Here is a 55376-nt window from a genome sequence, read left to right as displayed (position 1 = left end):
GACCCACCCGCACCGCGACATGGAGATCGTCACCTGGGTGCTGCAGGGCTCCCTGGTCCACCAGGACTCCACCGGCCACTCCGGCGTCATCTACCCCGGACTCGCCCAGCGCATGAGCGCCGGCACCGGCATCCTGCACTCGGAGAAGAACGACTCCTGGCGCCTGAGCGGCACCGACGCCCACACCGACCCGGTCCACTTCGTCCAGATGTGGGTCCTGCCCGACGAGGGCGGCATCACGCCGGGCTACGAACAGCTCGAAATCGACAACGAGCTGCTGTCCGGCGGCCTGATCCCGGTCGCCTCGGGGATGGACAGGCACGACGGCGCGTCCGCCATCCGCATCAGGAACCGCCACGCGGCGCTGCACGTGGCCCGCCTGCACCCCGGCCAGAGCGTCGAGCTGCCCGACGCCCCCTTCGTGCACCTGTTCATCCCCCGTGGCAAGGTCGCCCTGGAGGGTGTCGGCCCGCTGGCCGCCGGCGACGCCGTGCGCTTCACCGCGATCGGTGGGCAGCAGGTCACCGCCGTCGAGCCGGCGGAGATCCTGGTCTGGGAGATGCACGCCACCATCGCACACTGACCCGCCAGGACAGCGCACGGGTCGGTGGCGCCAGTTGTCGCATCAGGACCCGATCCCCAGGAACGCGCGGCCGTTGGCTTCGAGCGTGGCGGCATCGATGCCGCCCGCCAGCGCGAAGCCGACGGGGTCCGGCTGCTCCCTCGGCGGACGTCCGCCCGTGATCGCCCGCCGTGTTCCCAACGGCCGATCAGGGACGGTGCGCAGCCGCCGCCGTGGACGAAGCGCGGATGTCACCGGTTACCGCCATCTCGCTCTCCTTCGGTCTGCTCGCGCGCGGCCCGCAGGATCGCGCGGCGGATGGGTTCGTAGCCGGTGCACCGGCAGATGTTGGAACCGACCAGGCCGTCGACGCGCTCCGGGGAGTCGCCGATGGCGGGATCGGCCTCCAGCGCCCCGGCGGCCACCATCAGGAATCCCGGGGTGCAGAAGCCGCACTGCAGGGCGTGTTCGGCGGAGAACGCACGCTGGAGCGGGTGGGGCTCACCGTCGGGCCCGGCGAGCCCTTCCACGGTGCGCACCGAACTGCCGTCGCACTGCACCGCGAACATCAGGCACGACCGGACGGCTTCGCCGTCCACCAGCACCGTGCACGCCCCGCAGATCCCGTGCTCGCAGCCCAGGTGAGTGCCGGTGAGCCGGCAGTCCTCCCGCAGCACGTCGGCGAGGATGCGGCGCGGCTCCACGTCGAGCGGATACGCCTCGCCGTTCACCGTGAGAGTGATCTTCACTTGTGGTCTCCCTTGGGCTGGGCGAGGCGTGACCGCTGGTCGTTCGCCGCCTGGCACAGTGTCCTGCCGACCAGGACCGCGATGGCGTGCCGCTTGTACTCGACATCGGCGAACGGCTCGGCCAGGGGTGCGGCGTCCTGCGTCGCGGCGATCCGGCCCGCGTGGGCGAACGGATGGCCGTCGGGCAGCCGGTGGCCGTCCACGGGCGCGCCGACCTCGACGCCGATCAGCGCCCGCTCGGCGGCACCGGCCCGCAGCGGCCGGTCGGCGCAGTTGACCAGGCCGATCCGCGCCTCGCCGATCACACCGTCCCGGACGGTCAACGCCGCGGCGACGGCCACCTGGGCGAAGCAGAAGTGCGTGCGGCGATGCTCGATGAAGCCGACCCCGGTGTCGTCGCCGAGCAGCGGGAACCGCACGGCGGTGATGAGTTCCTGCGGTCGGCGCGCGGTCCGGTACGGACCGTGGAAGTAGTCGCGGGCCGCGACCACCCGCTTGCCCTCCAGGCCGTGCACCTCGATGTCGGCGTCCAGGGCGGTGCCGATGGCGCACCACTCCGAGGCGGGGTGCGCCCAGGCGAAGCTGCCCACCATCGTGCCGCGGGAGCGGATCGGCGGATGCGCGATGTTGACCACGGCACGCGCGAACAGCGCGCCCAGCGGGCCCGGCGCGGACTGCGCCGACTCGAAGACGCTGTGCCGGACCAGGGCGCCCACCCGCAGTGTGTCGCCTTCCACGCTCAGCCGGTCGAGCCCGGCGATGCGGTTGATGTCGACCACCAGCTCGGGGCGGATGCGCTGCAGGTGCATTTCGAGAATCAGGCTCTGCCCGCCGGCGAGCACCTGGGCCTTGCGCCCGGCGTCACCGAGTGCCGCAACGGCCTCGGGCACCGTGCGCGGCACGACATAGTCGAAAGCGGCGGGCTTCACCGGACCTCCTCCTCATGCTTCGGAGCGCGGGCCGCTCGCCAGACCACATCCGGGGTGAGCGGCATCTGCAACAGGTCGGGGTCGGCGATCCGCAGCGCGTCGGCCACCGCGTTGACGATGGCGGCCGGGGTGCCGATGCACCCCGACTCGCCCGCGCCCTTCGCGCCCAGCGGCGTCGCCGGGCTCGGGGTGCAGGTGTCCTTGACCTCGATGGGCGGGACCTCGGTGAACGTCGGCAGCAGATAGTCCAGCAGACCCGAGGCCAGCACCGGCACGCCCTGGTCGTCGTAGGTCATTCCCTCGTACAGCGCCTGGCCGATGCCCTGCACAGCCGAACCGAAGGCCTGCCCGCGCACGATCGTGGGATTGAGCACCACTCCGCAGTCGTCCACGGTCACCACCCGCAGCAGCCGGACGGTGCCCAGCTCCGGATCGACCTCGGCCACCACCGCGTGGGAGCCGAACGGAAAGGCCATCCCCGACTCGAACCGGTCCTCCACCCGCAACGGCCCGGTGACCTTCACCAGGTCCGCCACGCCGATGGCCGCCGAGCCGTCCTCGGCGGCATGCACGATGCCGCCGGACCACTGAACTTCGTCAACCGGCAGCTCCCACAGTCGCGCTGCCCGCTCCCTGGCCTCGTCGATCAGGCGCCGTGAGACATGCTGAAGCAGCGCGCCCACCACCTGCGCGGAACGGCTGGCGAACGAGCCGAGGCCCTCGGGCTGCTCGTCGGTGTCCCCCTCGACCAGCCGGACCCGCTCCTCGGCCACCCCCAGCGTCCCGGCGACCAGCGCGGCGAAGACCGTCTCGTGTCCCTGACCGCTGGGCGCCGCCCCGCACCGAGCGGTGACCGTGCCGTCCTCGCCGACCTCGACGCTGCCGAACTCGTGCAGCCCGCCCGCCTCACCCCCGGAGCGTTCCACGTAGCAGGACAGGCCGATGCCCAACGGCAGGGCGCCCGGATCCGTGCGACGGCGGGCCTGCTCAGCCCGCCAGCCGTCGTACTCCAGGGTCTCCAGCGCCAGGTCCAGCGCGGCGGCGTAGTTCCCGCTGTCGTAGCACCGTCCGGTGGGCGTCCGGTACGGGAAGCTCTCGGGCGGGATGAAGTTGCGCCGCCGCAGCTCCGCCGGATCCAGGCCCAGCCGACTCGCCATCACATCCATCGCCCGCTCCAGCGCGATCGTCGCCTCCGGCCGGCCGGCACCGCGATAGGGATACGTCAGCATCGTGTTGGTCAGTACCGAGCGGACGGTCGCGTACGCCTGGGGAGTGGTGTACGGGCCCGTCGCCAGCCAGGCGGTCTGCATCGGCAGCCCCACCCCGAGGTGCGGATAGGCGCCCACGTCGGCCTCGATCGTCAACTCGTAGCCGAGCAACCGCCCATCGGCGTCAGCGGCGAGCCGCACCCGCTGGTCCTGCCCCCGGCCCCGGGTCGCGACCAGCATGGACTCCAACCGGTCCTCGATCCACCGCACAGGCCGGCCCAGCTTCACCGCCAGGAAGGCGACCACGACGAACTCCGGGAACGTCGCGCTCTTCGACCCGAACGCCCCGCCGGTGTCCGGCACCACCACCCGCACCCGGTCCACCGACCACCCCAGCAACGCCGCCAGTTCACGACGCAGCCGATGCGGCATCTGGTGCCCCGACCACACCGTCAGCCGGTCCCCCTCGGGCACGGCGAGGATCGTGCGGCACTCCATCGGCGTGGGCATGAGCAGTTGCTGGCGGTACCGGCCCTCCACCACGGCCGCCGCCTCCCGCCACACCGACTCCTCGACCGGCTTCCCGGCCTCGCCTCGGAACGCGATGTTGCTCAGCCCGTCGAACAGCCGCACCGAATCGTCCGCCGCAGCGGACGGCGTCACCATCGCGGGCAGCGGATCGACGTGGCAGAAGACCTCGGCCGCCCCGTCCTCGGCCCGGTAGCGGTCCTCCCCCAGGACCACCGCCACCGCCTCGCCCGCGTACCGCACCCGGTCCTTCACCAGTGCCGGCCACTCCCGACCGGCCACCGACTCCTCGGTGGACAGCCTGGCCAGCAACGTGTACGGCACCGCGGGCAACTCCGACAGGTCTGCGGCAGACCAGGCCCCCACCACACCGGGCACCGCACGGGCGGCGGTGCAGTCCACCGCACGTAACGCGCCGTGGCCCACCCTGCTTCTGACGAAGACCGCGTCCAGACAATCCGGCACCGCGATATCGGCCACATAGCGGCCTTGGCCGGTCAGCAGCCGCCTGTCCTCGCGCCTGGTCCATTGCTCCACGAACACACACCTCTGCGCCTCGTCATTACTGCGGGGAGTGACCGTTCACGAGCGTAGGCGTCGCCCGTGGCAGGCAACCCGCGACGTCCCGGCCCGTGCGCCCTAGGACAGGCTCTGTGCACTGCGCGGCAGGCGGCTGCTTCCCCGTCAGGGCGCCGCCAGGGCTCCGCGGTCCGACTACAGCCCGGCTTCCGTCCAGCTGTTGCGGCCCGTCAGTCGGTCGGCTCGGTGGCCTGTCAGTCGGCGCGGTGGCAGCGGACTCTGCGGGGAGATAACCTTCAGGGCGCCCGCTGCCGGGCGTTTGCTGGACGAACGAGCTCCGACGAGCACCGTGTGACAGCGCCCGGAGAGAGCGAGTGCGGACCGCCTCCGGGAGGTTGACTTACCCGGGGGACGAGGATGCGACGGGACACGCACGGCCCGGCTCTGGTCGGGCGGCAGCAGGAGACGGATCTGCTGGAGGCGGCTCTGGAGCGGGCCGTGGACGGTGGCGGCTCGGCCGTCCTGCTGCGCGGCGAGGCCGGTATCGGCAAGACCGCGCTGCTGGAGTGGACCGGACACCGGGCGCACGAGCTCGGCTTCGCCGTACTGCGGGTGGCCGGCGTCGAAGCGGAGACGGAGTTCGCCTTCGGCGCCCTGCACCAGGCCACCTGGCCGCTGCTGCAGCGCTCCCATGCTCTGTCGTCCCACCAGCGGGACGCGCTGGAGAGCGCCTTCGGCGGCCGCGCGGGAACCCCGCCGAGCGGCTTCGCCGTCGGGGCGGCCGCGCTGGCACTGCTCGACGAGGCAGCGCGAAGCAGCCCGCTGCTGCTCGTCCTCGACGACCTGCACTGGATCGACTCGTCGAGCGCCACCGTGTTCGCCTTCCTCCGGCGGCGCTGCGCGGAGCTGCCGCTGGTGATCGTCGGCGCGAGCCGCCCGGACGGTGCCGCGGCCGAGGCCTGGCCGACGGAGCCCGTCGAGGTAGGGGCGCTGTCCCGCCCGGACGCGGCCTCGCTGCTGCGGCGGCGCTACCCGGAGCTGGCCGCCACGGCAACCGACCGGCTCCTCGATGAGGCGGCGGGCAACCCGCTGGCGCTCGTCGAGCTGCCACGGCAACTGCGCGGCGAGCAGCAGCGGGGTGTCGCCCCGCTGCCTGATCGCCTGCCCCTGGGGCGGCGGTTGGAGCGCATGTTCGCCGAGCGGCTGGCATCGCTGACTCCTGCGGCCGACCGCGTTCTCCTGCTGGCGGCGCTCGCCACGGGCACGGACGGTGGAGGCGCGGCGTGGCTGTACGACGCGGCGGGCGGTGACACGGAGGGGGCCCTGGAACGGATCGAGGCCAGCGGCCTCGCCCGGCTCGAACCGGCCGGACGGCTGGTCTTCCACCACCCGCTGGTCCGAACGGCCGTGATCTCGACCGCATCGGAGTCCGCTCGGCGCGAGGCCCACCGCATCCTCGCCGGGTTCCTCGCACCGGACGACCCCCGGCGTCTGGTCCACGAGGCATCGGCGGCACTGCTCCCGGACGACGCCCTCGCCGGCCGCCTGCAGGAGGCCGGCAGCCGGCTCGCCCGGCGCGGCGGCGACGCGGAAGGGGCGCTGCTGCTCGACCGGGCCGCCGTGCTCAGCGCCGACCCCGCCGAGCGGGCCCGCCGGCTCACCTGGGCGGCCGTGATGGCGGCCCGCGGCGGGCAACTGCGCCACACTGCCGCCCTGGTGGAGGAGTTGAAGCGCGCCCCGGTGCCGCTGGACATCGCCCCGCTGTTCGCGTACGCGGTGGTGTACGTCGACCAGAGCCACCGGATCGACTTCGAGTCCTCCTCCGTTCTGTTGCCCGCGGCCCTCGACGCCCTGACGGCACCCGGCGCCGAGCCCTTCGGCGGACTGGCCGAGCAGGTCTACTTCAAGCTGCTGCTCGCCGCCACCTACACCGACGATCCCCGAGCCTGGGACGCGCTGGCCCGGCACCGGGAGAACGCCTCCGAACCGGGCCGTCTCTGCCACCGGGCCTGGACCGATCCGTCCCCGGGCCTGGCCGAGGAACTGCGCACCGTGGTCGACCGGATGAACGAGGAGCAGGAGGCCGGAGCAGCCTGGCTCCTGCTGTGGACCGCCTCAGCGGTCGACAGTGCCGACCGCGACCTGTGGCGGCGCTTCACCGGGCTGCACGGCTACGCCACCCAGGGCTCGGTGGCGAAGGCCAAGTGCTACCAGGACTTCCTGCGCGGCCGTTGGGATCTGGCACCCGTCTGCCTGCGCGAGGCCGAGGCGGCCGAGGAACTCGGCTACCACTGCAACGCGCTGATGTTCCGCCACTACTACGCCCACTTCCTCGCCGGCCGGGGCGACGAGGCGGGGTTCCAGGAGATCGAGCAGCTCATCAAACCGGCCGCCGCGCGCGCCGGCCTGCGGTTCGTGCTGGACCGGCTGGCCCATCTGCGGGGCCTGGCCGCCCTGGCCCACGGACGCCATGAGCAGGCGTACGCGCACTTCGCCGAGCTCACCGCGCCCGGACGGCCGCCCGGGTGCCTGCCCTGGTTCCACACCCTGGTCTTCGACCTCGTGGACTCCGCCGTGCACACGGGTCGACGCCGCGAGGCACGTGCGCACCTCGCCGCCGCGCAGGCCGAGCGGTCCGCGCAGCTGTCCGGTCGGCACGCCTTCCTGCTGGCCGCAGCCGCCGCGCTGGCCGCGGACGACGACGAGGCCGACGCCGCCTACCGCGCGGCGTACACCGTGCCGGGGGCCGAGCAGTGGGTCTTCGAGCTCGCCCGCCTGCGGCTGGCCCACGGCTCGTGGCTCCGCCGCTGCCGGCGCGCCGAGGCCCGGGACCTCCTGCGTGCGGCACACCACGTCTTCCGCAGCCTCCAGGCCGACCCCTGGGCGCGGCGCTGCGAGGAGGAACTGCAGGCCGCGGGTGACCTGGTGGCACCGGCGCCGAGCACCTCGGTCGCCTCGGCCGCCTCGGCCGCCTCGGCCGCAGAGCTGACCGGCCAGGAGCTGCGCATCGCCCGGCTCGCCGCGACCGGCCTGAGCAACAAGGAGATCGGCCAGGCACTCCGCCTGTCGCCCCGGACCGTCGCGGCGCACCTCTACAAGATCTTTCCCAAGCTCGGCATCACCTCGCGGGCCGCACTCGCTCACGCCCTCGACTCTCACTGAGACCCGGAGGTTCCGCCGCTTCCTGTACTGCCCGTGCACTCCGTCTGTTCCGAGAGCGCACGACTGTCCCCGCTCCGCAGACCGGCAGTCAAATGACCTAGAGCGGCTGCCGACCCGCGGACCAGGCTGACTGCGCAGGGCATCGGCCGAAAGGGGCAGTCAGGTGAGCTTGCTGGTGACGACCGCTTCCGTCCCGAAGGAGAAGAAGGCGTCGTTCTGGGGAGAGGCGGTGTCGCGGACGCTGGTGCCGGTGGAGGTGGTGCCACTGGCCGACCGGCCGTTCGAGGGCCGCCTGGTGTCGCACCGGCTCGGATACCTGCGGGTGTCCACGATGGAGGCGGACGCGACGCGGGTGTCGCGCACGGCCGGCCTGATCGCCCGGTCCCCGCAGGCGGAACCGCAGGTGGGGGTGGGTGTACAGGCGTCCGGCCGCGCCGTGTTGCGGCAGGACGGGCGCCGGGCGGAGGTGGCGGAGGGCGGCCTCGTGCTGTACGACACCGCGCGGCCGTACTCCTTCGACTACCCGGAGCACTTCCGCTCCCACGTCTTCCAGGTGCCGCGCAGGCTGCTGGGGGTGCCGGAGTGCGACATCCGGCAGGCGGCGGGGACGGCCATCACCTCCACCGAGGGGTTCGGGGCCGTCCTACTCCCCTTCCTCGACACACTGGCGGCCTCCGCGCACTCCTACCCCGCCTCCGTGGGCGACCGGTTGGCCGGCAGTGTCGCCGATCTGCTCATCATGCTCGTCGGCCAGCTCACCGAGTCGACGGCCACCGACTCCCGCACGTCGGGCGGCCATCTCGTCCAGCGGGTACGGGAGCACATCAACCGCCACCTGGGCGATCCGGAGCTGTCGCCGGAGACCATCGCCCAGGCGCACCACATCTCGGTGCGCTACCTGCACCGGCTCTTCGAAGGCGAAGGGGTCACGGTGGGCCGGCTCGTCCAGCAGTGCCGACTGGAGGCGTGCGCCCAGGAGTTGGCCCGGCGCGGCCGTACCGCACCGACGGTCTCGGCGGTCGCCCAGCGGTGGGGGTTCGTCAACCCGGCGCACTTCAGCCGGGCCTTCCGCGCCGCCTACGGGGTGTCCCCGCGCGAGTGGCGCGCGTCCCGTACCGCCGAAGCGACCGACAGCGCGCCGAGCCGTGCGGTACCTGCAGAACGACAACAGTGCGCGGTGGAGCAAGTGCCGATGCCCCCTCGGCAGCACGGCCGAGCGATCGGTGACTAGCGTGCGGAGTGCTCGGCCCCACACGGCGGACGATCACCCCTCCGTGCCGTCCGACCCGACCGGCCGCTACGCCAGGAGACCTGAGTGTCCGATACCGCCCCTTCCCACCCGCGGCCCCCGGTGCTCGAGAGCGCGCTCCAGGATCTACTGGATGCCCGCGCCCACCGGCCCGCCGCGGCAGCCGAAACGGGCGGGCTCTGCGAGGAGATCCCGGACCCCGCCGCCCTTCCCCTGGATGACGGCCCGGACGACCCGCCGGACACGACCGCCGAATGGTTCGTGCTGCCCGGCGGACCGACCGGGCCCGTACGGGTCCAGGTGGTCAGGCCGGTGGGCGCAGCCGAACCGACCCCGGTGGTGCTGTTCCTGCACGGCGTCGGCTGGGCACTGGGGGACGCCGCCGGCTACGGCCACCTGCTGCGCGAGTTCGCCGTGGGGGCCGACGCCGCCGTGGTGTTCGTCGACTACGCCCGGGCACCCCTGACCCGCTACCCGGTGGCCGTCGAGCAGTGCTACGCCGTCGCCGAGTGGATCCACGCCCACGGCCGCGAGATCGGGCTCGACGGGCGCCGGATCGCCGCCGTGGGCGACTCGGCGGGCGCCAACCTCGTCGCGGCGCTGACCGTGCTCGCCCGGCAGCGGGGCGGCGTGCGGCTGGTGCACCAGGTGCTGGTGTGTCCGGTGACCGACGCCGACTTCGACACCCCTTCCTACCGCCAGTTCGCCGACGGGTACCTGCTGCGCCGCGACGACATGCGCCGGTTCTGGGATGCCTACCTGCCCGACCTGCCCCGCCGACGGGAGGCCACCGCGGCGCCCCTGCGTGCCACCCTGGAACAACTCGCCGGGCTCCCCCCGGCGCTGGTGCTCACCGCCGAGGCCGACGTCCTACGGGACGAGGGCGAAGCGTACGCGGCCAGGCTCCGCACGGCCGGTGTCCCGGTGGTGGCCACCCGCTACCAGGGCGTCGTGCACGGCTTCCTCCTCCTCGACGCCGCCTGTCACACCGGCACCGCCCGGGCCGCGTTCATCCAGGCCGTGGACACCGTCCACATCGCCCTGCACAGCCGCCTGGGGTGAGGGACTACGTGAGCCCGGTGAGTGTCGCACTACGCCATTCCCGTGGCGACATGCCGTACGCCGCGCGGAAGGCGCGGCTGAAGTGGCCGACGTTGACGAAGCCCCAGCGTTGAGCGACCGCGGACACGGTCGGGCTGACCCGCCCGCGGCGCGCGAGCTCGCGGCTGCACTCCTCCAGCCGGCGCTGCTGGATCCACCGGCTGATCGTGGTCCCCTCACCCTCGAAGAGCCTGTGCAGGTAGCGGACAGAGATGTGGTGGTACGCGGCGATCGTCCGGGGGGAGAGGTCGCGATCCGACAGGTGATCGTTGACGTAGCCGCGCACGCGCAGTGCCATGCCGCAACCGGCACTCCCCCGGTCCGCCGGCTCGCTCCCTGCGGCCTGCTCGCTGATCAGGGCAGCCACCAGGCCGCCGACGGTACCCGCCAGTTGTTCGCCCACGCGGGGGCCGCACTGCCCAGCGGTGGTGGCCAGCGCGGTCAGGAAGGGCGTGAGCACGCCCGCCACGCCCGTGTCCAGGGGAAGTGCCGTCGCGCTGACGCGGTGGATATCCGCCTCGGGCATGGCCAGGACACGGCGGGGCAGTTGGAAGACGTGCAGGCGGAAGGCCTCGGGCTGGTCGAGGGTATAGGGACGGGCAGTGTCGTAGACCACGAGCCCTCCCGGCGCCAGCTGGGCGGTGCGCCCGTCCTGGGCCAGCGCGCCGCGCCCGGAGCTCTGCAGTCCAACGGACACGAACGCCCCGTCGGACTGGGCGATGTGCCGGTGTGTGCGGCTCATGCGCTGCGGGTCCGCCTCGATGGTGGAGACCTGGAGGTAGCCCAGACGGTGCGAGGTGATCCGGCCCGAGAACGGCGCCCTGACGCGGGGGGTGACCGCCTGCGGGACGAGCGTGCGGGTGAGGGCCTTGTTCCAGTAGTCGAGCTTGTCGTCGTCCGGCGCACAGTCTGTGGTCAGTACGACAGTCATGGGAACTCCCCCTGAGCAGGTGTGTCTTCGGAACACCGTGCCAGCGGGGCCGGGTCGGCACATCGCGTGAATCCGCTAGATCAGAGGTGCGGCCCTCACTTGAGGGACCCGCTGGTGGCGCCGGCGGCGACATAGCGCTGAGCCACGACGAGCAGCACGGCCGCCGGGGCGGATGCCAGAACGGCGGTGGCCATGACGGCGTTCCACTGGTCGGTCTGAGCGCCGATGTACTGGAAGATGCCCACGGTGACCGGCCGTACGGTCTCCGTGGTGGTCAGTGTGAGGGCGAACAGGAGGTCGCTCCAGGCGAAGAGGAAGGTGAAGAGGGCGGCCGTGATCAATGCGTTCGCGCTCATCGGGAGCACCACGGCTCGGAAGACGCGCAGTCTCCCGGCGCCGTCCACTCGCGCGGCCTCGATGATCTCCCGGGGAATGCTCTGCATGAACGAACGCATGATGATGATCGCGAAGGGCACCCCTGCGGTGGAGTCGGCGAGGATCAGCCCGAGGTAGGAGTTCAGGAGTCCCAGGTCGTCGTAGGCGCTGTAGAGCGCGTTGGCGACGACGATGCTCGGCACCATCTGGGTCATCAGGATGCCGAGAAGCACGAGCCTGGTTCCTCGGATGGGGAACCGGGCCAGCGCGTAGGCCGCTGGGGCGGCGAGCCCGAGGCTGAGCGTGACGCTCCCGAGGGCGACGACGAGGCTGGTGACGAAGTTGCGCCCCTGATCGCGCAGTGCGGTGGCGTAACCGCTGAAGTCCGGATGGGCGGGGAACCAGCCTCCCCCCAGTGTGTTGCCCGTCGGCTGGAGGGAGGCGTTCACCATCCAGTAGACCGGAAGGAGCATCAGCGCGAGCAGGATGATCCCGACGATCGTGGATGGCCAGCCGCGGTTGGGCGCGCGCTTCACGGGATCGCCTCTCAGCCGCTCTGGGCGCGACGGTTGGCGCGCAGGTAGACGAGGGCGAAGACGAGCGAGACGACGACGAGTACGGTGCTCATCGCGGCACCGCGCCCGAATTCGAACTGCCGAAAGGACAGTTCGTAGGACAGGGTGGCGATGGTCTCCGTGGCGTTGGCCGGTCCTCCGCCTGTCACCGTGAGGATGATGTCCAGCACCTTGACCGTGTAGACCACGTCCAGCACCAGCACCACGCTTACCACGGGTCGCAGCAGTGGCCAGGTGACATGGCGGAACGTCGTCACCGGGCCTGCGCCGTCCAGCTTCGCCGCCTCGTACAGATGCGTCGGGACGTCCTGCAGACCGCCGTACAGGATCGTGGTGTTGAACGGGATTCCGACCCAGACGTTGATGAGGGTCACCGACACGAGTGCCTGCGAGGTGCCGGTGAGCCACGGGACGCCGGACGGCAGGAGGTGGAGGCCGCGCAGCGCGCCGTTGACGACCCCTGAGTCGGCGTCGAGCATCCAGCGCCACGTCGTTCCGGAGGCGACCAGCGGCAGCAGCCAGGGCAGCAGCAGGAGCGACCGCAGAACGCGGCCGAGCGGAAAGCTGCGCTGGAAGAACAGGGCGAAGGCCAGGCCGAGCACGAACTGCCCGAATATCGAACCGGCGGTGAACAGGACCGTGGTCAGCAGGGCCTCGGAGAACAGGTCCGACGAGAGGATCTCCGAGTAGTTCCGCAGCCCCACGAACGGTGCGGCACCGGTGTAGAACGTCGTGATCGAGTACTGCTGGAAGCTCATCACGATGTTCTTGACGATCGGGTAGCCGAAGAACAGCAGCAGGTATGCCGCCGCGGGCACGATGAACATCCACTGGGCGAGCCGCTCCCGGCAGCGTGCCCGGGCGACGCCCCGTCGAGCGCTGTCGGGCCGTGTCACGTCAGGGGCTGGTCGCGGTCTGCTGCGCATGCTTGAGTGCTTCCTCCGGCGTCTGCTCGCCCGTCAGCGCGGACTGGATCGCGGTGTATATCCCGGTCGCCGCTTTGGGCCACTTGACGCCGAGTTCGCCGGTCCGGGCTCGGGCCGCTTCGACGCTCGCCACGAAGGCGGCCATCGACGGGACCTGCTCGGCGTACTGGGCGGCCACCGCGGAGCGGGAGGGAACGGTGTAACGCTCTTTGGCCAGGGCGAGCATGTTCGTGGAGTCGTTCAGGCAGGCGAGGACCTGGGCCGCCTTCTGCTGCCGGGCCCTGGAGGCGTTCTGCGGGACCGTCCACACCTCACCGCCGAGCGGTGTCACAGCGGTCTGCCCCGCCTGCGGGACCGGGATGGTGGCCACGCCCCAGTGCAGGCCCGTCGCCGCGTTCAGGGCGGAGATCTGCCAGGGACCGTTGATCATCATGGCGGTCCGGCCCGCGACGAACTGATCCCTGAGGTCGGACTGATTCCAGTTCAGCACCGACCTCGACATGGATCCGCTCCTCACCAGATCGACCCAGAGCCGGAGTGCCTGCGCGGCCTGCGGGGTGGCCAGCTGCTTCTCGTCCCCGCCGGCGGACCACAGGAACGGCAGGAACTGCCAGGCGCCCTCGAAGGTGGCGTTCGCGTCGACCGCCATGCCGTAGCGCCCCGGGCGGGTCAGCCCGACCGCCGCCGCCTTCAGCTCGTCCCAGGTCCTCGGGACGGCGACACCGGCCTCGGAGAGCATGTCCTTGTTGTAGAAGAGGGCGATCGTGTTGACGTTGGGGGCCAGTCCGTACAGCTTCCCCTCATAGGTGCTCGCCGACAGGATGCCCTGGGCGAAGCCGCTGGAGTCGATGCCGTACTGCTCCAGCGGGGTCAACGCGCCGGTCTGGGCGATCTGCTGCAGGTCGGGGTTGTCCAGCATCAACAGATCGGGCAGGGTCCGCGACGACGCCTGCTGAAGGACCTTCGGGAGGAGCGACGGCCCGGGAACGCTGGTCTGCTCGACCGTGACGCCGACGCTCTTGCCGCAGGTGGTGAGCAACTCGCCCCACTGGGTGTGCTCGGGTCCGTCGGTGTAGTAGTCGAGTGCGGTGATGGAGGTGACCCTGCCGTTCGCGGACCCGGCGCCGGCCGCGCCACCGGTTGGGCCACCGGTTGGGCCACCGCACCCGGTGACAGCCAGGCCCAGGGCGACGATTCCGGTCCCCCAGCGGGCGGCGATCCGCCGCGCCGGTGGTCTGGCTGGTGAGGTCATGGTGGCGCCCTTTCCGAGTGTCGTGGTGGCGGGAGTGTCGGTGGAAGTGTCGGTGGAGGTGAAGCGGGGATCCAAGATCCCCGGGGCGACCCGATCAGCGTAGGCCTGCGGGTAGAGGCCGGACGTCCGGGGGCGCCGGACGTACCGACAGGTCCGCTCAGTCGTCGGGCAGGGCCATGACCAGGTTGGCGAGCTGGACCCGGGAGTTGATCGACAGCTTGCGGAAGACGGAAGTCAGGTGGGTGTTGACCGTGTGCGGGGAGACGACGAGCAGGTCGGCCGCCGACCGGTTGGTACAGCCCCCGGCGATGAGGCGCGCGACCTTCTTCTCCGAGGCCGTGAGGGCCTCCCAGCCCTGGACGGGGCGCTGCACGGTCGCTGCTCGGTAGCGTCGGGCCCTGGCGCCGGCCAGCTCGCGCCGCACATGTTCCGCTGCGGCGTGGGCGCCCGCCGCGGCGAACCCGCCATGAGCATGCGTCAGGGCGGCCACCGCCTGGGGCTTCCGGCCCGCGGCCAGGAGTGCCCGTCCGAGATCGGCCTGGGCGGCGGCCCGGACCAGCGGGCGAGGACTCGCCCTGAGCAGTGTGACGGCGCGCTCCAGCATGGCGAGATCGTTCTTCACGAGCCCGGCGGCCTGCGCCGCGATGCCCGTGGCGGTGGGCACGGCCGGGTTCCGTTCGGCGTAGGCCCGGGCCTGCGCGGCCAGGTCCTCGGCGAGTTCGCGGTCCGCGCCACGCACGGCCACGCGTATCGCGGAATCGATCCAGTTGCGCAACAGCCGCCAGCGCATGAAGAAACCCACCTGCTGCACCTGCCGAATCCTGTCGAGGGCAAGCCCGACGTCCCCCTCGGCCTCGGCGTGGACCGCCTCCAGGAAGCGCACTGCAGCCGTGTTGCCCGGGTTCGGTTTGGCCGCCAGCCTCTCCTGCGCCGCGGCCAGGTGCTGCCGCGCCGCTTCCGGATCACCGCGCAGCAGGGCGATCCGAGAGCGGATCACACGGGAGTTCACCTGCTGGACGGGTACCTGGACGTCGTCCTCCAGGCGCTCCATCGTCACGAAGTCGGCGTCGGCGTCGGCGAGCTTGCCGAGCGCCAGATGGTGCTGTCCCTGTCCCCACAGCAGCATGGCCTGACGCGACGACCCGTCACGATCCGCTGCCCGCAGCAGCAGTCGTTCGCTGGACTCGAAGTCGTCCACGTGCTGGTGCGCGACGATCTCCTCGGGCAGGAAAGCGGAATCGACGGCACTGAGCGCGGCGAACTGCTCCAGCGCGACGGCGTTGTCACCCGCGTTGAGCGCGATCTCGCCGAGCCCGCACAGGGCGAGGACGTGCGCCTCCCGGTCACCGCTCGCGGTGGCGGCACGCAGCGCGGCCTCACCGGCCTCCCGCGCCACGACGAGATCCTCCTCGCGGGACAGCGCCAGCGCACGCAGGGCCCCCAGCCTCGCTCCGATCTCCGGGGCTGCGCCCCCGATGGCGAGGGCCGCTTCGGCCCGGCGGCGCAACTCACCGGCGAGATCCATGTTCCACAGCGTCCCGCCCAGGGCAGCCTGCAACCGGCCGAACGTCGCCAATGGCGGTCGGCGGTCCAGCAACCGGTCACCGGTCGACAGCGCCTCTCGGTTCCGGCCGGCCCGGGTCAGGCAGACGATCGCCTGCTCACCCACGACGAACCCCAACGGCCGTGCTGACGGCACCAGTTCCAGGGCGTGCACCATCAGGTCGGCCGCGAGGCCCGGCGCGACCGGCAGCACGTCGTCAGCGGCTCGCTGCAGCAGCACAACGGCTTCCTCGTCCCCGGGCCGGGCGCCCCTGAGGATGTGCGGCACCGCGTCGATCGGCCGCCGGCCCGCGGAGACAAGGTGGTTGGCGGCCGCTCGGTGCAGTGCCGTCCGGGCTGACGGCGGGATGTCGGCGTAGACCGCCTGGCGCAGCAGGTCGTGCCGGAAGACCAGATGATCGCCGTTGTCGTCCAGGAGTCCGGCGCGCACCGCCTCCTCAAGTGCCGTGATCAAGCTGGTGGACGGCTGGCCGCAGAGCGCGGTGGCGTCATGGAAGCCGAACCGGCGTCCCAGCACCGCTCCCATCTGAAGCAAGCGCAGTGTGCCGGGCTGCAGGGACCCGAGTCTGCCGCGTACACCCACCACGAGCCCTGGGGGTACGGGTTCACCCGAGCCCTCGCCGGTCCGCAGTCCCGCGAGCATCTCGACCGCCAGGAACGGATTCCCGCCGGCGCCGTCGAGCAGGTCCCGCACCCGCTCGTCGACGGCTGCGCCCAGGGTGTCGCCGGCCAGTTGGCCGACGGCGGCGCCGGACAGCGGCCCCAAGGGCACGGTGACCGTCGGGATCGTGCCCTTCGCGGCCGCGACGACCTCCGCCGCCGGACCGGCGGACTCCGGCCGCCCGGCCAGGATCCACAGCACCGGCGAGGTCCACAGGCGGGTCGGAAGCTGCTTCAGGGCGAACCGGCTGAGCGGGTCGGCCCACTGCACGTCGTCCAGGGCGATCAACACCGGCGCGCTGCCGGCTCTGGCTTCGATCGCCTCCGCTATGCGCTCCACCAGCCAGATCCGCTGATCGTGATTGCGCGCGAGATCGGCGAAGGCATCACCGGAGAGCAGCGGTTGATCGCCGTGCAGGACGCAGGCCGCCAGCGACGAGAGCGGCACGATGTGATGCAGCTCGTCGGCCTTGCCGAGCCCGACCGAGAATCCCGCTGCCCTGGCCCTGGTGACGGCCTCGGCGAGCAGCGTGGTCTTGCCGATTCCCGCCTCCCCCCGGATCAGGGCCAATCCCCCGCTTCCGGTGCAGGCCACCGAGGCGATCAGCGCCTGCAGCTGTTCGAGCTCCACCTCCCGGCCACGCAGACCACGACGGGACAGCGATCCGCCCGACCCCGCCACTCACGCGCCCTTCCTGCCCGCACTCACCGGTTGAAGCCGGGCTCAGCCCACTCCGGCTGGTGGCTCCGCCCTTCGACGTCGGCTGCCGGTGCCGGTGCCGGAAAGCGACGCCGACCAGGCCCGGACGACGCGCGCCGGATGTGCCCATTATCCGAATAACGGCAGCTCAGCGCGTTCTGTGGGGCGAGTGACTCCGGCCACACCGCCGGCAGAGACGGGCGTGACGCTGCTTCATCCGGGTTGCGGAACGGGCGGCGACGCCAGCGGCTGCACGCCACGGGCATGCCAATTTCAGTTCCCCGCGCAGCTGTGGCGTGCAGGCACGGTTCAAGTCGGCCTCCGACTTGAACTGCCGATGATGCCCTCGGCCTGGGCGGTGAGGAACTCACGCCAAGTCGGGCCGCAGCGACGCGGCGCCGGGTCGACGCCGGCCGCGTGGAGAATCTCCACACCATCGAGGCAGCGATCCGGTGCCCGAGCCGAGCCAACTCCCCCTGGATCCGTCAGCGCCCCCAGCGCGGATTCTCCTGGGCAAGCCGTACAACGAGCGTCTTGATAGTCGATCGGGTGGGCGGGCGTCCGGTGCGTCGGTGGGTGGTGTAGTCCCACTTCGCGGCGATGAACCTGCGGTGCCAGGCGAGTAGGGTGCTGGGGGTGACCGGGAAGACCTCGTGCCAGCACCGCCGGGGTATCAGCGCGGACACCTGGCCGTGCTGGGGCACCGTCCTGATGGAGTGCCCCGCGACGCTGGTGGCGAAGTGGGCTCCGGGCGCGGCGAGCTTCGAAGCGATCGACGAGCGGATCACCCGGATCCGGATGGGGGCGTGGTCCTGGTCGGCGCTCATCGGCTTCCTCGTCACCTTCAACTGCCGTTTCACCGTCGAAGGCCCGCCCGAACTCGCCGAAGCGGCCCGCCAGGTGATCGGCCGCCTCGACGTCGGGGTGCCCCTGCCCGACGAGCGCGCGCCGGAGCCGGTCAGTTCAGTCCGAGCCGGTACCTGAGATCGGAACGGACGGCCCGCATTCCCGTGCTGGATCCGTTGCGGCCCTCGGCCGCCTGGAAGGGCGGCCGCCACACGGCGGCGACGTCGGCGCCGAGTTCGGCGAGGGTGTTGCGATCCTCGGCCGCCCTGAAGAGCAACCGCCACGACGCGGTGTGCGCGCCACCGTGCCCGCGGTGGTGGTCGCGATCCTCGGCCGCCCCAGTGGGCGACCGCCACCCAGATCGGCACGGATCGGTTCCAGGTCGGGTCCAGGTTGCGATTCTCAGTCGTCCCGGAGGGTGACCGCCACTCGCCCGGCTGGTCGAGATGACCGAGCACGTCAAGGCGTTGCGATCCTCGGCCGCCCTGGAAGGCGACCGCCACGCAGGCGGATCCCGCCGGTAGCGACGCCCAGCGGGCAGCGTGAGTGAGCCGGTTCGGCTTGCTACCTCAGGCCTTCGTACCCGGCTGCTGATCGGCCGCTTCCGAGCCGCCGGTACGAGTGCCCTCGATCTCCTCTCCGTCGGTGGGTCTATGGCCGCCTTCGGGTTGTCTGTCCAGGCCGCCGTCCGCGGGCCATACGGGCCATCACGTGCCGCCGTTCGATGGATGCGGCGGTCGGGTCCGATGCGGCCGGTCGTCCGGCTGGGACACCTTCCTTGCAGGGGTACTGGGGGATACGCCCCTGCCCGAAGAGGAAACCGGTGTTGTGCGGGTTCCAACCGCGTACCCGTCGTTCACCTGTGCGATTACAGGAAGGGATGCCCGACGTGTCTGATCCCGTCGTCCTCATCACGGGCGCACTCACCGGTATCGGTCGCGCCACCGCCTTGGCTTACGCCCGTCAGGGCGCGAACCTTGTGGTCTCCGGCCGCCACGAGGACGTGGGTGAGCAGCTTGCCAGGGAACTCTCCGACCTCGGCGCCCCGGTCGGGTTCGTGCGGGCTGACGTCCGTTTCGACGCCGATGTGAAGGACCTCGTCGACCGCGCGGTCGCGCGGTTCGGGCGGATCGACGTCGCCGTCAACAACGCCGGCACCGAGGGAACGCCCAGCCCTGTCACGGAGGTGACCGACGAGGCCTACCAGGCCACCTTCGACACCAACGTCAAGGGAACGCTGCTGTGCCTGAAGCACGAGTTCCGGGTCATGAGGGAACAGGGCGGCGGCAGCATCGTCAACGTCAGCTCCGGCTACGGCCTCATGGGTTACCCCGGGGCGGCCTTGTACGTCGGGAGCAAGCACGCCGTCGTCGGCATCACCAAGGCGGCCGCACTCGAAGGCGCCGCCCACGGTATCCGGGTCAACGCGGTCGCCCCCGGCTACACCCGGACCGCCATGTACGAGCGGTTCACCGGCGACGACACGGCGCGTGAAGCGGTCGATTCGGTGCTGCCCATGCACCGGGCGGGCACCCCGGAGGAGATCGCCCAGGCCGTCCAATTCCTGGGGTCGGACAAGGCGAGCTATGTCACCGGGCACATCCTCCTGGTCGACGGCGGCCTGATGGCGGGCGGTCCCCTGTTCCCGAGCTCGTGAAACCGCGAGGCCGGCCACGGCGTGCATGCGGCCATCAGGGGCACGGACGGCCGCTCTTGGCTCCTCCTACAGCCAAGGTATGACGTTGAGCGAATCCGCCGTGCACGGAGGCTTTGGGGTGAATGCTTCTCAGGTATCTGAAGCGACCTGCGGCGCGGGCGAGCGATCCTCACGTCGTCCTCGCCGGACCGCCTCGCCTGGCCCGAGATGGACGGGATGCGACAAATGAGCGCGCGACCGATCGGTGACCACGCCCTGCTCTCCGACTGCCGTTCGGCCGCCCTGGTCACCTCCGACGGCTCGGTGGACTGGCTGTGCCTTCCCCGATTCGACAGCCCGGCGATCTTCGCCCGCCTCCTCGACGAGAGCGCCGGCCACTGGTCCATCCGCCCCACCGGCCCTGCCGACATCAGCCGCCGCTACCTCGAAGACACCCTCGTCCTGGAGACGACCTTCCGCACGGCCGACGGCACGGTGGTGCTGTGCGACGCCCTCGCCCTGGGACGGCGCGAACGCGGCCACGCACTCGGCAGCGCCTCCCCGGGAGTGCTCCTGCGACAGATCACCTGCACCGAAGGATGGGTGACCATCGAGATGACCTATGCGCCGCGCCCGGAGTTCGGACTCGTCCACCCGTTCCTCGCACCCGTCCGGGGCGGACTCGCCGCCCACGGGGGTGCTCACATTCTGCTCCTGTCGAGCCCTGTGGACTTGCGGGTGAGCGGTTCCACGGCGCACGGTCTGGTCCCGCTGCGAAGAGGGCAGCGCCTGGGATTCGCCCTGCACGTTGGGCCGGCCTGGGAGCGGGAGCCGATGTGCTGGCGGGCCGGGCGTATCCGACGCCGCCTTGGCGACACCATCAAGGGCTGGCGCTCGTGGTCGCAGCTCCACCGCCGCTATGTCGGCCCCTGGCAGGACGAGGTGGGCCACAGCGGACGCGTGCTACGCGCCCTGACCTTCGCGCCGACCGGCGCCATCGTCGCGGCGGCCACCACCTCCCTGCCCGAGCGAGCGGGCGGAACGCGCAACTGGGACTACCGGTACACCTGGGTCCGCGACGCGAGCTTCACCCTTCAGGCGCTGGCCACGGCCGCCTGCCACAAGGAGAAGGAGAAGTTCTTCGACTTCCTCGCCCGAGCCGCGGTGAATCAGCTCGACCGCGGCGTCGACCTGCAGATCATGTACGGCATCGGCGGGGAACGCGATCTGAGCGAGCGGCTCCTGCCCCACCTGACCGGCTGGCGCGACAGCAGCCCCGTTCGGAGCGGCAACGACGCGTGGCGCCAACGTCAGCTCGATGTCTACGGCGAACTCCTCGACGCCGCGCACGAGACCCTCCCGCCCGGCGAGCGTCTGGACCCAGCCACCCGCACCCTCCTGGTCCAAGCGGCAGAGACAGCCGCCCGGCGGTGGTCCCAACCGGATCAGGGCATCTGGGAGCGACGCGGGCCCAGCAGACACTTCCTGCACTCGAAACTGATGTGCTGGGTCGCCCTGGACCGTGCGATCGCCATGGCACCCACCCTCCAGGCCGAAGCCCGCGTACCCCACTGGCGGCACGAGCGCGACCAGATCCGCCAAGCCATCGAACAGCGAGGCTGGAGTCCCCGCCTGGGCGCGTTCACCCAGGCATTCGGCAGTGAAGAACTCGACGCCTCGACGCTGATGCTGCCCATCGTCGGCTTCCTGCCGCCTGACGACCCCCGCGTCCAGTCCACCGTGCTGGCCATCGCCACCCACCTGACCGACCGCGACGGCCTGGTCCGCCGCTACCTCAGCGACGAGCTGCCGGAAGACGAAGGCACCTTCCTGCTGTGCACCTTCTGGCTCGCCCATGCCCTTGCCCTCACCGGCGACACCACCCGTGCACGGCACGTCTTCCAGACCGCCCTCGCGCATGCCAACGACGTCGGGCTGCTGGCCGAGGAGACCGACTCCGCCACAGGGGAGGCCCTCGGTAACTTCCCGCAAGCCTTCAGCCACATCGGCCTGATCAACGCCGCCCGCGCCATCCGCGATGCCGAGGGGAAACCCACGCACACGCAGCCTCGATCAACCGGTTGACGGCCCTTGTCCCGGCCGCCGGCGGTTGCCCTGACCGGGTGGGACAGCCCGGTGGCGCCACCCGTCGTATCCTGTGCCGCGCCGTCAGCCGGCCTCAGCATGGATGACCCGAGGATGGGCCCTGGTGCCCGAGGGCGAGGAAGCATCGGTTGCCGCTCTGCCACTGGTCGGTGACGCCGAGGGCCAAGTCCCGGGCGATCCTGCGGAGCGCCTGCGCTCCCAGCCGCGCCCAGGGAAACAACGACCCCCTGTGGCCGTGGACGTTTTCGAACCAGGCAGTGCAGAGCTCCTCGACGTCGTACGGACCGACCTCGACGAGGAGGACACCCGTCGGGCTGACGAGCTGGACACATCGGCGCAGCAGGGCATGCGGGTCACCGCCGATACCGATGTTGCCGTCGATGAGCAGGACGGTCTGCCAGCCGCCCTCGGCCGGTAGCCGGTCGAACACCGATCGGCACAGTGCTCTCCCGCCGAGAGCAACGGTATGGGCCACCGCGCGGGGAGCCGCATCGACGCCGAGCGCGGGGACTCCGTGGCCCAGGAGCGCTCTGCAGAGCCGGCCCGGTCCGCAGCCGACGTCGAGAACGGGGCCGACGCAGCGGTTGAGCACGGATTCGTCGGCCACGGTGGGCTGCGCGTACCAGCGATGCACCGGCATCCGGATCCGGCGCCCGTCCGTCAGCCGCAGGTACACCGGTCCGTGGCCGCTGCGCAGGACGTGCGCGTAGGGGTCTGCGCCAGCGTGGGACGGCGCTTCCTCGTCGGTCGTCACGGTGCGTCGTGACCTGGTGCGGGTCGTTCCTCGTCGGCGCGGGCGGCCCGCCGGACGCGGCGGAGCTTGAGAGCGAAGGCGATCGCTGCCGCGCCGAACAGCACAGCGGTGATCGCCAGCCAGCGGCCGAGGTAGACGTCCTCCGGCAGCCGCGTGTCGCCCTGGTAGGGGATCGACAGGTTGAGGATCAGGGGAAACCACACGAGCAGCAGGACCCCGGACAGGAAGGCGGGCACGCGCAGATAGTTGATCCACGGCACCGCAGGAGTGCGTTCCGGGCGGTGGCGCAGCACGGACTGGGCCGACAGGTCGGCGAGCGAGTACAGGGGCAGCAGGATCAGGTCGTGGCCGATGGCCGCGCCGACGAACCAGATCGCCACCCCGAGCGGGCGCTCGGCGAACAGGCGTACCAGGGCATAGCCGGTGAGGGCGAACGAGGCGATCAGGACGAGGAGGTGCAGGGGCCCGGAGCCGTACCAGCGGACGAAGCGTGCCATGGTCAGGTCCTGAAGGTGAGTCGGTGCACCCATTTGGTGTTGTTCACGCCGGGGTTGGCGGGGACGATGATGCGGGCGGGGTATCCGTGGTCGAGTGAGAGGTCCGCGCCGTTGACGTGCAGGGCGAGCAGTGATCGGTGGTCGTGGATCTGGTTGCCCCGCAGCACCACCGAGCTGTAGGGGCCGGGTGGTTGGACGGATTCCACCAGGACGCTTCCGGCGTCCGGCAGGCCCGCCAGGGCGGCCAGGTCGGCCAGCCGAAGGCCGCTCCAGTGCTGGTCGGGGGTGGACCATCCCTCCACGCAGGCGATCGGCAGGGCGGCGGCTTGCTGGGGCATCGCGAGGAGCTGTGTGCGGGTGAAGACGAGCGTCGGGCCAGGGCCGTAGATCTCCAGCCGCCAATCCGGGCCGACATGCGCCGGGTTGATGCCGACAGCGGCGGCCGTCTTGTTGATCTGAAAGCCGTTCGGTCCACTGCCCGGTTCCCGGTTGTGCGGCGCGAGCAGGGCGGTGCCGCGCAGCCGACCGCCGATGCTCTGTCCCGCGGTGACCACGAGAAGCAGCAGGGAGCCCGCCCCCACCATGCCCACCGCTCCGCGGCGGGTCATCGTCGGTGCCGCGGAGGCGGTCGGGACCAGGCCGTCGGGGTCGGGCGGCTCGGTCCGGGTACGGGCGAGGTCGGTGCGCAGTTCGGCGGCCAGGCCGCGGGAGCGCAGGGCGCGGGTCATCCGGCCGAGTTTGAGGGATACGTGGACGACGAAGGCGGCGATGAACACCCAGGCACCGTAGAAGTGGAGGGTGTAGAAGGAGCCGGGGAAGACGTAGTAGAGCTGGATGTTGAGGATCCCGGTGACGAATTCGAAGACGACCCCGCCGACCAGCGCCAGCAGCGACAGCCGCTCCAGCGCGTGGGCGGCGCTGCGGGCCGGCGGCCACTCGAACAGCTTCGGGATCACCGACCACAGCTTGGCCAGCACCACCGGCACCAGGACCACGCCGAGCGTCACGTGAACGCCCTGGGTCAGCCGGTACAGCCAGTACGGATGCGTGGGCCAGTCGAAGAGGTAGAAGCCCAGTACGCCCTTGTCCGGGGTCTGGTCGTTGAGTGCACCGAGGCCGGGATTGTAGGCGGCGTAGGACAGTGCGCCGGTGACGAAGAGCAGCGGGATGCCGACGAGCAGCACCAGGCCGAACACGGAGGTCAGCCAGGGCCCGCGGATGGGACTGCGCCAGAAGTCGGGCCGGAACGGCCCCGGGGGCGGAGGAATCTGCTCGACCCGCCGCACGAGGGCCCGGGTACGAGCGGCCGCCTTGGCAGCCCGAGCCGCCGCGGCAGCGCGAACGCGTTCAAGGCGCCGCGGCGCGTGCTTCTCGTCCGATCTCGGGCGTTGCGGGCCGCCGGAACTTGAGGTGCCAGGAGGCCCTCCGCCACTGTCCATCGGCCACTTCCTTCGTGCCCAGGCTGCCTCGCAGCGGAGTGGGCCGAAACCCACGCGTCGGCGGTGCTGGTCAAGTCGTCAGCTACAAACTGGCACGGATCGGGTCGACTGTCCGCGTCTTGCGTGCATGCGGGTGTCCGTCGCCAGCCGAACGGTCGAACCGGCGCTCCGCACGGCTCGACGGGTCCCCGCACGGTGGCCTCATGATGGTGGAGTGCGACGCCTCAGCACATGGCGCGTCCCACGGCGCAGCGCCTCCACCCGGCCCGGCCGCACCGCGCTGACCAGGGAAGTGTTCTGGTTCGTCGTGATCGGCGCCGCCTCCACGGTGGCCCAGGCCCTGCTGTACTGGGTTCTGTGTCACTGGTCGCCGCCCATCCCGGCCACGCTGGCCACCCTGGTCGCTGCGGACGGATCAACCTGGCCTACCCACGCGCCGTGAAGTGTGATCTTCAAGGCTGCGTGTCGTCTTGAGCGTGTCGTCTCCGGCCAGCACTTCCGTGCTTCGCGCCCCGCCTCGCACGCTCTGCCGGCGCGCTCGGCCGCCCGGCGAATCTTGGACCTGGGATCACCCAGTCCGAGAGAGGGGAAGCTCATCAGGCAGCGTGCGCGGCGTGCTCCCGGTGCGACCGTCTGGCTGCACGACTACAGCCTCTGGCTGGTCCCGGGCCTCCTGCGCGCGCCCCGGCCCGACCTGTATATCGTGCTATTCCACCACCCCCTTCCCTCCTCCGGGCATCTTCGCCACTCTGCCGGTGGCCGCTACCGTTGCTCCGTCCTCTTCCCAGGACGGGTTCACCGCTCTCGGCGGACGGCGAGCAGGGCCGCATCGTCGGTCAGGCCACAACCGACGTAGGCCCGCACGTCCACGAGGAGATCGTCCAGCAGGGAGTCCGGATCCCCGTGCGGCATCGCCGCCAGGCGCTGGGCGAGCGGATAGAACCGGCCGGCCGCGTCCCGGGCCTCGGCCACGCCATCCGTGTAGAGCAACAGGAGGTCGCCACGTTCGAAGATGAGCGACCGGGCGTGATAGGTCCCGCCGACCAGATCGAGCAGGGCCAGCGGCGGTGCGTCAACGGGCGGCTCCACCGCGCTGACCTCACCGGCGTGGCACAGCAACGGCGGCGGGTGCCCGCAGTTGACCACGACCGCCGGTCCCGGCCCATCGGGGACACCGACCAGCACCGCCGTGACGAACTCCTCGATCGCCGGCCGACGGGCGAGCGCCGAGTCCAGCCGCCTGGCGACCTCCGCCAGATCCGGCTCGGCCCGGGCAGCCTCACGGAACACCCCGAGCACGTCGGCAGCGGTCTCCACCGCGCCCAGACCCTTGCCGCACACGTCACCCAGCAACAGCCGCACCCCGTACGGAGTACGCATCACCTCGTACAGATCCCCACCGATCCGCGCCTCCGCCTCCGCCGCCACATAACGCACCGCGACCACCAACGGCCCCACCCGCCGGGGCACCAGGCGCAGCAGCGCCCGCTGCGCCGCCTCGGCGACCGTGCGCACTCTGGCCAGCTCCCGCTCCTGGGTCGCCACCACGATGACATTGGCGCAGCTGAAGAAGGTGATCACGATCACCGTGGCCGCAGCGGTCACGTGGACGACCAGAGGAACTTCGCTGTCGTAAAGTGCCAGACCGGCAACGATGACACTGGCGACCATCCCGGCCGCCAGTGGGACCGTGGCCCGGCGAGTACCCGCGCCCGCCACCACCGGCACAGCGGCCAGGATCGGGGAGAACGTGACATCGGGCCCCGTCACGACATCGGCCAGCACAGCCATCGTGACCAATGCGTAGCCGGCGAAAGCGAGCCTGCGCGACCACCTGGGCAGGAACGGTGGCGGACGCCATGCTCCCCCGTTCAAGACAGCAGACACCGGACTGCCCTCCATAGTCGAGCTCTCCCTCTCTCCAGGGTCAATCGCTGTCGGCTCTCCCGCGACAGCGTTCCCGAGGGAGCCGCCACGCGCCTGACACCGGTGACGCCGCCGAGGTGCTGTCAGCCCCCACGCCACGGCCCAGCGACCGAATGCGCGGCCGAGGAACGCGGCGGTGCCTCCACGAATGCGGACCGTCACTGACAGTCACGCGCATCCACGGGTTCAACGAGATTGGACTGGCCTGCCTGGACCATCAGTGGGCGGGAGGCCGTTCCCGCCCATCAACCACCTTCTCCTCGCCCAGTTCCTGGTAGAGGTGGCCGGCACGACGGCCGACCGGTACGTCACCCGACACGTCATCGAGCGCGGCAGGCTCTGGCACACCGCGTTCCCGCCGGGCCGATGCACCCCACCGTCTCGTTCCTCTCCCAGGAGGGAAATCCTCGACTACGGCTCTTTGGCCCGCACCCGAGGGGGCGCTGGCCAGAGCGTCTTCCCGGGTCACGGTGGCGCCGTCTGGGGCGGTGGCACGCTCACCGTGATCCGTGCCGACGGCAACCGGCAGGTATCCGTCGCGGTGAATCTGCGGAGGTGGAACACGCTCGACTCCGCCGGTAAGCCGCAATTCCCGTCCTCTCGATGGCGCCCTTGCGTCCGTACCGCGTGGCGATGTACGGCTGACGGACCGAGTCGGAAATCGGTGGAGTCGGCCCCACCCCGACCGGGAGCGGTCGACAGCCCCGCTGACTGTGCAGCGCGGCGACAGCCATCTGAAACACCTCGCAGAGGCAATGGGTTCAGTTGACCGGCAGTTCGTCGTTCTCCTGTCGGGAGGCTGTGCCGAGCAATGTACGTGCGACGTCTTCCAGCGATCCGAGCAGCGGGTTGGGGTCGTCAGCGCGCGTGACGAGCACGACCTCGCAAGGATCGATGTCGATGACGGGCGCCAGGGCGATGTCCTCGCGCACAGCAGACCGGTGAGCGCCCGGGCGGACGAGAAAGGTGGCGGCGTAGACGGCGCTCGCGGTGGCCATGATGGCGAAGCTCGGGGGCAGTTCGGGCGCCTCGGCGCTGAGCAGCAGGCCGCCCCACATCTCCGCGACGGCGAGGGCGGCGGACAGCGCGAGGGCGCGGAACGGCCGGTCGGTGAGCCGGATCGCCGCCCCCGCCGGGGCCGCGAGCAGGCCGAGCAGCAGCAGCGAGCCGACCGCCTGGGTCGCCTCTCCGGCGCAGGCGCCGACCAGGGCCAGGAAGGCGAAGCCGAGCACCCGGGTCGGGACGCCGCGTGCGGCGGCCACGGCCTCGTCCAGGGTGGCGAACAGCAGCGGTCGGGCGATCAGCAGCACCGCGACGCAGATTCCGGCCGCGATCAGCACCGCGAGCGTGGTCTGGCCGCTGCTCAGCCCGAAGATGGAGCCGAAGAGCACGCTGGTGCCCGCACCGCCCCGGGCGGCACTGCGGGAGGTGGTGTAGATGGTGAGGAAGAATGCGCCGAGCCCGAGGATCCAGGCGAAGACGCTGCCGATGACCACGTCGTCCGGCCGTCCCCGGCGGCCGAGTCCACCGAGCAGCAGGCCGACGCCGATGGTCGCCGCGAACAGGCCGAGCCGCAGGTCGTACCCGCCGGCCAGGGCCGCCATCGCCCCGGTGAAGGCGACGTGGCTGAGCGCGTCACCCGTGAAGATCTGCGCGCGCAGCACCAGGAAGTAGCCGACAAGACCGGACGCCAGCGCGATGAACGTCCCGGCCAGCAGGGCGTGCTGGAAGAACGGCTGGGACAGGACGGCGGTCATGCCGCACCTCCGATCGGAACAGGTACCCGCGCCCGGTCGAGCAACTCCCGTCCCAGGCGCAGCAGGTGGGCCAGGACGTAGCCGGTGAAGGCGAAGGCGGTCACGAAGAAGCCGAGCGGGTAGGGCTGGTAGTAGGCCGCGATCAGGCCGGCCCAGCAGGCGGCCAGACCGAGCAGGACCGACAGCGCCAGACTCAGGGCGGGCCGGGCGGTGAGCTGTTGGGCTGTGGCAGCCGGTATCACCATCAGCGCGAACACCAGCAGCGTGCCGGTGATCTGGCTCGCCTCGGCGGTCGCCGCCCCCAGCAGCACCAGGAACAGCGTGGACAGCAGCCGCACCGGGACCCCGCGCCCGGCTGCCACCTGCGGGTCCACGGAGGCGAACAGCAGGGGCCGTCCGATCACCGCCAGGACGGCGAGCACCGCCGCGCCGACGATCGCCAGGATCACCACCTGGCCGGTGGTGATGCCCAGGAAGTCACCGAACAGCAGCGCCGTCGGCCCCTCCAGCAGGCCCTTGTACAGGCTGATGAACAAGTAGCCGCAGGCCAGCGCGAACGCCTGAACCGTCCCCGTGACGGCCGACTCCTCCGCGCCGCTCTCCCGGCCCTTGCGCCCGAGCCCCGCGATGACCAGCGCGGCGGCCACGCAGAAGCCGAAGTACCCCAGTGAGAGGCTGAACCCGGCCAGGGTGGCCAGGGAGGCGCCGGGGAAGGCGGCCACCGACAGGGTGTGCCCGGCGAAGGTCTGCCGGCGCAGCACCATGAACCAGCCCACGACCGCGCAGACCACCGCCACGACCAGCCCGGCCCGGAAGGCGTTCACCATGGACAGGTAGGACCACATGTCCTGGAAGTCGTTCAGCAGGTTCCAGGAGAAAACCGGCGACGCGGCGTCAGAGGCCAGTTGCATGGCCGCCTCCCGTCCCGTGGTCGGCGTGCCGGTCGCTGTGCAGCGCGGGAGCCTCGGGCTGGCCGACCACGACCAGCCGACCGCCGCTGGTGCGCAGCACCTCGACGGGCGTGCGGTACAGGCGGGTCAGCGTCTCGGAGGTGATCACCTCGGCCGGTGTCCCGGCAAGGGCGCCGCCCTCGGCGATGTAGACCACCCGGTCGAGGTGGTGGAGTATCGGGTTCACGTCGTGGGCGACCATCACCACCGACACTCCCTCCTGGTGACAGATCCGGCCCAGCAGCGCGGTGATCGCGCTCTGGTTGGGCAGGTCGAGACTGTCCAGGGGCTCGTCCAGCAACAGGACCTGCGGACGCCGTATCAGCGCTTGGGCGATCAACAGGCGCTGCTGCTCACCACCCGAGCACTGGCCGATCGGCCGGTGCGCGTACCCGGACGCGCCCACCAACTCGACCACCTCCGCGACCCGTTCACGGGCCGCCCGCCGCTTCGCGCGGCCCAGGCCCGGGACGGGGATCCCCCACCGATCCCCGTCCAGACCCAGCCGCACCACATCGACCCCGCGGATGCGCACACTCGCGTCGAAGCTGCGCCGCTGCGGCAGATACCCCACGGCCCCGTTGTGCGCGCCCGGCGCCCCGCCGAGCACCCGCACCTCCCCGGCCGCCGCCGGCAGGACCCCGAGCAGCACCTTCACCAGGGTCGACTTACCGACCCCGTTGGGGCCGAGGACAGCGGTGAACTCCCCTGCCCCAACGGTCAGATCAACACCCGACCACAGGGTCCGCCCGCCCACCCGCACGGCCGCCCCGCGCAGCGACAGCACCGGCTCTGCGACCGGTGACGACTCGGGGACCGGGGCCACGTGGCCCGCGTCCGATCGGACCTTCTCGGTCGGGTGGATGCTCACTTGCCCGTCGCCGCCTTCAGCGCGTCCGCGATGCCCTGCAGCTGCTGGGTCTGCCAGTCCTGGAAGGTGGCGTTCGCGGGGACGAGGGTCTCGGTCACGGTCGCGACCGGGATGCCCTGCTTCTCGGCCGCGTCGACCTGCGCGGCCACGTCGGGGGTGGAGTTCTGGGAGTTGTAGACGTAGACCTTGATCTGCTTGCCGCTGATCTGCTGGTCGATGGTCGCCTTGTCGGCCGCGCTCGGGTCGGTGCCCTCGCTCATCGCGTCCAGGAAGGTCTCCGGGGTGAGCATCTTCAGCCCCAGGCTCTCGGAGAGCGGCGTGACGATCGACTCGGAGGCGCCGATCGGGGTGCCCGCGTACTTCGCCTTGATGTCGGCTTCCAGCTGGTTGTACTGCGCCAGCGTCTTCGTGGCGAACGTCGTCTTCTGCTGGTCGAAGTAGGCCGCGTCGGCCGGGTCTATCTTCTTGTAGTCGGCGGTGATCTGGTCGATCACCTTGTTCACGCTCTCCGCCGAGTACCACTGGTGCGGATTGTCGCCCTCCTTCTTGCCCAGCAGGTCGCCAACCTTGAGCGCGGTGCGGCTGCTCGCCGGGTTGGCGGCCAGCAGCTTGTCCGACCAGGCGTCGTAGCCGATCCCGTTGGTGACCACGTAGTCGGCGCCCGCCACGGTACGGCCGTCGGCAGCGGTGGGCTCGTAGGAGTGCGGGTCGGTGTCCGGGTTGGTGATGATGCTGGTCACCTTGACGTGGTCACCGCCGAGCTGGGTGGCGATGCTGCCCCAGAAGTTCTCCGCCGCCACTACCTGGACGACCTTGCTGCTCCCGCCGCCCGCCGAGGTGTCCGAGCTGCTGGTCTTCGCGGTCGAGGAGGTGGAGCAGGCGCTGGTGGCCGCGAGCGCGGCGACGGCGGCCGCGCTCAGGACGAGCCGGACGGAGGGTCTGCGGACGGGGCGGGGCTGGACGGCGCGCATGGCGTGGGTACTCCTCAACAACCTGCGGACCCCGCGAAGGGCCCGGCTCTGCTGGACAGGAGAAACGCTAGTCGGAAATGATTTTCAACATCAAGACCGATCGGCGTTGAGATGAAAATCATTACCGAACTTTGACTCCGTACGCGGCCAGGCAAAGAGCGAGCCATGCCACCAGCCACCTCCGGTACGCTTCCGCCCCACCCCCGCCGAGCAGCAACTGGCCCCCGGAGCCCGAGAGCCGTGACCGAAGAGACCACCACCGCCGAGCGGCCGGCCGCCGCCTCACCCGGGTACGACCATGAACCCGAACGGACAGGCCCTGGCCGATGGCTGGGCCTGCTGGCGCGCATCGTGGTCGGCCTGGTCGTGGCCGGCTTCTGCCTCCCGATCATCGGCATGGCGGCACTCGTGGTGGTGCCCGACCTCCTCGACGCCCCCGCCTTCCAGGCCTGGCGCACCGTGCTGGTCGCCGTGGCGCTCCAGGGGATGCCGTTCCTGCTGCTCGGAACGGTGGTGTCGGCTGCGATCGGCGCCTTCGTCCCGGCCCGGGTCCTCTCCCGGCTGCTGCCGGGCAACCCCGCGCTCGCCGTGCCGGTCGCGGGCGTGGCGGGGGCGATCCTGCCGGGATGCGAGTGTGCCTCCGTACCGGTCGCCGCCAGTCTGATGCGGCGCGGCGTGGCGCCCGCGGCAGCACTGGCATTCCTGCTGTCGGCACCCGCCGTCAACCCGGTCGTGCTGGTCGCGACCTCGATCGCCTTCCCGGGCCGGCCGGAGATGGTGCTCGCGCGGCTGCTCGCCTCCCTCGCCACGTCGATGATGATGGGCTGACTGTGGATCCGGGCGGGCCGCCCCGAGTGGCTGCGACTGCCACCCGCCACTGCGGACCACGAAGGAGGCGGCAACCGTGTGGACGCCTTCCGGCACGGACTGCAGCACGACTTCCTGCACGCCGGCGGGTTCCTGGTCCTCGGCGCGGCGGCCGCGGCGACCTTCAACGTCGCGATGCCGCCCTCGGTCCTCCACGCGTTCGCGGGCTCCCCGTGGCTGTCGGTGGCACTGCTCGGCGGACTGGCGGTGATCCTCTCGATCTGCTCCGAGGCGGACGCGTTCGTGGCGGCCTCGCTCGCCGGGTTCTCCTCCACCGCCCGGCTCGCCTTCATGGTGGTCGGGCCGATGGTCGACCTCAAGCTGATCGCCCGGTACGTCAAGGAAGGGCTCCGGCCGTTCCTCGTCATCTGCGGCGCCGTCCTCGTCCTGCTGGGCGTGGCCGACGCCCTCCTCCGTCTGCGCGGCACCGCCGCCGAGGCCGACACCGGACACCCAGGACACGACAAGGACGACGACCACGGCCACCCCCACGACCACGGACACGGACACGGACACGCGCACGCCGGCTCGGGCCTGAGGACCGCCTGGCTGCTGACGGTACCCGCAGTGCTGCTGCTCGTCGCGGCCCCTCCGGCGCTCGGCTCCTACACCGTCGCCCGCGACGGGTCCGGCGCGATCGCCAGGCGGGCCGACTTCCCCCCGCTTCCCCCGCAGGGCACCCTCGCCCTCTCGCTGACCGACTTCACCACCCGCGCCGTCTGGGACGACAAGGAGTCCCTCAAGGGCCGCACCGTCCGGCTCGAAGGATTCGTCACGCCCAAGCCCGGCGGAATGTGGCAGCTCAGCCGGGTCATCGTCAGTTGCTGTGCCGCCGACGCCCGGGTGGTGGACGTGGAGATCCACGGCGTCGGCACCCCACAGGCGAACACCTGGGTCACGGTGACCGGCGTGTGGCGGCCCGCCGCCGGAACACGGGTGCCCGCGCTCGACGCCACCGGCCTGACGGTCATCCCCCAGCCGAAGAACCCCTACCGGGATGCCCCACCGGATCCGGACACCCGGACGAGGAGCCGGACCGAGCCCACGTGCGGCCGGCCCGCCGCGCCTTCCACGGGGCGGCCCGACAACCGCCTGGCGGGTTTCAGGACTTGAATGTCAGCAATCCGCGCTCGTAGGCGCGGACCAGGTTGCGCGGTACCAGGTGCTCGCGGCCGTCGACGGTGATCGGTACCAGCTGGGGCGTGGTCGCCTTCCACTGGGCTCGGCGGTGGCGGGTGTTGCTGCGGGACATCTTCCGCTTGGGTACGGCCATGAGGGCTTCCTCCTGTGTTGTGGTGGTGGCTAGTTGAGGTGCTGGTGGTCGTGATCGTCCTGGAGGGCGTACTCGTCCCACTCCGAGAACGGGTCCTCGAAGGCCGTCCAGGCGCGCGGTCCGGCCGTGTGCTCGGCGTCGTCCAGGAGACAGTGGGTGAGCGCGGCGCGCAGTTCGTCCTTGCGGAGCCCGGTGCCGATGAAGACGAGTTCCTGGCCGCTGTGCGCCTGTTCGTCGGTCAGTCCGGTCAGCGTGGTGAGGCCGGTCCGGCCGGTCGCGGCTGAGCGCATGCCGGAGGGTTCGAAGCGGGCGACGGAGCCTGCCTGGGACCACAGACCGGTGACGGCCAGCCGGGAGGCGAGCCAGAAGAAGCCCTTGGAGCGCAGTACCGTGCCGAACTCGCCCGTGTCGAGGCGCTCGCTCACCAGCTCCCAGAGCCGGCCGGGGTGGAAGGGGCGTTCGGCGCGGAAGACCAGGCTGGTGATGCCGTACTCCTCGGTCTCCGGCACGTGGTCGCCGTTGAGTTCGGCAACCCAGCCGGGGGCCTCCTGGGCCTTGGCGAGGTCGAAGAGGCCGGTGCCGAGGAGTTCGGCGGGCGGGACGCGGCCGCCGGTCGCGCGCACGATACGGGCGGCGGGGTTGAGGCGGCTGAGCGCGGCGGCGAGGCGGTCGGTTTCGTCGAGGGCGACCAGGTCGGTCTTGTTGAGGACGAGGACGTCGGCGAACTCCACCTGGTCCATCAGCAGGTCGCTGACGGTGCGTTCGTCGTCCTCGTACTGGTCCAGGCCGCGTGCGGTCAGTTCGTCGCCGCCGCGCAGTTCGGGCAGGAAGCCCGCGGCGTCGACGACGGTGACCATGGTGTCCAGGCGGGCGACGTCGCCGAGGGTGGCGCCGTCGTCGCGGGAGAAGGCGAAGGTGGCCGCGACCGGCATCGGCTCGGAGATGCCGCTGGACTCGATCAGCAGGTAGTCGAAGCGTCCGGCCCGGGCCAGACAGTCGACCTCCTCCAGCAGGTCGTCGCGCAGGGTGCAGCAGATGCAGCCGTTGGTCATCTCGACGAGGCGCTCCTCGGTCCTGGAGAGGGCCCCTCCGCCCTCCCGAACCAGCGCGGCGTCGATGTTGATCTCGCTCATGTCGTTGACGATGACCGCGACCCGCAGGCCCTCCCGGTTGTTCAGGAGGTGGTTGAGCAGGGTGGTCTTGCCCGCACCGAGGAACCCGGACAGAACGGTGACGGGGAGCCTGACGTCGGTCGGGATCTCGGTGGGGACCTCGGCCGGGTCTGACAGCAGCTGCTCGGTCATCGTGCGGCCTGCTGCGAGCCGGAGCCGTACGGGAGCAGCGCCATCTCGCGGGCGTTCTTGATGGCCCTGGCCATCGCTCGCTGCTGCTGAACGGTGAGGCGGGTGACGCGGCGGCTGCGGATTTTTCCGCGGTCGGAGATGAACTTCCGCAGCAGATTGGTGTCCTTGTAGTCGATGTAGGTGATGCGGGCCTCGTGCAGCGGGTTGGGGCGAGGCCTGCGGTCCTTGCGGGCGGCAGCGATCTTGGCCACGGCGGGTTCTCTCCGTCAGGTCAGTGCAGGTCGGAAGGTTCAGGCGACCGGGTCGAGCAGGTCCTCGAAGGCGTCCGGCATGGCTTTCCAACCGGGCTCTCCGGCCGCGAGTTCGGCATCGGTGAGCAGGCAGGAGTCGAGCAGTCCGGTGATCCCGTCCACGTCCAACCCCTCAGCGGTGAAGCTCAGTTGCTGGATCCGGTCGCCGTGGACGGAGTCCCAGTCGAGGGCGGCGGCGGCCCGGCGCGCGGGCGGGTAGAGCTCCCACACCGCATCCGGCAGCGAGACCAGCCACGGCCCGCATTCCTCCACCGCGAGGTTGGCCCCGGCCGCGTCCCAGGCGAGCATCAGGTCAGGGCGGTTGGCGAGCCAGAACCTGCCCCGGCTGCGCTGCGCGGCCGGGACGAGCTGCTCCAGCGCCTCGTGCAACCGGGCCGGATGCAGCGGCCGGCGCCGCTCCCACACCAGCGTGGCCACCCCGGCTTCGTCGGCCTCCTGCGGCAGCAGGGCCAGCGCCGGGTTGACCCGGTCACGCGCGGCTGCCACGTCGAAGCCCGCGAGCGCCGCGCGGACGAGTGCGCCGGTGCCCAGCCGTACGGCGCGGGCGGTCGGGTGGAGCTGGCGCAGCATCGCGATGCCGGCGTGCAACTCGGGCGTCCCGCCGGCCTGGTCGGCGTGGGAGACGGCCAACACGTCGGCGTACTCGATCTGGTGGGCGAGCGCCTCGGCGACCGTGCGGTCGTCGTCGGCGCAGGTGTGCAGGTGGTGCTCGGAGAGTTCGTCCGAGACCGAGAGTTCCGGGACGGCCCTGAGCGGGTCCACGGCGGTGACCACGCCGACGACCTCCACCACCTCGTGCATGCAGCAGTCGCCGACCTCACCGCCCGCGATGACCTCGACCAGCGGGTTCGGGTCGCTGCCGCCCCACAGCTCCACCACCGCAAGGCGGTGGCGTCCGGCTTCGGCGATCCGCAGCAGTTCGGGCAGCAGGTCCTCGCGCAGCGCGCAGCACGGGCAGTCGTTGGTGAGCGGAAGGTCCGCCCCGCCGAGTGGACCGGACGTGTCCCAGACTCCCCGGTACACGCGGCCCTCGCCCGCACGGGTGAGGTCGTGGTGCAGGACCACGGCGCCCTCGTGGTCGGCGAGGAGCTCCAGGACGGCCTGGCGGCGCTCGGCCTCGTGGAGCCCTCCGACCACCACCACTGGCAGCAGGCTGGGTTGGGACACCGGTTCTTCCTTCCTGAGGACACCGCACCGGCGTGAGCCGGTGGAACAGTTTGGGGGTCACGCCCCGGGCCACGCGGCCCGGGAGAGATCGCGCGGCACGGGACGCGACCGGCTTGTGGGTGGGGTGTTACCAGCTGGCCTTGCGGACTCCGGGGAGGAATCCGGCGTGTGCCTGCTCGCGCAGACCGATCCGGGAGAGGCCGAAGGCGCGGAGGTAGCCGCGGGGGCGGCCGTCGACCGCGTCGCGGTTGCGGACCCGGGTGGCGCTGGCGTCGCGCGGCTGGCGCTGCAGCTCGGCCTGGGCGGCGAGGCGGTCCTCGGGCGAGGTCGCCGGGGCGGCGATCAGGCGCTTGAGCTCGGCGCGGCGCTCGGCATGGCGGGCGACGATCACGCGGCGCTGCTCGTTCTTGGCGATCTTGCTGCGCTTGGCCATCAGACCTTCTCCCCACGGGCGCGCAGCCGGGTGACGGCCTTCTCAATGCCGAGCTTGTCGACGGTCTTGATGCCCTTGGCGCTGAGCGTCAGCCGGACGAACCGGTTCTCGCTCGGCAGCCAGTAGCGCTTGGCCTGGATGTTGGGGCCGAAGCGGCGGCTGGTACGGCGGTGCGAATGGGAGATGGCGTTGCCGAACCCGGGCTTTCGGCCGGTGAGCTGACAGTGGGCGGACATGGCGACTCCGTGTCGGTCAGGACGGCGGCGGACGGGAATGCCGAACCCGCCGCGAACGTTGGCCCGACACTAACAGTAGATGAAAACGAAAACCATTACGCTAGGGTGAGACCCGCCTCGTCACGACACGCCCGAAAGGACACCGATGGCCCGCAACGAACTGCGCCCGATCATCAAGCTCCGCTCCACCGCAGGAACCGGCTACACCTACGTCACCCGCAAGAACCGCCGCAACGACCCCGACCGGCTGGTCCTGCGCAAGTACGACCCCGTCGCCGGCACGCACGTGCCGTTCCGCGAAGAACGCTGACCCCTCCCCACAACCCCTCCGGAGATCACCATGAAGTCCGGCATCCACCCCGAGTACCGCCCCGTCGTCTTCCGCGACAAGGCCGGCGGCCTCGCCTTCCTCACCCGCTCCACCGCCACCAGCAACCACACCGTCGGCTGGGAGGACGGCAACACCTACCCCGTCATCGACGTCGAGATCTCCTCCGCCAGCCACCCCTTCTACACCGGCACCGCCCGCGTCCTGGACACCGCCGGCCGAGTCGAGCGCTTCCAGCGCCGCTACGGACTCGCCGGCACCAGGCCCGGCACGGCGAGCTGACCTCGCACCAACTCAATCGGCACATCCGGGAGGAGTGAGAGATGACCGCGCAGGGCAGGCCGCGCCGGCTGCCCGTCACCGTGCTCGGCGGCCTCGTCACCGTCGACGCCGCCCGCACCATGGCCGGCACCGGGGAAGCAGAACGCTCGATCCCCGGCATCGCGCTGGCCGCCATGTCCCTGCTCGTGATGCCCGTTCTGTCAGCCGCCCAGCGCAAGGCCGGGCGGGAACTGGGCTCGGCCTCGGCGGTCGCGGACTCCAAGCAGACTCTGCTGTGCACCTACCTGTCCGCGGTGCTGCTGGCCGGACTGCTCGCCAACGCCGCCCTGGGCTGGTCCTGGGCCGACCCCCTCAGCGCCCTGGTCATCGCCGCCGTGGCGGTCAAGGAAGGCCGCGACACCTGGCAGGGAAAGGGCTGCTGCGCGACCCCAACCGACGCCACCGACACTTGCAGATGCACCCCCGGATGCGCCTGCTGCGCATGAGCCCGGCCACGCAAACAACCGGAACGGTGACCATGCGGATCCACGTGGCCGCCGGCAGGGACTCGTGACCGGCCGCCGCTGGGGAATTCCGGCCGCCTGACCGCTATCAACCCTCACCGGTCGCCATCATTCCGGGCATCCCCGGCATGCTCGAGGGCCTGCGGGACAGGTACGCCGCGCGGACGCGTCAGGTGCGAAGGTCGGTCGCATCCCGGCCGACGGCTTCCTCTGCCGGCATGGCCCTCACGGTCTCGGCGGGATCCCAGGGTTGGTCCTCGGCCTCGGGACGATCCCAGCCGTCGGTTTCAGGCATCGGGTCAGTGCGATCGCCTCGTCGGCGCATGCGTCCGACGCCACCCGGTTCGCGGGCGGATCGCCAACGAGAGGCACCGACGGCTCACCACCCCACAGGTCCTGCGGCGCCCGGGAGTTGGTTTGGACACTCCGCTTGCGGGCATCGCCGGGGTGGAGAAGTACGCCCACGCCAGAGGCGACCGAGGTGGCACAGATGCACGGCACCAGTACGGACCGATCGCGACCTTCTGCGGAAACTGCAACTGCGGCTGCCCGCAGCTGTTTGTGGACCCAGCCGCTCCGGCGGAGAAGCGTGTGCGGATCACCGACGACTTCGGGCAGCAGGTGCAGATGAGCGAGGAGCAGTTCCGCGACCTCGTCGCCCAGGCCAAGAGCGGTGCTCTGGACGCCCTGGCCGCCCCGGCTGCCTGACAGCCCTCCGTTCACGGCGACCCGAGTCCGGGGCACGGCACAGGCCGCCGCAGCCAGGCCGTCGATCACCGGCCTCACCAAGCACCATGTCGCGGCGCGGACTCGCCATCGTGCTACCGCCCGGCGGCATCACCGCAGTCGTGGCGTCGCGAGCCGAACACGGCCGCAGGCCAAGCCCGTTCCGACCGAACGTAGCATCAGCTGCCCGGTTCCGGGCCGATGGCAGGAGACGGCCCACGTGCCATGGCCGGGTGGGGCCGGTGCGAGACGCATGCACATCCCGCACCGGCCCTGGCCGCTACGCCGACGTGCCGGTGCTGCCGGTACCCCGGCGGCGGCCGAGCACCAGGCCCGCGACGGCGCCGAGGACGCCGACGACGATGCCCGCGATACCGAGGCCGCGGGCGGTGGAGTCGCTGTCGCCGTTCTTCGCCGTCGCGGTGCTCTGCTCGGCCGGGCCGGCCTTCGCGCTCGGCGCGGCAGCGGGGGCGTCGCCGCCGGTGGCGGCGGTGGCGGCGGTCAGCTTGAGCACAGGGGCCGGGTGCTCGGGCTCCTTCTGGCCGTCCTGGGGCTCCTCGATCCAGCGCACGATGTTCCCGTCGCTGTACGTCTGGAGGGCCTTGAAGACGACCTTGTCCGTACCGTCGGGCAGCGCACCGAGGTCGACGGTGAAGTCCTGGTAGTGGCCGGGGGCGATCTGTCCGCCCGTCCAGACGATCTGCGAGACCACGTCGGTGATGTCGCCGTCGTCGGTGTGGATCGGGGTGGCGAGCTTGGTGGTCTGCACCTGGTCGGTCCAGCCCGGCACCGCGGCGACCATGGCGGAGGGGATCGGGTGGTCGGCGGGGAAGTCGACCTCGACCTTCACCGTGCTGGCCTTGTCGTTCTCGTTCGGCACCCGGAACGCGAAGGTCTGGTCGGTCGCGTTCTTCGGCACGCTGGACGGCTGCACGGTGACGTGCGCGGACGCCGGTCCGGCGACCAGCAGCACGGCGGCGGCGCCCAGGGCGCTGGCGGCGGCGAAGCGGTTCTTGAAGGACGGTCTCATGGCTGTGTGTTCTCCGTGTGGGAGCGTGCACGCACGCGCACGGCCGGGCCGAAAGGGCCTGCTCGCGGGCAGGAGCCATCGTCCGCCGACGGTGACGGCGTGTGTGCCGAGGTGATCAGGGGCGCGAAGCTGCCGCCCGGCCGGAGGGCGCCGAATGCGCTCGATCGTCGGGTCAGGCAGTGCGTACCGCCGGTGGACCTCTCCTGATCACGCAGTGCCGCAGCAGGACCGGCACCGGGAGCCGCCACCGGCCACCCGCTCCCACGAACCACGCGCAGAGCAGGCGCCGCCCGTCTCCTATGCCGCCGGACAGTGCGCCGCCGAGCCGTGCGACGGCCTCACGCAGCTTCGCGGCACATGCCTGCGCCACGGCCGAGACCGCCTCGGCGGCAGTGCGGACCAACCGCCACACGGCCGCCTCGCCCCGCCGCAACCACCATGCCGCCACCAGCGTGGCGGCGAGGTGCCCGATGAACATCGCGGGACTCAGCCCGAGCAGCCAGGCATGGCACCACAACGCGACGTGCGGCGCGGCCACCGCGGAGGCGTGGGAACCGCCGGCGAGCGGCGCGGCGAGCTGCGCAGCCGCCGCCCGGGAGTGAGCACCGCCGACCATCCCCATGCCGGGCATACCCGGCATGTCCATCATCTCGGCCATGCCTGCCGCCTTCGGCATCGCCGGGACCCGCGACGGTGTCTGCGCGGCATGGAAGAGGAGGTGCAGGCCCAGCTGGCCGACGGCCAGCCCACCGGTGATCGCGGCCAGCGACCGCTCCCGCCGCGCCCCGAGGACCGCCCCGCCCAGGGCCAGGACCCAGCCCAGGAACACCATCCCGGTCGACACCGCGGCACCGGAAGCCAGCACGTGGCCGGCCGCGGCCAGCACGACGCAGAGCGTCGCGAACGGCACGGCCCGCAGGAGGCGGAATCCGGTCGAGGCGGGAGGTGCCGGGGCGGGCGACGCCCCGGGGACGAAGGCAGACATGGCGGGCACATCATGCCATCCGCGCCCGCGCGCCGTGCAGGGAACCGCAGGATCCCCCGGCGAGCGCCCTGCCAACCGCCGTCGCCCCCGTGCCAGCCACAGCAGCACCCTCCTCCGGGGCCCCACCCGCCGCGGCAGCCGCGCCCGTGCCGGGAACCAGCCACGAGCGCGGTCGAGGCCCACGGCTCAAGGCCTGACCCTCGCCGCCGTGCTGCGGGCGGCGGCCGCGCAGCTCGCCGTGCCGCTCCGGTGACGGCGAGGACCTCCAACCGCCGGGCGCGCGCCGCCAGCTGGGAGACCGCGAGCCCGACCGCCAGCAGCAGCACCGCGGTGGTGATGTCGGAGGAATTACTGACCTCCCGGGCCCGCCCACGAACGACATCCGCGTCAGCAGCAGCCCACGAAGAGGCGGGTATGACGGCGCCTGGAGGGGTGATCGTGACCAGAGTGCTCGATCCCGGTTGTCAGCCCCAGTACCAGCCCCAACACGAAAGCCCACCGCGCTGCCTGCCGGCAGTCCCTGAGCCTGCAAGCCCGACCTCATCTCCCAGCGCTCAGGGACACACCCCACGGCCCCAGCCATCCCCTGCCCGTCCTCAACCGCCCTGGCGCTGCATCAGAACGGCAGTCCCGGCGACAAGGCCGACAGATCCTGAGATATGCCTTCATGACCCGCTACAGCGTCGACCCCGACCAGCGCGCACTCATCGCCACCTGGGGAACCGGCGAGGGCGACCTCGCCACCTGCATCGCCTCACTGCCCGCCGACGCCGGCACCTCCGCGCTCCTGGGCCTGGCCCGCGCCCTCACCCAACTGTCGGAAGCCACCTGGCGCACCTACACCCACCCCGCCAGCGCCGCCTCCTCCATGGAGCCCAACTCCGAGGGCTGGCGCCGCGAGGAGGAACGCAAGCACTTCTCCGAGGTCGCGGACGCCATCGCCAAACCGAACCTTCCCAGCGGCGGCTCGATGGTCGTCTCCTACAGCCGCCTGATCGAATCCGCGAACCGTATCGGCCGTGCCCTCCACGAACTCGACGACCCCGAGCTGACGGAAGCCGTGCTCGCCGAGGCCACCACGGAGCTCGCCGCCGTGGAGAACGCCGAACTCGGCAATCTGACCGGCCGCGCGCAGCAGGCCGTCCTGCTCAGCCGCGAGGATGCCTCCCCCGTCCAGGTCGCCGCCGCCGACCGCATCCTGGAGCAGGACCCCTTCGGCCCGGCCGAACTCTTCTCCGGCATCGACCCCGCCGCCGCCGTCGCCGCCGCCCACTGGCTCGCCGCTGCGGCCGAGGTCACCGCCGACGCCTCCGGCCACGACCCCGTCCACGTCGTCCAGGAGGCCGACAACATCGAAGCCCTCCCCCACGAGACCCCCACCCTCGTCCTCGGCCTCATCGACGCCCCCCGCGAGGCCGTCACCGGCCTCGTGCGCCACGCCCTACACATCACCGACGGTCTCCTGCCCGACCCCGACGCCTTCCGCGAGCAGCTCGACGAGCTGAAGGAGACCCTCGCCGAGTACGGCGGCGACGACGGACCCGACCTCGCCGACGTGGAGCTGCGCCTGACCCCGCTCGACCCCAAGCGCCCTCCTCGAAGACCTCCTCACCGGCATCCACGGCTGCTGGCTCCTCCACAGCGAGTACGACGACCTCGATGACGAGGACGACATCGACGCTGACGCGCAGGACTGGACCGACGAGCAGGCCGAACAGCACCAGTGGCGAAGCCGCGAGCGCTTCGCCCAGCTCGTCCGCGAAGCCGCGGCTCACCGCGACCGGCTCATCTGACCGCCTGCCCGGGCGGCAGCAACTCGATGCCCAACGACCTGCGGATCTCCCTTGACCATTGGTCAAGGGAGATACCCAGGTCAGCAGCCCTTTTCATGAGCCCGTGGTCGCGCGGTGATCGCCCCGCGATCGCAGACTGGGAGAGAGATCCCGCGCGCTCGACCCTTCGAGGCGATCACCATGCGCTGCTCACCCACCCCCAAGAAAGGCCGAGGACGTGTCTACCGGCGCTGCGGCTGCCGCGACGACCACCACCGCCAGCTCGGCACCCGCTGCCCCCACCTCGCCGCCGATCCCCACCACGGCACATGGGCCGTCGCCGTCGACGCCCCCTCCGGCGACGGCCACCGCCGCACCATCCGCCGATCCGGCTTCCCCGACGAACTCGACGCCCGCATCGCCCTGCGGCGCCTCAGCGAGTCCCTGCCCGCCTGCGTGATCATCGACCCGCGCCAGAGCACCGCCGACTACCTCACCGCCTGGCTCGCCGAGAAGGAACTCCACCTCAAGCCCACCACCATCGCCCGCTACCGCCCCTACGTCGAACAGGACCTGATCCCCGCCCTCGGCACGATCCCCCTCGACGACCTCACCCGCCAGCACCTCAGCGCCTTCGTCACCGGCCAGCTGCAACACGGCCGCGGCAGAGTCACCGTCCACCGAATCATGGCCACACTCTCCAGCGCCCTCAGCTCCGCCGTCACAGGCGAACGCCTCGCCCGCAACCCCGCCAAGCCCCCGCTGATCTCCAGGCCCGCCGCAGCCGAACGGCACCTGTGGACCGAGGAGCAGGCGGCCCGCTTCCTGCGCTTCACTCGTGGTCCTGGCCGCGGGACGCGGCGTCCTCCGCCCTGGGTGCGGCTGCGGCGACCGGCCGCCCCACCCCGTGCGGGGCGAAGACTACCTCCCCAACCGGCACCGAAAAATCTATTCCCGCCAAAGTAGACATTGCCGCACACCGTGGTTAGTGTTTCTCTCGTAGACGAGATCAGCGGTACCCGCCAGACACGAACTGGCGGGCAGCAGTACAGGAGTTCGCAGGTCGGTACGGTTGCAGGGTCCTGAAGCCAGGGATGTAGCAGTAAGGCGACAGGACCGGCGGCCGGACCGGGCGGCCCGCAGGTATCAGGGGCCGTCGCACAGCGGTACCGCAGTTCAGCAGGAGCAGTACCCGTAGGTGAGCAGGATGCAGGACACGCCGGGCAGGTGGGCGTGAAGTAGTGGCGCAACAGCGGCGCGGTAGCGGAGTCCCGGAGCCACAGCAGGTGCAGGACGGCGACGGGACTGGCGGCCGGGCCGGGCGGCCCGCAGGTATCAGGGGTCGCCACCGAGCGGTACCGCAGTTCGGTAGGCGCAGTACCAGCAGTGTGAAGTTGAGTTGGGCAGTACCAGCAGTCGAAGTACGCGGTATCCCGGTGAAGGCGCCCAGACTGCGGGCGCGCGCGCTGGGAGTCCGGCAGTGGGGTTCCAAGCCGAGTGGCTAAGCAGGACGGGCGACGGGGCTGGCTGCCGGACCCGGTGGACCGCAAGGACCGCCACAGCAGTACCGAGTGGTTGGCACTACCACGCAGTTCGAAGTACAAGCAGTTCCGCAGTGCCGAGCAGTACCCGTGTGAGCGGTACCAAGCAGTTCGCAGTACCAGGCCAGTACAGAGGATGAACGGAGGGGACAGAGCGCCATCAGGATCGCCCGGCCCGTGAGGAAGTCGCCCGGGCGGAATCCGAAGACCCCAAGGCAAGGACGGTGGTTTCCGGTCACGCATACGCGATCCCTGCACGCCCCCTCCCCCGGGGCAGTGCGGATACAAGGAAGCCGGCCACAAGGCCGGCAGATGGTGTAAAACCCTTCGGGGCCCCGGGAGCCGCAATGGCCCCGGGGCCCCTCAGCGCGTCCCCGGACACATCAAGAAGAGGTGCAGTGACCACGGCAACCATCCGACCGCATACCCCCGACTCCCTCGACGACGACTACCCCGCCTACACCATGGGCCGCGCCGCCGAGATGACCGGCACCACCCCCGGCTTCCTACGCTCCCTCGGCGAACACCGCCTCATCACCCCCCTGCGTTCCGACGGCGGCCACCGCCGCTACTCCCGCTACCAACTACGCATCGCCATGCGCGCCCGCGACCTCGTCGACCAGGGCACCCCCATCGAGGCCGCCTGCCGCATCGTCATCCTCGAAGACCAACTCGAAGAAGCCCTGCGTATCAACGAAGAGCTCCGCGGTTCCCCGCGCGGCCAGGAGTCCGCCGCCGACACCTGACCCACCTGCCAGGCCGCCGAGACCGGTCCGCGGTGAGCGACGGGCGCTCACCGCAGGCCGCCCCGGACACGATTACCCCTCAGCCCCCGATCGCCGGCCGACCGTTCTCCACCGGCCAGGCCGCCCGACACCCTGCCTCACTGGCGCGGACCGGTTCCAGGCCGCCCGGTACGACGGCACGCCGCCCGTTGAAGTACACACCCGGGGCGTTCGTCCACTACCGTTCTGCCCGGGTCATGACGCGTGCCCCGCAGCGTGAGCCCGGGCCCGGCCTGCTTCCCGTTGACCGGACCGAGCCCGCGCTCCCACCGCCTCGGTCGCATCCCCGATGACCACTCCGCGACCGCCCGCGCCGCGCGAGTGGTGACCGAGGAAGGGACGCCGACGCCACTTCCGCACGGCCCGCTCGTCGGATGCACCGGCCCCCTCGGGACCGGATCGTTCAGGCCACGCTCAGTGCACAACTGTGCTTCCTTGCCTGGTCCTTGGCCGCGCCTGCCGCTGACGGTTCGCCTGCGCTGAGCGGGCGGTCCGCGCGGCCGCCCGGCCGCTACGGTGGGGTTGCGCTGCCACCTGCGGGCCGTCAGGCAAGTCGCCCGCTTTGCGGGCGCACTACGGCCCGCCCGAGACCGGGGCCGCGAGGAGTACTCGGTGGCCGTCCCCGCGGAGTCCGACCCCCTGCCCTCGACATCCGCCTGCGACCGGGAACCGGCGACCTGGTGCTCGACCCGATGAGCGACCCGGACCAGGACAGCGGCCCAATGCTGAACGCCGCCGTGGACAGCGCCCTGGACGCGCGACTGTCGGCGCGTCGGTGCCGGCAGAGCTGGCCTAGAAGCTGAGCAGGCCGATGGCGTGGCCGTCGGGGTCGACCACCGGCCACGTGTCCAGGCCGCGGGCGCGCATGGCGGCGGCTGCGGTGGTGGCGGGCATGTCGGCGATGGCGAACGGGGCCTGGTCGAGGACGATGTCGCGCACCGGGGTGCGCTCGGTGGACCAGGTGCGGGTCTGGAACGGGGCGAGGTGCAGGCGGGTGAGCAGACCCGCGCAGCGGCCGTCGCCGTCGCGGACCAGGAGGTGGTCGGCGCCGGAGCTGTGCAGGATGTCGATCGCCATGTCGACCATGACGTCGTCGCTGATCTGCAGCTCGGGGTGTCTCATGAGGTCGCCGACCGTGGCGGTGGTCGCGGGGTGTTCGAGGGTGACGGTCATGGGCGGACTCCTTGGTGTCGGTTCCGCCGGGGCCGGCGGTGGTCGGGGCACCGGCGGTGGGATGGCCGGCGGGGTCCGCCGGAGCGGGCAGGGACTCCTGCTTCGCGCTGGTGAGTCGTGTGGGCCTGGACCGCAGCGGCGGTCCAGGCCCACACCTGCCTGCTAGGCGGCGAGGGCGACGCGCCTCGGTGCCCGGCGGCGGCCGGAGGAGCCCTGGTTGTCGCGGCCTGCGACGGTCGCGCGGGTGTCACCGGCCGCGTGGGCGGGGCGGCTGCGGCGGTTACGGCTCGTGGACGGGCTGCGGCGGGGGCGTTCGACGGCGGGGGCGGCGATCACGGTGGGGATACCGGTGGGGACGCGGGCACCGGTGATGCGGGCCAGGTCCTCGTCGCCGGCAGTGACCCTGGTGGTGACGGGGGTGATGGCGGCCATGTTCATCAGGCGGGCCATCTCGCGGCGCTGGTTGGGCAGGACGAGCGTGACGACGGTGCCGGACTCGCCGGCCCGGGCGGTGCGCCCGCCGCGGTGCAGGTAGTCCTTGTGGTCTGCCGGCGGGTCCAGGTTGACGACCAGGTCGAGCCCGTCGACGTGGATGCCCCGGGCGGCGACGTTGGTGGCGATCAGCGCGGTGACCTGTCCGGTGCGGAACTGCTCCAGGGTGCGGGTGCGCTGCGGCTGGGACTTGCCTCCGTGCAGGGCGGCGGCCTTCACCCCGTTGGCGAGCAGGTCCTCCACCAGGCGGTCCGCGCCGTGCTTGGTGTCGGTGAACATGATCACCCCGCCGTCACGGGAGGCGATGTGGGCGATCGTGGCGTTCTTGTCGTAGTTCTGCACGTGCAGCACGTGGTGCTCCATGGTGCTGACCGCTCCCGCGGACGGGTCCACGGAGTGCGTGACCGGGTCCTTGAGGAAGCGCCGCACCAGGCGGTCGACGTTGCGGTCCAGGGTGGCGGAGAACAGCATCGTCTGGCAGCCCTCGGCGACCTGGTCGAGAAGTTCGGTGACCTGCGGCAGGAAGCCCATGTCGGCCATCTGGTCGGCCTCGTCGAGGACGGTGATGCCGACGCCGTCCAGCTGGCAGTCGCCGCGCTGGATCAGGTCCTTGAGCCGGCCAGGGGTGGCCACCACGACCTCCGCCCCGCGGTTGAGCGCCTGGGCCTGGCGTCCGATCGACATCCCGCCCACCACGGCCGCCATCCGCAGCCGCACCGCGTGGGCGAACGGGGTGAGGGCGTCGGTCACCTGCTGCGCGAGCTCGCGGGTGGGGACCAGGACGAGGGCCAGCGGGCGGCGCGGCTCGGCGCGCCGGCCGGCGGTGCGGGCCAGCACGGCGAGGCCGAACGCGATGGTCTTGCCGGAACCGGTCCGGCCCCGACCGAGGACGTCCCGGCCGGCCAGCGAGTTCGGGAGCGTCGCGGCCTGGATCGGGAACGGCGTGGTGACGCCCTGGCGGGTCAGGGTGGAGAGCAGGGCCTTGGGCATGTCCAGTTCGTCGAACGCTTCGACGGCCGGGAGCGCCGGGGTGGTGCTCACCGGCATCGCGAACTCGCCCTGCGGAGAAGAACTCTGGCGGGCGCTACGGCCGCGGGCGGGCCGGTCGCCGTAGAAGGAGCTGCCGCCGGAGCGGGACCCGTGGGTGCCGCCGGAGCGGGAGGAGGCCGAGGAGCGGGAGTTGGCGTTCTGGTACGAGGAGCGACTGGAGCGGTTCATGTGAGACCTTCCTGGGGTGGCACGTCGCGAGGAAGCTCCGCAGCGCGAGGCGCCGGCAGGAGGTCGCAAGGAACGGGCCGAAAGCGTGGGGAGCGGGGCGTGGACGGTGGAACCGTGCGGCACGTCACCTACGGTCGGCGCTCACCGCGGAGGGCGGGAGCGGAGAACCTCGAACCGTGAGCTGTCACGGCAGGGCGGCGATCCGGACGCGGCGCTGTGCGTCTCGCGTGGGGATGGCCGCCGGTGGCGGAGCCAGGGGGCCAGAAACAGCCGGGGAAGCGCGTCGTGGCGCAATGCCGAGGGGCCCGCACCGGGCATCGTGTACGCGGTGCGGGCCCCTCGCTACCAGGCGGGTGCCGTGGCAGAAAACTACAGCGGACGAATGTTCTCGGCCTGCGGGCCCTTCTGGCCCTGCGTGACGTCGAACTCGACCTTCTGGCCCTCGAGCAGCTCACGGAAGCCGTTGGCGTTGATGTTCGAGTAGTGGGCGAAGACGTCAGCGCCGCCACCGTCCTGCTCGATGAAGCCGAAGCCCTTTTCCGCGTTGAACCACTTCACAGTGCCATTAGCCATAAAGAAATCTCCTTCAAGGGGCTGTCCGAAGCACACACAGCGCGCGCTTCGAGTCGCCGCGATGAGCACCCACCCGGGGAAGAGCCGGGAAACAAAAATGCGCCTGCGAAACACCAGCAGGCGCACACAAAGTTCATGGGAACCACTACTGCAACTAAAACGACTCTAGCAGGCCCAGGCCCGCCGCGGGCGGATATCCCACCCCCGGTCCTGCAGGCCCCTTCCCCCGGGGTCGCCGGGTGCGGGGCGACAGGCCCGTCAACACGCATGCATGGCAGCCCGGTTGGGCATGGATCCCGCCTCCTGGGCGCCGACCACTCGCTCCCCCAGGAGGGCGAGTCGCGCGGGAGCCGAGCACCCGCCCCCGCCGCGACAGACCCGCGAAAGCAACGCACCACGCCCACCGGCGCCATCCGGGGGCGCACTGGACGGCTTGCGCGAAATTCCTGTCGCAGCTCCGAAATCGAGTGCACCGAGAAAACCCGCTCCCGCGATTTTCGGCGCATACTGCAGGGAATGACGAAATCTGCAGCAGTCCGCCGCGTCCTGCCCACCAGCCCCTTCAAGCCCCCGGCCGAAGCACCGCGCAAGCACTTCGCCGTCGGCGACCGCGTCACCCACGACACCTACGGCCTCGGCCGGGCCATCGGCGTCGAAGGCGACAGCGACATCGCGGTACTCGTCGACTTCGGATCGCGGCGGGAACGCATCACCCAGCCCTACACCGCGATGTTCAAACTCTGACCCAGGACGCACGCGATTCTCCGCCGAGTGCGCCGCGCATGGCGCGGACCCTGCGGTAGACCCCCGGCCCGTCGCGTCGGCGCACCGTCCAGAGAGTGCGCACCCCGACCGGGTCGAACGGGAACCCGACGCTCCGGCCCCGTAGCCTCACCGGCAATGGCCGGAAGGGAATGTGACGAGTCGTCACCGATGGGCGGGTGCGGGCTGGGCAGGCGATAAACTCTGCGCGTGGATGACAAACATCTGTTTGAGTCCGTCTGTGCGGTGCTCTCCCACCGGGGGTTCGAGCCGACACCGTCGCAGGCGGCCGGGCTCTTCGCCCGGCAGCGTCCGGGGGGCGGCCTGGTGCTGGGGTGGAGCCCGGGCCAGGACCTGATCGGACCGACCCTCCACGCCTGCCCGCATCCCGCCGACGCCGCCGGTCGCACCGAGTTCCGCGGCATCCGCGGCGCGCTGATGCTGGCCCTGGCGGAGGTCCTCGGCTCCGCGGGCTTCACCGTCACCACCCTCGGAGCCGACCTGCTCGTCACCGCCGGCCCGCGCGATCCGGGCGATGCCCCGGCCCTCACGGCCGCCGCCACCTGCCCTGCACCGCGGCGCAGCCGATCGGCGTGTCAGGTCGCCGTCGCGTAGCGCCCGGCCGTGCAGCAGGCGCAAGGCCCGTGGCCGCCATGGCCGCTGCCCCGGGCCCGTGGGCGCCGCAAAGGCCGTGTCCTATTCTGGGGGGCATGTCGAACCCTGACGGGCTGCTCGTCGACATCGCCGCGATGGTCGAGTCCGAGCACAGCAATCAGATGTCCCTGACCGTGGTGGTCCCCGGCGCCGTGATCACCGGCAGGCTCGCGCCGGTGACCCTGTGGTTGGAGCGGGTCGCGGAGGTCCTCCAGGCCTCGGAGCACCTGAAGCCGTTCGCCGCTCTCTTCGCCCCGCCCGCCGACGGCCCGCCCGCACGGCCCACCCATCTGCATCTCCACCGGGCGAAGATCCTTCAGGGCGACTTCGGGCTTCCCCACACCGGCGGCATGTACCGCATCGCCATCGAGGACGTCAGCAGCTGGACGGTCGGGGACCTCAGCTACTTCGATTCCTGACCACCACGGCAGGCCAAGAGGCCGCCCGGCTTGGCGCCCTACGTCCCCGCACCAAGGAGTCGCTGAGCCTTGAGCGGGTGCCGTGACGGCTGGTCCGGGTGTCGGGGTGCGACCGCTGACGGCCCCGGCCGCAGAGACGAAGGGCACCGCGGGCGAGCCGAAGGCACCGGCGCCCCGGGCGGTGCCGCCCTCTCTGAGCGGACCATCCCGAGCACCTGGCCGACGGGGTCCAGCCCGGCCGCGCCCTCCAGCCGCCACGTCTTGTGCCGCGCTGCGGTGTTGCCGTACGAGGCGACGGCCAGAGCGTGCAGCGCGAGGCCGTCCCCCTATCTGGCCTCTGCGGCGGGCGGCCGTACGGCTGGAAGGAGCTGTGGGCCAGGTTGCCGGTCCGGTCAGGTGTCCGCGGTGGGCTCCTGGTCGTGCTGGGCGCGGCGGAGTTGTTCGTTGAGGCGCAGGGCTTCTTCGAGTTGGTCTTCGAGGATGACGATGCGGCAAGCCGCTTCGATGGGGGTGCCCTGGTTGACGAGGTCGCGGGCGCGCATGGCGATGCGTAGTTGGTAGCGGGAGTAGCGGCGGTGGCCGCCGTCGGAGCGTAGCGGGGTGATGAGGCGGTGTTCGCCGAGGGCTCGTAGGAAGCCGGGGGTGGTGCCGGTCATCTCGGCGGCGCGGCCCATGGTGTAGGCGGGGTAGTCGTCGTCGTCGAGCTTGTCGGGTGTGTCGGGGCTGGCCGTTGTAGTCACTGCACCTCTCTGGTTCTCGAGGAGAACGCGTCGAGGGGCCCCGGGGCCGTGTCGGCCCGGGGCCCCGAAGGGGAACAACACCATCTACCGGCCTGGGCCGGTCCTGTTACTGCCGCACTGCCCCGGGGGAGGGGTGTGCGGGGATCGCGTATGCGTGACCGGAAACCACCGTCCTTGCCTTGGGGTCTGCGGTGTCCGCCCGGACGAGTGTTCACGGGCCGGGCGATCCTGATGGCGCTTGCGCCCTCCGTTCATCCTCTGTACTGAACTGTCACTTGCGTACTGCTGGTACCGCACTCACTGAACTGCGTACTGCTGGTCGGTGGCCGTGACGGCCCACCCGGTCCGGCAGCCAGCCCCGTCGCCGTCCTGCACCTGCCTGGCTTCGGAACTCCACTGCCGGACCGAACCGCGAACTTCTGTCCAACAATCCCGGCCAGTTCGTGTCTGGCCGGTATCGCCGACTGCTGTCTACGAGAGAAACGTTAGACCCACCCATGGGCAATGTCTACTCCAGCGCGCATAGATTTTGCGGCGCCCGCGAGTGAGGTAGCCTTCCGCTGCGCGGCGGCGGCAACCCCCCGAGCCGCCGCCGCGCGCCCGAAGAAACGAGCGACACCCCGCATGGAGGCGGCAGTGGAACACCTGGTGCCCACAGCACCAGAGACAGCCCGCAACGGACAGGCGGATCTGATCGAAGCGATCACCGAGGCCGTGCGCGACGGCGACAACCGAACTGTCCGCCGGCTGCTGGCCCGCTTCGCCGAACTAGCCACCATCACCGACCTGTACGCCTTGCGCGACGCCCTCGACACCGCCCGCCCACCTGGTGCCCACGGGTAGAGGTGACTCCTGCCGGAACGCACTAGCGGACCTGCCCGACCAGGGCGTTCAGATCGATCTTGCGCCTGGCGTCGTGGTGCGCAGCGCGCTCGCCCTGAGTGGTCGGGGCGAGGGGAGCCGATGCCCGTCCAGTAGGCGAACTCCAGCACCGTGCCGGTGCCCGCCAGTGCCCGGTACGGCTGGACGGAGCGCACCTGCCGAGGCGGATGTCGCAGCGCACCACTGTGGCGCCGGACTTGAACCGGGTACTCGGCAGGGGCGGTAGCGGTCCTGCGTCGTCGGCCTGCGCGCAGAGGCCGACGACGGTGGTGCCGCCCTGGTCAAGCCGCGGCGGTGAGGTCGGCGCGGCCGAACAGAAGCGCGTAGCCGCGGGGCAGGTGGGCGAGGATTCGGTCGGTGAGCCGGTCGCCGGCCGGGTCGGCGAGGGCGGCCAGGACGGAGGAGGCGTCCCAGCGTGCGCTGGTGAGGCTGGTGTTCAGGGCGCGGGCGACGGCTTCGACGAAGGCCGGGGCGGCAACGGGCTGGGGCAGCGGGATCTGCGAGGCGAAGACGGCGCGGGCACGTTCGGGCAGGGCCGCGGCGAGGTCGCAGCGTTCCTCGCCGGTGAGCTGGCTGCCGAGGACGGCCAGGACGGCGTGCAGGACGCGTTCGGCTTCCTCGTCACAGGTGCAGCGTCCGAGGGTGCGGACGTGCTGGAGAAGGAGGCGGTACCGGGTCATGGCGGTGGCCTTCCGGGGCGGGGCCGGCCAGGCGGGGGCGGTGGCGCGGACGGGTTCAGGGGCGGCGGCCGGGCTGGGGCCGGCCGAACAGGAGGTCGTAGCCGGGCGGCAGCTGGAGCAGGACGCGCTCGGTGAGGTCGTCGCCGGCCGCGTCGGCCACGGTGGACAGGACGGCGCCGATGTCCCACAGGGCGGTGGTCTCGGTGGCGCCCTCGATCCAGGCCGCGGTCGCGCGCACGAACCGCTCGGGGCTGAGCGGCTCGGCGGCCTGCAGCGGGTTGAGCAGGATCAGGGCGAGGGTCTCGGGCAGGCGGGCGGCCAGTTCGGCGCGCACGTCGCCGACCAGGTGGGCGCCGAGCAGGGCCAGGACGACCCGCGCCGCCAGCTCGGCCTCCTGGGGTGTGTCGTATTCGCCGCGCTCCCGGACCTCCTCCAGGAACGCCTCCCATCGAAGAGTCACCGCGGTTCTCCCTCCATCCCGAGGAGCCGGTGCGAACGGTGCCCGGTCAGGGCTCGACGGTCAGGCGCCGGTGCAGGCCGGTGAGTTTGAGCAGCCGGACCACGCACTCCCCCGCCCCGCGCAGGACCAGACGGGCGCCGAAGCGGTCGGCCTGGTTGAGGGCCTGGACGAGGGCGCTCAGGCCCGCGCAGTCCATGAACGTCACCTCCGACAGGTCGAGCACCACCTCCCGGTGCGACTCGAGCGCGGCGTGCAGAGCACGGCGCAGTGAGGGGGCGGTGTCGAGGTCGATCTCGCCGCCGGCCCTCACCACGAAGGGCACCTGGACCTGATCGCGCATGGTGGTCTCTCGCTGTCGACCCGTGGTGTGCCGGGGACCGCGGGGCCGGGCGGGTCGTCCGGCTGGGGTGGCCGTCCCGCAGGGCCCGGGGGTTGGCGGTGCGGGACGGCGGTCCGTGGGGCCGGTCAGGCCTGGATCTGCTTGCGGTCGCCGCTGTGGCTGATGGCGATCTTGCGGGGCTTGGCCTTTTCGGCGACCGGGATCTTCAGGGTCAGTACGCCGGCGTCGTAGTCGGCGCTGATCCCGGCGGGGTCGAGGGTGTCGGAGAGCATGACCTGGCGGGAGAACACGCCGAGCGGGCGCTCGGACAGCTCCCACTTCACATTGTCGCCCTCGTGGCGGGGGCGGCGTTCGGCCTTGACGGTCAGCATGTTCCGTTCGACGTCGATGTCGATCGCCTGCGGGTCCACCCCGGGCAGGTCGAAGCAGATCACGTACTCGTCGCCGACACGGCAGGCGTCCAGCGGCATCGGGGCCGGCCGGGACCAGGTGCCGTTCGTGCCCAGGAACTGCTGGGTCAACCGGTCCAGTTCGCGGAACGGGTCAGTGCGCATCAGCATCGCGAAACACCTCCACTGATCGATGGGAGCCAGTGCGCTTCACCTGAAACTGTTCTAGCATGTCATCTATCCGATGACAAATCCCTGAGTCACCAAAGAAGTGACACCAATGGGCAGACGGCCCGACCCGCCGGCCACCGGAGGCAGCCCGCCCACAGGACCGGCGTCCTTCCTCGCCGCCGCCGCGCTCGCCGCCCGCCTCGACGACCTCACCCACCACACCGACCGCCTCCGCCATGACAGCGACCAACGACGCACCTGACGCCACCGCCGAGGAGCGCCGGCAGCACATCGAGGACGGGCTCGCCGCCATCGAACGCCGCATCCGCGAGCACAGCAGCGACGCCATCGCCACCATCGACGCCTGCCTGGCCAGAGTCGACGCCCTCCGCCACGACATGGCCCCGCAGGCCTTCCCCGCGCCCGCAGGCCCTCCGGCCATCCCGCCGCAACCGGCGCGAGCCCGCCTGAGAGCCTGCCCGCAACGGCTGGCCACCGGCAGTACCGAACGTCCCGGACGCACCGCTGGCTGAACAGCCCCCCGCCTGACCCCGCACCGGCCAGGACGGCCGCTGATCCCGTTCCGCGCGCATGAAAGGGCGAATATCGGTAAAACGGGTGGCGAAGGGGCGGTGCGGCTGCGCCGCCTGGCGGACGACTGGAGGAACCGATGAGCGACCTGCCGAACACGGCGCAGGAACTGGCCGGCAAGGCGAAGGAGAAGGCCGGTGACCTGACCGGTGACGAGGAACTCAAGGGCGAGGGCCAGGCCGACCAGGTCGGGTCGAAGCTCAGGCAGGCCGCGGACGACGTCAGGGACGCCGCACAAGGCGCCGCGGACCGGGTGAAAGGCGCCCTGAAGCGCAACGACTGACCAAGGGAGGCAGCGGCATGGCCCTGTTCCTGTTCATCCTGCTCATCGCCGTGGTGTTCGGCTTCCTCGGCGCTCTCGTGAAGGGCCTGCTGTGGCTGCTCGTCATCGGTGCCGTGCTGTTCGTCGCAGCCCTGGTGCTCGGCGGCGTGCGCCTGGGCCGCGGGCGAGGCGCACGCAGATAGGCGGGCCCCCGGGGCGCACCGTCCGCACCGGGTGAGGATCGTGCGCGAAGCGTCGGCGAAAGGGGACGGTGAGGCGTAGCCCGGCTCGTCGAGTTCAGCTGGCCGTGGCCCACTGGGTGGTTCGCGCGTGCAGAGGGGAGACGACGGCGGCGTAGCAATTTCCGGGCAAGTCGGTGACCCAGTCGAAGGTGTCGAGGGTGACGCCGTGCTTCGCCGCGGCGTGGAGGATGTCGGCGAGCAGCGCGGTCGCGGCGGCGCGGTCCTGCTCGGTGCCCTCGTCCGGGCGGCGCTCGGCGACGGCGTTGACGCGGTCGGCCAGGGTGCGGTTCTTGCGGTCGGTGTACTGGTACACGCTTCTGTCTCTCGGGTGGCCGGCTTCCGCGTCTGGCGGCCGAAGCGGGTGATGGCGGCGGTGCAACAGGGGCGTGGATGCCGAGGCGGGCGCTGCACGCGCGTCCAGCCGGGGCCGGGCTCGGCTCTGGCGGGACGCCCGGTTCGATGCGACTCGTGTGCAGCGCCTCAGACCCTTCCCTGCGGCGTGCGCCGGGCGGGGACGGCCGAACACGATGCGGGGTGCGGCCGGCCGGGCTGGTCGGGCGTCCGGCGGGCCGCACCCCGGCGGGGGTTACAGGGTGTGGGTGAGGTGGTCGGTCAGGAGGCGGGTGAAGCGGGCCGGGTCGGGCAGGTCACCGCCTTCGGCGAGCAGGGCGCTGCCGTGGACGAGTTCGGCGATGTCGGCCAAGGCCGGGTCGTCGGGCTTTGCCTGGTGGGCCTGGTGGAGGGCGCTGATGAGCGGGTGGGTGGGGTTGAGTTCGAGGATGCGCTTGACCGAGGGGAGGTCCTGGCCCATGGCCCGGTACATCTTCTCCAGGGTGGGGGTCAGGTCGTGGGCGTCACCGACCAGGCACGCCGCCGAGGTGGTCAGGCGGGTGGAGAGGCGGACCTGCTTGACGTGCTCGGCCAGGGTGGTCTCAAGCCAGGCCAGGAGGTCGGCGAAGTCCTGTTCGCGCCGGGCCTTCTCCGCTTTCGCCTCGTCGCTGACGTCGCCGTCGGCGTCGTGGTCGAGGTCGACCTGGCCCTTG

At 71.4% G+C, this 55376-nt stretch carries 57 protein-coding genes and 3 pseudogenes (2 of these 60 cut by a window edge); 25 read left to right on the top strand and 35 right to left on the bottom strand.

What is annotated here, in order from left to right; all coding sequences use genetic code 11:
* Positions 1–583: the 3' portion of a pirin family protein gene (locus tag ACIOJE_RS19065; RefSeq protein ID WP_400777402.1), read on the top strand. The gene continues 188 nt to the left of window position 1, outside the view; the window shows 583 of its 771 coding nt (coding positions 189–771); its start codon lies off the left edge, out of view; the stop codon is at positions 581–583.
* A 230-nt stretch (positions 584–813) separates the two neighbouring features.
* Here ACIOJE_RS19065 and ACIOJE_RS19060 read toward each other — a convergent pair whose 3' ends face one another.
* Genes ACIOJE_RS19060 through ACIOJE_RS19050 form a run of 3 tightly spaced genes read right to left on the bottom strand, consistent with a single transcriptional unit; the run spans position 814 to position 4513 of the window.
* Positions 814–1311, bottom strand: a complete 498-nt coding sequence (locus tag ACIOJE_RS19060) for a (2Fe-2S)-binding protein (RefSeq protein ID WP_280682364.1) — start codon at positions 1309–1311, stop codon at positions 814–816.
* Complete coding sequence (locus ACIOJE_RS19055; protein WP_400777400.1) at positions 1308–2240, bottom strand: FAD binding domain-containing protein; 933 nt, start codon at positions 2238–2240, stop codon at positions 1308–1310. Before ACIOJE_RS19055 ends, ACIOJE_RS19060 begins: the two co-directional genes overlap by 4 nt.
* Positions 2237–4513 carry a xanthine dehydrogenase family protein molybdopterin-binding subunit gene (locus tag ACIOJE_RS19050; RefSeq protein ID WP_400777399.1) on the bottom strand — a complete coding sequence of 759 codons (2277 nt, stop codon included), beginning with the start codon at positions 4511–4513 and terminating at the stop codon, positions 2237–2239. Before ACIOJE_RS19050 ends, ACIOJE_RS19055 begins: the two co-directional genes overlap by 4 nt.
* Before the next feature lie 399 nt (positions 4514–4912).
* On the opposite strand from ACIOJE_RS19050, the gene ACIOJE_RS19045 reads away from it, so the two are divergent.
* From ACIOJE_RS19045 to ACIOJE_RS19035, 3 genes are all read left to right on the top strand, one after another.
* Positions 4913–7657, top strand: a complete 2745-nt coding sequence (locus ACIOJE_RS19045; protein WP_400777397.1) for an ATP-binding protein — start codon at positions 4913–4915, stop codon at positions 7655–7657.
* Positions 7658–7832: 175 nt separating this feature from the next.
* Positions 7833–8888: a helix-turn-helix domain-containing protein gene (locus ACIOJE_RS19040; protein ID WP_400777396.1), complete on the top strand. Its 1056-nt coding sequence runs from the start codon at positions 7833–7835 to the stop codon at positions 8886–8888.
* An 84-nt stretch (positions 8889–8972) separates the two neighbouring features.
* Positions 8973–9968 (top strand): alpha/beta hydrolase, encoded by a 996-nt coding sequence (locus ACIOJE_RS19035; protein WP_400777394.1) that lies wholly within the window; start codon positions 8973–8975, stop codon positions 9966–9968.
* A gap of 4 nt (positions 9969–9972) precedes the next feature.
* On the opposite strand, the gene ACIOJE_RS19030 is transcribed toward ACIOJE_RS19035, so the two are convergent.
* The 6 genes and pseudogenes from ACIOJE_RS19030 to ACIOJE_RS19005 all read right to left on the bottom strand — a co-directional run.
* Entirely contained in the window at positions 9973–10938 is a 966-nt protein-coding gene (locus ACIOJE_RS19030) for a helix-turn-helix domain-containing protein (protein ID WP_400777392.1), read from the bottom strand.
* A gap of 95 nt (positions 10939–11033) precedes the next feature.
* Positions 11034–11849, bottom strand: coding sequence for a carbohydrate ABC transporter permease (locus ACIOJE_RS19025; protein WP_400777391.1), 816 nt, complete (start codon positions 11847–11849; stop codon positions 11034–11036).
* An 11-nt stretch (positions 11850–11860) separates the two neighbouring features.
* On the bottom strand, positions 11861–12814 hold the full coding sequence (locus ACIOJE_RS19020; RefSeq protein WP_400777390.1) for a carbohydrate ABC transporter permease: 954 nt from the start codon (positions 12812–12814) through the stop codon (positions 11861–11863).
* Complete coding sequence (locus tag ACIOJE_RS19015; RefSeq protein ID WP_400777388.1) at positions 12786–14066, bottom strand: extracellular solute-binding protein; 1281 nt, start codon at positions 14064–14066, stop codon at positions 12786–12788. Before ACIOJE_RS19015 ends, ACIOJE_RS19020 begins: the two co-directional genes overlap by 29 nt.
* Before the next feature lie 157 nt (positions 14067–14223).
* Positions 14224–16971 (bottom strand): AAA family ATPase, encoded by a 2748-nt coding sequence (locus tag ACIOJE_RS19010; RefSeq protein WP_400777386.1) that lies wholly within the window; start codon positions 16969–16971, stop codon positions 14224–14226.
* Between the two features lie 354 nt (positions 16972–17325).
* Positions 17326–17702, bottom strand: a pseudogene (locus ACIOJE_RS19005) (integrase); the annotation flags it as partial.
* Between ACIOJE_RS19005 and ACIOJE_RS19000 the strand changes: the two are divergent.
* The 3 genes from ACIOJE_RS19000 to ACIOJE_RS18990 all read left to right on the top strand — a co-directional run bounded on the left by ACIOJE_RS19000 (position 17626) and on the right by ACIOJE_RS18990 (position 21556).
* On the top strand, positions 17626–17973 hold the full coding sequence (locus tag ACIOJE_RS19000; protein WP_280682485.1) for a hypothetical protein: 348 nt from the start codon (positions 17626–17628) through the stop codon (positions 17971–17973). The pseudogene ACIOJE_RS19005 and the gene ACIOJE_RS19000 sit on opposite strands and share 77 nt — an antisense overlap.
* Before the next feature lie 751 nt (positions 17974–18724).
* Complete coding sequence (locus ACIOJE_RS18995) at positions 18725–19492, top strand: SDR family NAD(P)-dependent oxidoreductase (RefSeq protein ID WP_400777385.1); 768 nt, start codon at positions 18725–18727, stop codon at positions 19490–19492.
* A gap of 225 nt (positions 19493–19717) precedes the next feature.
* Complete coding sequence (locus tag ACIOJE_RS18990) at positions 19718–21556, top strand: glycoside hydrolase family 15 protein (RefSeq protein ID WP_400777384.1); 1839 nt, start codon at positions 19718–19720, stop codon at positions 21554–21556.
* 94 nt (positions 21557–21650) lie between these two features.
* Here ACIOJE_RS18990 and ACIOJE_RS18985 read toward each other — a convergent pair whose 3' ends face one another.
* The 3 genes from ACIOJE_RS18985 to ACIOJE_RS18975 are packed head-to-tail and all read right to left on the bottom strand — an operon-like array spanning position 21651 to position 24024.
* A complete protein-coding gene (locus ACIOJE_RS18985) occupies positions 21651–22331 on the bottom strand; it encodes a class I SAM-dependent methyltransferase (protein ID WP_400777382.1) in 681 nt (226 codons plus the stop codon).
* On the bottom strand, positions 22328–22828 hold the full coding sequence (locus ACIOJE_RS18980; RefSeq protein WP_280682338.1) for a hypothetical protein: 501 nt from the start codon (positions 22826–22828) through the stop codon (positions 22328–22330). Before ACIOJE_RS18980 ends, ACIOJE_RS18985 begins: the two co-directional genes overlap by 4 nt.
* A gap of 2 nt (positions 22829–22830) precedes the next feature.
* On the bottom strand, positions 22831–24024 hold the full coding sequence (locus tag ACIOJE_RS18975; RefSeq protein WP_400777381.1) for a molybdopterin-dependent oxidoreductase: 1194 nt from the start codon (positions 24022–24024) through the stop codon (positions 22831–22833).
* Positions 24025–24481: 457 nt separating this feature from the next.
* Here ACIOJE_RS18975 and ACIOJE_RS18970 point away from each other — a divergent pair, with 457 nt between their 5' ends.
* Positions 24482–24709: a hypothetical protein gene (locus ACIOJE_RS18970; RefSeq protein WP_280682334.1), complete on the top strand. Its 228-nt coding sequence runs from the start codon at positions 24482–24484 to the stop codon at positions 24707–24709.
* 3 nt (positions 24710–24712) lie between these two features.
* A complete protein-coding gene (locus tag ACIOJE_RS18965) occupies positions 24713–25123 on the top strand; it encodes a trehalose-6-phosphate synthase (RefSeq protein ID WP_400777380.1) in 411 nt (136 codons plus the stop codon).
* Here the strand turns inward: ACIOJE_RS18965 and ACIOJE_RS18960 are convergent.
* From ACIOJE_RS18960 to ACIOJE_RS18940, 5 genes are all read right to left on the bottom strand, one after another.
* Positions 25063–26058, bottom strand: a complete 996-nt coding sequence (locus ACIOJE_RS18960; RefSeq protein ID WP_280682333.1) for a PP2C family protein-serine/threonine phosphatase — start codon at positions 26056–26058, stop codon at positions 25063–25065. The genes ACIOJE_RS18965 and ACIOJE_RS18960 overlap by 61 nt on opposite strands.
* An 896-nt stretch (positions 26059–26954) precedes the next feature.
* Entirely contained in the window at positions 26955–27950 is a 996-nt protein-coding gene (locus tag ACIOJE_RS18955; protein WP_400777378.1) for a metal ABC transporter permease, read from the bottom strand.
* Positions 27947–28861 carry a metal ABC transporter permease gene (locus ACIOJE_RS18950; RefSeq protein ID WP_280682328.1) on the bottom strand — a complete coding sequence of 305 codons (915 nt, stop codon included), beginning with the start codon at positions 28859–28861 and terminating at the stop codon, positions 27947–27949. The genes ACIOJE_RS18955 and ACIOJE_RS18950 overlap by 4 nt, the downstream gene beginning before the upstream one ends.
* Positions 28845–29771, bottom strand: coding sequence for a metal ABC transporter ATP-binding protein (locus ACIOJE_RS18945; protein WP_400777376.1), 927 nt, complete (start codon positions 29769–29771; stop codon positions 28845–28847). Before ACIOJE_RS18945 ends, ACIOJE_RS18950 begins: the two co-directional genes overlap by 17 nt.
* Positions 29768–30742: a metal ABC transporter solute-binding protein, Zn/Mn family gene (locus tag ACIOJE_RS18940; protein ID WP_400777374.1), complete on the bottom strand. Its 975-nt coding sequence runs from the start codon at positions 30740–30742 to the stop codon at positions 29768–29770. Before ACIOJE_RS18940 ends, ACIOJE_RS18945 begins: the two co-directional genes overlap by 4 nt.
* Before the next feature lie 396 nt (positions 30743–31138).
* Between ACIOJE_RS18940 and ACIOJE_RS18935 the strand changes: the two are divergent.
* Positions 31139–32722: pseudogene (locus ACIOJE_RS18935) on the top strand (TIGR03943 family putative permease subunit).
* On the opposite strand, the gene rpmF reads toward ACIOJE_RS18935, so the two are convergent.
* The 6 genes from rpmF to rpmB form a co-directional block, all read right to left on the bottom strand.
* Entirely contained in the window at positions 32712–32882 is a 171-nt protein-coding gene (gene rpmF / locus ACIOJE_RS18930; protein WP_400777372.1) for a 50S ribosomal protein L32, read from the bottom strand. The pseudogene ACIOJE_RS18935 and the gene rpmF sit on opposite strands and share 11 nt — an antisense overlap.
* A gap of 29 nt (positions 32883–32911) precedes the next feature.
* On the bottom strand, positions 32912–34186 hold the full coding sequence (locus ACIOJE_RS18925) for a GTP-binding protein (RefSeq protein ID WP_400777370.1): 1275 nt from the start codon (positions 34184–34186) through the stop codon (positions 32912–32914).
* Positions 34183–34428, bottom strand: a complete 246-nt coding sequence (gene rpsR / locus ACIOJE_RS18920) for a 30S ribosomal protein S18 (protein ID WP_400777462.1) — start codon at positions 34426–34428, stop codon at positions 34183–34185. The genes ACIOJE_RS18925 and rpsR overlap by 4 nt, the downstream gene beginning before the upstream one ends.
* A gap of 48 nt (positions 34429–34476) precedes the next feature.
* Positions 34477–35664, bottom strand: a complete 1188-nt coding sequence (locus ACIOJE_RS18915) for a GTP-binding protein (RefSeq protein WP_280682310.1) — start codon at positions 35662–35664, stop codon at positions 34477–34479.
* A gap of 127 nt (positions 35665–35791) precedes the next feature.
* The gene (gene rpsN / locus ACIOJE_RS18910) at positions 35792–36097 is read right to left on the bottom strand and encodes a 30S ribosomal protein S14 (protein WP_280682308.1); all 306 of its coding nucleotides are present in this window, start codon (positions 36095–36097) and stop codon (positions 35792–35794) included.
* Complete coding sequence (rpmB, locus tag ACIOJE_RS18905) at positions 36097–36333, bottom strand: 50S ribosomal protein L28 (RefSeq protein ID WP_280682306.1); 237 nt, start codon at positions 36331–36333, stop codon at positions 36097–36099. Before rpmB ends, rpsN begins: the two co-directional genes overlap by 1 nt.
* A 145-nt stretch (positions 36334–36478) precedes the next feature.
* Between rpmB and rpmG the strand changes: the two genes are divergently transcribed.
* From rpmG to ACIOJE_RS18885, 4 genes and pseudogenes are all read left to right on the top strand, one after another.
* The gene (gene rpmG / locus ACIOJE_RS18900; RefSeq protein ID WP_280682304.1) at positions 36479–36643 is read left to right on the top strand and encodes a 50S ribosomal protein L33; all 165 of its coding nucleotides are present in this window, start codon (positions 36479–36481) and stop codon (positions 36641–36643) included.
* A 30-nt stretch (positions 36644–36673) separates the two neighbouring features.
* Positions 36674–36943, top strand: a complete 270-nt coding sequence (locus ACIOJE_RS18895; protein WP_280682302.1) for a type B 50S ribosomal protein L31 — start codon at positions 36674–36676, stop codon at positions 36941–36943.
* Between the two features lie 83 nt (positions 36944–37026).
* Positions 37027–37428 (top strand): annotated as a pseudogene (locus tag ACIOJE_RS18890) (cation transporter); the annotation flags it as partial.
* Positions 37429–37959: 531 nt separating this feature from the next.
* Positions 37960–38154, top strand: coding sequence for a hypothetical protein (locus ACIOJE_RS18885; protein ID WP_400777460.1), 195 nt, complete (start codon positions 37960–37962; stop codon positions 38152–38154).
* A 298-nt stretch (positions 38155–38452) separates the two neighbouring features.
* Here ACIOJE_RS18885 and ACIOJE_RS18880 read toward each other — a convergent pair whose 3' ends face one another.
* Positions 38453–39202 carry a YcnI family protein gene (locus tag ACIOJE_RS18880; protein WP_400777369.1) on the bottom strand — a complete coding sequence of 250 codons (750 nt, stop codon included), beginning with the start codon at positions 39200–39202 and terminating at the stop codon, positions 38453–38455.
* 172 nt (positions 39203–39374) lie between these two features.
* Positions 39375–40088 (bottom strand): hypothetical protein, encoded by a 714-nt coding sequence (locus ACIOJE_RS18875; protein WP_400777367.1) that lies wholly within the window; start codon positions 40086–40088, stop codon positions 39375–39377.
* A gap of 766 nt (positions 40089–40854) precedes the next feature.
* On the opposite strand from ACIOJE_RS18875, the gene ACIOJE_RS18870 reads away from it, so the two are divergent.
* From ACIOJE_RS18870 to ACIOJE_RS18860, 3 genes are all read left to right on the top strand, one after another.
* Positions 40855–41850, top strand: coding sequence for a hypothetical protein (locus tag ACIOJE_RS18870; protein WP_400777366.1), 996 nt, complete (start codon positions 40855–40857; stop codon positions 41848–41850).
* Between the two features lie 310 nt (positions 41851–42160).
* Positions 42161–42925: a phage integrase central domain-containing protein gene (locus ACIOJE_RS18865; protein ID WP_400777364.1), complete on the top strand. Its 765-nt coding sequence runs from the start codon at positions 42161–42163 to the stop codon at positions 42923–42925.
* A 1039-nt stretch (positions 42926–43964) separates the two neighbouring features.
* On the top strand, positions 43965–44246 hold the full coding sequence (locus ACIOJE_RS18860) for a MerR family transcriptional regulator (RefSeq protein WP_400777459.1): 282 nt from the start codon (positions 43965–43967) through the stop codon (positions 44244–44246).
* A gap of 831 nt (positions 44247–45077) precedes the next feature.
* Here ACIOJE_RS18860 and ACIOJE_RS18855 read toward each other — a convergent pair.
* From ACIOJE_RS18855 to ACIOJE_RS18845, 3 genes are all read right to left on the bottom strand, one after another.
* Positions 45078–45458, bottom strand: coding sequence for a CBS domain-containing protein (locus tag ACIOJE_RS18855; RefSeq protein ID WP_400777363.1), 381 nt, complete (start codon positions 45456–45458; stop codon positions 45078–45080).
* 162 nt (positions 45459–45620) lie between these two features.
* A complete protein-coding gene (locus tag ACIOJE_RS18850) occupies positions 45621–47168 on the bottom strand; it encodes a DEAD/DEAH box helicase (RefSeq protein WP_400777361.1) in 1548 nt (515 codons plus the stop codon).
* A 369-nt stretch (positions 47169–47537) separates the two neighbouring features.
* Entirely contained in the window at positions 47538–47741 is a 204-nt protein-coding gene (locus ACIOJE_RS18845; protein WP_099897249.1) for a cold-shock protein, read from the bottom strand.
* A 516-nt stretch (positions 47742–48257) separates the two neighbouring features.
* On the opposite strand from ACIOJE_RS18845, the gene ACIOJE_RS18840 reads away from it, so the two are divergent.
* The 3 genes from ACIOJE_RS18840 to ACIOJE_RS18830 all read left to right on the top strand — a co-directional run bounded on the left by ACIOJE_RS18840 (position 48258) and on the right by ACIOJE_RS18830 (position 49576).
* Positions 48258–48485 carry a hypothetical protein gene (locus ACIOJE_RS18840; RefSeq protein ID WP_280702317.1) on the top strand — a complete coding sequence of 76 codons (228 nt, stop codon included), beginning with the start codon at positions 48258–48260 and terminating at the stop codon, positions 48483–48485.
* Positions 48486–48713: 228 nt separating this feature from the next.
* Positions 48714–49118: a hypothetical protein gene (locus ACIOJE_RS18835; RefSeq protein ID WP_280682230.1), complete on the top strand. Its 405-nt coding sequence runs from the start codon at positions 48714–48716 to the stop codon at positions 49116–49118.
* A 95-nt stretch (positions 49119–49213) separates the two neighbouring features.
* Complete coding sequence (locus ACIOJE_RS18830) at positions 49214–49576, top strand: hypothetical protein (protein ID WP_400777359.1); 363 nt, start codon at positions 49214–49216, stop codon at positions 49574–49576.
* Positions 49577–49968: 392 nt separating this feature from the next.
* Here the strand turns inward: ACIOJE_RS18830 and ACIOJE_RS18825 are convergent, their stop codons facing one another.
* Positions 49969–50250 (bottom strand): MerR family transcriptional regulator, encoded by a 282-nt coding sequence (locus tag ACIOJE_RS18825; protein ID WP_280702354.1) that lies wholly within the window; start codon positions 50248–50250, stop codon positions 49969–49971.
* A gap of 714 nt (positions 50251–50964) precedes the next feature.
* Between ACIOJE_RS18825 and ACIOJE_RS18820 the strand changes: the two genes are divergently transcribed.
* A complete protein-coding gene (locus tag ACIOJE_RS18820) occupies positions 50965–51159 on the top strand; it encodes a hypothetical protein (RefSeq protein ID WP_280682226.1) in 195 nt (64 codons plus the stop codon).
* A 320-nt stretch (positions 51160–51479) separates the two neighbouring features.
* On the opposite strand, the gene ACIOJE_RS18815 is transcribed toward ACIOJE_RS18820, so the two are convergent.
* The 4 genes from ACIOJE_RS18815 to ACIOJE_RS18800 all read right to left on the bottom strand — a co-directional run bounded on the left by ACIOJE_RS18815 (position 51480) and on the right by ACIOJE_RS18800 (position 53238).
* Positions 51480–51878: a DUF2267 domain-containing protein gene (locus tag ACIOJE_RS18815; protein ID WP_400777357.1), complete on the bottom strand. Its 399-nt coding sequence runs from the start codon at positions 51876–51878 to the stop codon at positions 51480–51482.
* 55 nt (positions 51879–51933) lie between these two features.
* Positions 51934–52338 (bottom strand): DUF2267 domain-containing protein, encoded by a 405-nt coding sequence (locus ACIOJE_RS18810; protein WP_400777355.1) that lies wholly within the window; start codon positions 52336–52338, stop codon positions 51934–51936.
* A 46-nt stretch (positions 52339–52384) separates the two neighbouring features.
* Positions 52385–52678 (bottom strand): STAS domain-containing protein, encoded by a 294-nt coding sequence (locus ACIOJE_RS18805; protein ID WP_280682219.1) that lies wholly within the window; start codon positions 52676–52678, stop codon positions 52385–52387.
* A gap of 125 nt (positions 52679–52803) precedes the next feature.
* Complete coding sequence (locus ACIOJE_RS18800; protein WP_280682217.1) at positions 52804–53238, bottom strand: Hsp20/alpha crystallin family protein; 435 nt, start codon at positions 53236–53238, stop codon at positions 52804–52806.
* Between the two features lie 109 nt (positions 53239–53347).
* On the opposite strand from ACIOJE_RS18800, the gene ACIOJE_RS18795 reads away from it, so the two are divergent.
* The 4 genes from ACIOJE_RS18795 (at position 53348) to ACIOJE_RS18780 (ending at position 54294) form a co-directional block, all read left to right on the top strand.
* Entirely contained in the window at positions 53348–53500 is a 153-nt protein-coding gene (locus ACIOJE_RS18795; protein WP_400777353.1) for a hypothetical protein, read from the top strand.
* Positions 53475–53771, top strand: a complete 297-nt coding sequence (locus ACIOJE_RS18790; RefSeq protein WP_400777351.1) for a hypothetical protein — start codon at positions 53475–53477, stop codon at positions 53769–53771. Before ACIOJE_RS18795 ends, ACIOJE_RS18790 begins: the two co-directional genes overlap by 26 nt.
* 137 nt (positions 53772–53908) lie before the next feature.
* On the top strand, positions 53909–54112 hold the full coding sequence (locus ACIOJE_RS18785) for a CsbD family protein (protein WP_400777350.1): 204 nt from the start codon (positions 53909–53911) through the stop codon (positions 54110–54112).
* Between the two features lie 17 nt (positions 54113–54129).
* Positions 54130–54294 (top strand): hypothetical protein, encoded by a 165-nt coding sequence (locus ACIOJE_RS18780; protein WP_280682209.1) that lies wholly within the window; start codon positions 54130–54132, stop codon positions 54292–54294.
* 94 nt (positions 54295–54388) lie between these two features.
* Here the strand turns inward: ACIOJE_RS18780 and ACIOJE_RS18775 are convergent, their stop codons facing one another.
* Both ACIOJE_RS18775 and htpG read right to left on the bottom strand, forming a co-directional pair.
* A complete protein-coding gene (locus ACIOJE_RS18775; protein WP_400777348.1) occupies positions 54389–54646 on the bottom strand; it encodes a hypothetical protein in 258 nt (85 codons plus the stop codon).
* A gap of 273 nt (positions 54647–54919) precedes the next feature.
* Positions 54920–55376, bottom strand: partial view of a molecular chaperone HtpG gene (gene htpG / locus ACIOJE_RS18770; RefSeq protein WP_400777347.1) — the final stretch only. 1496 nt of this gene lie beyond the right edge of the window; 457 of the gene's 1953 nt are visible here — the last part of the coding sequence; the start codon falls outside the window, past its right edge; its stop codon occupies positions 54920–54922.

It is taken from the genome of Kitasatospora sp. NPDC087861, from assembly GCF_044742585.1.
In the GTDB taxonomy this organism is placed as follows: Bacteria; Actinomycetota; Actinomycetes; order Streptomycetales; family Streptomycetaceae; genus Kitasatospora.
Note: the sequence above shows the minus strand (reverse complement) of the source record. Positions and strands in the feature narration are given on the sequence as shown.

Coding starts and splice junctions, on each gene's coding strand:
- ACIOJE_RS19045 (WP_400777397.1), top strand. CDS start 4,913: ATGCGACGGGACACGCACGGCCCGGCTCTGGTCGGGCGGCAGCAGGAG.
- ACIOJE_RS19030 (WP_400777392.1), bottom strand. CDS start 10,938: ATGACTGTCGTACTGACCACAGACTGTGCGCCGGACGACGACAAGCTC.
- ACIOJE_RS19020 (WP_400777390.1), bottom strand. CDS start 12,814: ATGCGCAGCAGACCGCGACCAGCCCCTGACGTGACACGGCCCGACAGC.
- ACIOJE_RS19015 (WP_400777388.1), bottom strand. CDS start 14,066: ATGACCTCACCAGCCAGACCACCGGCGCGGCGGATCGCCGCCCGCTGG.
- ACIOJE_RS18990 (WP_400777384.1), top strand. CDS start 19,718: ATGAGCGCGCGACCGATCGGTGACCACGCCCTGCTCTCCGACTGCCGT.
- ACIOJE_RS18980 (WP_280682338.1), bottom strand. CDS start 22,828: ATGGCACGCTTCGTCCGCTGGTACGGCTCCGGGCCCCTGCACCTCCTC.
- ACIOJE_RS18960 (WP_280682333.1), bottom strand. CDS start 26,058: ATGGCTGTGCTGGCCGATGTCGTGACGGGGCCCGATGTCACGTTCTCC.
- ACIOJE_RS18955 (WP_400777378.1), bottom strand. CDS start 27,950: ATGACCGCCGTCCTGTCCCAGCCGTTCTTCCAGCACGCCCTGCTGGCC.
- ACIOJE_RS18950 (WP_280682328.1), bottom strand. CDS start 28,861: ATGCAACTGGCCTCTGACGCCGCGTCGCCGGTTTTCTCCTGGAACCTG.
- ACIOJE_RS18940 (WP_400777374.1), bottom strand. CDS start 30,742: ATGCGCGCCGTCCAGCCCCGCCCCGTCCGCAGACCCTCCGTCCGGCTC.
- rpmF (WP_400777372.1), bottom strand. CDS start 32,882: ATGGCCGTACCCAAGCGGAAGATGTCCCGCAGCAACACCCGCCACCGC.
- ACIOJE_RS18925 (WP_400777370.1), bottom strand. CDS start 34,186: ATGACCGAGCAGCTGCTGTCAGACCCGGCCGAGGTCCCCACCGAGATC.
- rpsN (WP_280682308.1), bottom strand. CDS start 36,097: ATGGCCAAGCGCAGCAAGATCGCCAAGAACGAGCAGCGCCGCGTGATC.
- rpmB (WP_280682306.1), bottom strand. CDS start 36,333: ATGTCCGCCCACTGTCAGCTCACCGGCCGAAAGCCCGGGTTCGGCAAC.
- rpmG (WP_280682304.1), top strand. CDS start 36,479: ATGGCCCGCAACGAACTGCGCCCGATCATCAAGCTCCGCTCCACCGCA.
- ACIOJE_RS18895 (WP_280682302.1), top strand. CDS start 36,674: ATGAAGTCCGGCATCCACCCCGAGTACCGCCCCGTCGTCTTCCGCGAC.
- ACIOJE_RS18880 (WP_400777369.1), bottom strand. CDS start 39,202: ATGAGACCGTCCTTCAAGAACCGCTTCGCCGCCGCCAGCGCCCTGGGC.
- ACIOJE_RS18870 (WP_400777366.1), top strand. CDS start 40,855: ATGACCCGCTACAGCGTCGACCCCGACCAGCGCGCACTCATCGCCACC.
- ACIOJE_RS18865 (WP_400777364.1), top strand. CDS start 42,161: ATGCGCTGCTCACCCACCCCCAAGAAAGGCCGAGGACGTGTCTACCGG.
- ACIOJE_RS18860 (WP_400777459.1), top strand. CDS start 43,965: ATGGGCCGCGCCGCCGAGATGACCGGCACCACCCCCGGCTTCCTACGC.
- ACIOJE_RS18855 (WP_400777363.1), bottom strand. CDS start 45,458: ATGACCGTCACCCTCGAACACCCCGCGACCACCGCCACGGTCGGCGAC.
- ACIOJE_RS18850 (WP_400777361.1), bottom strand. CDS start 47,168: ATGAACCGCTCCAGTCGCTCCTCGTACCAGAACGCCAACTCCCGCTCC.
- ACIOJE_RS18845 (WP_099897249.1), bottom strand. CDS start 47,741: ATGGCTAATGGCACTGTGAAGTGGTTCAACGCGGAAAAGGGCTTCGGC.
- ACIOJE_RS18840 (WP_280702317.1), top strand. CDS start 48,258: ATGACGAAATCTGCAGCAGTCCGCCGCGTCCTGCCCACCAGCCCCTTC.
- ACIOJE_RS18830 (WP_400777359.1), top strand. CDS start 49,214: ATGTCGAACCCTGACGGGCTGCTCGTCGACATCGCCGCGATGGTCGAG.
- ACIOJE_RS18825 (WP_280702354.1), bottom strand. CDS start 50,250: ATGGGCCGCGCCGCCGAGATGACCGGCACCACCCCCGGCTTCCTACGA.
- ACIOJE_RS18815 (WP_400777357.1), bottom strand. CDS start 51,878: ATGACCCGGTACCGCCTCCTTCTCCAGCACGTCCGCACCCTCGGACGC.
- ACIOJE_RS18805 (WP_280682219.1), bottom strand. CDS start 52,678: ATGCGCGATCAGGTCCAGGTGCCCTTCGTGGTGAGGGCCGGCGGCGAG.
- ACIOJE_RS18800 (WP_280682217.1), bottom strand. CDS start 53,238: ATGCTGATGCGCACTGACCCGTTCCGCGAACTGGACCGGTTGACCCAG.
- ACIOJE_RS18795 (WP_400777353.1), top strand. CDS start 53,348: ATGGGCAGACGGCCCGACCCGCCGGCCACCGGAGGCAGCCCGCCCACA.
- ACIOJE_RS18790 (WP_400777351.1), top strand. CDS start 53,475: ATGACAGCGACCAACGACGCACCTGACGCCACCGCCGAGGAGCGCCGG.
- ACIOJE_RS18785 (WP_400777350.1), top strand. CDS start 53,909: ATGAGCGACCTGCCGAACACGGCGCAGGAACTGGCCGGCAAGGCGAAG.
- ACIOJE_RS18780 (WP_280682209.1), top strand. CDS start 54,130: ATGGCCCTGTTCCTGTTCATCCTGCTCATCGCCGTGGTGTTCGGCTTC.